Origin of the sequence: Pseudoalteromonas sp. S3431 (assembly GCF_000690035.1) — a bacterium.
Taxonomy (GTDB): Bacteria; Pseudomonadota; Gammaproteobacteria; order Enterobacterales; family Alteromonadaceae; genus Pseudoalteromonas; species Pseudoalteromonas fuliginea.
In genome coordinates, this window is sequence record NZ_JJNY01000048.1 from 1 (window position 1) to 44071 (window position 44071).

The 44071-nt window shown below is 37.8% G+C and carries 41 protein-coding genes and 2 tRNA genes; 21 read left to right on the forward strand and 22 right to left on the reverse strand.

The genetic code is table 11. The features are described 5' to 3' along the window. Positions 1 to 3 precede the first annotated feature (3 nt). Positions 4 to 94 (reverse strand) — tRNA-Ser (locus DO88_RS07010). A gap of 83 nt (positions 95 to 177) precedes the next feature. After that, positions 178 to 268: transfer RNA gene (locus DO88_RS07005), tRNA-Ser, on the reverse strand. A gap of 251 nt (positions 269 to 519) precedes the next feature. Between DO88_RS07005 and DO88_RS07000 the strand changes: the two genes are divergently transcribed. The 7 genes from DO88_RS07000 to DO88_RS06970 are packed head-to-tail and all read left to right on the forward strand — an operon-like array spanning position 520 to position 3659. After that, positions 520 to 1185 (forward strand): Bax inhibitor-1/YccA family protein, encoded by a 666-nt coding sequence (locus tag DO88_RS07000; RefSeq protein WP_007375716.1) that lies wholly within the window; start codon positions 520 to 522, stop codon positions 1183 to 1185. 55 nt (positions 1186 to 1240) lie between these two features. Next, positions 1241 to 1594: a sulfurtransferase complex subunit TusD gene (gene tusD / locus DO88_RS06995; RefSeq protein WP_007375715.1), complete on the forward strand. Its 354-nt coding sequence runs from the start codon at positions 1241 to 1243 to the stop codon at positions 1592 to 1594. Continuing rightward, positions 1591 to 1947 carry a sulfurtransferase complex subunit TusC gene (tusC, locus tag DO88_RS06990; protein ID WP_033039861.1) on the forward strand — a complete coding sequence of 119 codons (357 nt, stop codon included), beginning with the start codon at positions 1591 to 1593 and terminating at the stop codon, positions 1945 to 1947. The genes tusD and tusC overlap by 4 nt, the downstream gene beginning before the upstream one ends. Further along, the gene (locus DO88_RS06985) at positions 1944 to 2210 is read left to right on the forward strand and encodes a DsrH/TusB family sulfur metabolism protein (RefSeq protein ID WP_007375713.1); all 267 of its coding nucleotides are present in this window, start codon (positions 1944 to 1946) and stop codon (positions 2208 to 2210) included. The genes tusC and DO88_RS06985 overlap by 4 nt, the downstream gene beginning before the upstream one ends. Positions 2211 to 2213: 3 nt before the next feature. Continuing rightward, the gene (locus DO88_RS06980) at positions 2214 to 2543 is read left to right on the forward strand and encodes a TusE/DsrC/DsvC family sulfur relay protein (protein ID WP_007375712.1); all 330 of its coding nucleotides are present in this window, start codon (positions 2214 to 2216) and stop codon (positions 2541 to 2543) included. Next, positions 2543 to 3229: a pseudouridine synthase gene (locus DO88_RS06975; protein WP_033039863.1), complete on the forward strand. Its 687-nt coding sequence runs from the start codon at positions 2543 to 2545 to the stop codon at positions 3227 to 3229. The genes DO88_RS06980 and DO88_RS06975 overlap by 1 nt, the downstream gene beginning before the upstream one ends. Continuing rightward, positions 3222 to 3659: an NUDIX hydrolase gene (locus DO88_RS06970; RefSeq protein WP_033039907.1), complete on the forward strand. Its 438-nt coding sequence runs from the start codon at positions 3222 to 3224 to the stop codon at positions 3657 to 3659. The genes DO88_RS06975 and DO88_RS06970 overlap by 8 nt, the downstream gene beginning before the upstream one ends. A gap of 160 nt (positions 3660 to 3819) precedes the next feature. On the opposite strand, the gene DO88_RS06965 is transcribed toward DO88_RS06970, so the two are convergent. Further along, complete coding sequence (locus DO88_RS06965; protein WP_033039866.1) at positions 3820 to 5091, reverse strand: sensor domain-containing diguanylate cyclase; 1272 nt, start codon at positions 5089 to 5091, stop codon at positions 3820 to 3822. Between the two features lie 627 nt (positions 5092 to 5718). On the opposite strand from DO88_RS06965, the gene mnmA reads away from it, so the two are divergent. The 5 genes from mnmA to DO88_RS06940 all read left to right on the forward strand — a co-directional run bounded on the left by mnmA (position 5719) and on the right by DO88_RS06940 (position 10524). Further along, positions 5719 to 6819, forward strand: coding sequence for a tRNA 2-thiouridine(34) synthase MnmA (gene mnmA, locus DO88_RS06960; RefSeq protein ID WP_007375708.1), 1101 nt, complete (start codon positions 5719 to 5721; stop codon positions 6817 to 6819). After that, positions 6819 to 7421, forward strand: coding sequence for a high frequency lysogenization protein HflD (gene hflD / locus DO88_RS06955; protein ID WP_033039867.1), 603 nt, complete (start codon positions 6819 to 6821; stop codon positions 7419 to 7421). The genes mnmA and hflD overlap by 1 nt, the downstream gene beginning before the upstream one ends. A gap of 31 nt (positions 7422 to 7452) precedes the next feature. After that, positions 7453 to 8823 (forward strand): adenylosuccinate lyase, encoded by a 1371-nt coding sequence (gene purB, locus DO88_RS06950; protein ID WP_033039868.1) that lies wholly within the window; start codon positions 7453 to 7455, stop codon positions 8821 to 8823. An 87-nt stretch (positions 8824 to 8910) separates the two neighbouring features. Next, a complete protein-coding gene (locus DO88_RS06945; protein WP_033039871.1) occupies positions 8911 to 10056 on the forward strand; it encodes a ribosomal protein uL16 3-hydroxylase in 1146 nt (381 codons plus the stop codon). 9 nt (positions 10057 to 10065) lie between these two features. Beyond that, on the forward strand, positions 10066 to 10524 hold the full coding sequence (locus tag DO88_RS06940) for a GNAT family N-acetyltransferase (RefSeq protein WP_007375704.1): 459 nt from the start codon (positions 10066 to 10068) through the stop codon (positions 10522 to 10524). Between the two features lie 61 nt (positions 10525 to 10585). On the opposite strand, the gene DO88_RS06935 is transcribed toward DO88_RS06940, so the two are convergent. From DO88_RS06935 to DO88_RS06925, 3 genes are all read right to left on the reverse strand, one after another. Further along, positions 10586 to 11032, reverse strand: coding sequence for a DUF4826 family protein (locus DO88_RS06935; RefSeq protein WP_008133649.1), 447 nt, complete (start codon positions 11030 to 11032; stop codon positions 10586 to 10588). Between the two features lie 117 nt (positions 11033 to 11149). Then, positions 11150 to 12553 (reverse strand): M28 family peptidase, encoded by a 1404-nt coding sequence (locus DO88_RS06930; RefSeq protein ID WP_033039872.1) that lies wholly within the window; start codon positions 12551 to 12553, stop codon positions 11150 to 11152. 172 nt (positions 12554 to 12725) lie between these two features. Further along, the gene (locus DO88_RS06925) at positions 12726 to 13139 is read right to left on the reverse strand and encodes a hypothetical protein (protein WP_033039873.1); all 414 of its coding nucleotides are present in this window, start codon (positions 13137 to 13139) and stop codon (positions 12726 to 12728) included. Positions 13140 to 13286: 147 nt separating this feature from the next. Here DO88_RS06925 and DO88_RS06920 point away from each other — a divergent pair, with 147 nt between their 5' ends. After that, complete coding sequence (locus DO88_RS06920) at positions 13287 to 14084, forward strand: hypothetical protein (protein ID WP_033039876.1); 798 nt, start codon at positions 13287 to 13289, stop codon at positions 14082 to 14084. Positions 14085 to 14090: 6 nt separating this feature from the next. Here the strand turns inward: DO88_RS06920 and DO88_RS06915 are convergent, their stop codons facing one another. Beyond that, the gene (locus DO88_RS06915) at positions 14091 to 14495 is read right to left on the reverse strand and encodes a GFA family protein (RefSeq protein ID WP_007375699.1); all 405 of its coding nucleotides are present in this window, start codon (positions 14493 to 14495) and stop codon (positions 14091 to 14093) included. Positions 14496 to 14713: 218 nt separating this feature from the next. Between DO88_RS06915 and DO88_RS06910 the strand changes: the two genes are divergently transcribed. The 3 genes from DO88_RS06910 to DO88_RS06900 all read left to right on the forward strand — a co-directional run bounded on the left by DO88_RS06910 (position 14714) and on the right by DO88_RS06900 (position 19134). After that, positions 14714 to 15550 carry a hypothetical protein gene (locus DO88_RS06910; RefSeq protein WP_033039879.1) on the forward strand — a complete coding sequence of 279 codons (837 nt, stop codon included), beginning with the start codon at positions 14714 to 14716 and terminating at the stop codon, positions 15548 to 15550. A 97-nt stretch (positions 15551 to 15647) separates the two neighbouring features. Beyond that, complete coding sequence (locus DO88_RS06905; protein ID WP_033030379.1) at positions 15648 to 17495, forward strand: ABC transporter ATP-binding protein; 1848 nt, start codon at positions 15648 to 15650, stop codon at positions 17493 to 17495. A gap of 766 nt (positions 17496 to 18261) precedes the next feature. Continuing rightward, on the forward strand, positions 18262 to 19134 hold the full coding sequence (locus tag DO88_RS06900) for a beta-agarase (RefSeq protein ID WP_050482451.1): 873 nt from the start codon (positions 18262 to 18264) through the stop codon (positions 19132 to 19134). A 689-nt stretch (positions 19135 to 19823) separates the two neighbouring features. On the opposite strand, the gene DO88_RS06895 is transcribed toward DO88_RS06900, so the two are convergent. The 7 genes from DO88_RS06895 to DO88_RS06865 all read right to left on the reverse strand — a co-directional run bounded on the left by DO88_RS06895 (position 19824) and on the right by DO88_RS06865 (position 29354). Next, complete coding sequence (locus DO88_RS06895) at positions 19824 to 21191, reverse strand: hypothetical protein (RefSeq protein ID WP_232224813.1); 1368 nt, start codon at positions 21189 to 21191, stop codon at positions 19824 to 19826. Between the two features lie 467 nt (positions 21192 to 21658). Beyond that, positions 21659 to 22078 (reverse strand): MAPEG family protein, encoded by a 420-nt coding sequence (locus DO88_RS06890; protein ID WP_033039881.1) that lies wholly within the window; start codon positions 22076 to 22078, stop codon positions 21659 to 21661. Between the two features lie 154 nt (positions 22079 to 22232). Continuing rightward, positions 22233 to 23354 carry an ABC transporter permease gene (locus DO88_RS06885; RefSeq protein WP_007375693.1) on the reverse strand — a complete coding sequence of 374 codons (1122 nt, stop codon included), beginning with the start codon at positions 23352 to 23354 and terminating at the stop codon, positions 22233 to 22235. A gap of 2 nt (positions 23355 to 23356) precedes the next feature. Continuing rightward, complete coding sequence (gene rbbA, locus DO88_RS06880) at positions 23357 to 26170, reverse strand: ribosome-associated ATPase/putative transporter RbbA (protein ID WP_050482452.1); 2814 nt, start codon at positions 26168 to 26170, stop codon at positions 23357 to 23359. Beyond that, positions 26170 to 27174: an HlyD family secretion protein gene (locus DO88_RS06875; RefSeq protein ID WP_033039915.1), complete on the reverse strand. Its 1005-nt coding sequence runs from the start codon at positions 27172 to 27174 to the stop codon at positions 26170 to 26172. Before DO88_RS06875 ends, rbbA begins: the two co-directional genes overlap by 1 nt. Before the next feature lie 339 nt (positions 27175 to 27513). Beyond that, positions 27514 to 28224 (reverse strand): L,D-transpeptidase family protein, encoded by a 711-nt coding sequence (locus DO88_RS06870; RefSeq protein WP_008133628.1) that lies wholly within the window; start codon positions 28222 to 28224, stop codon positions 27514 to 27516. Positions 28225 to 28238: 14 nt separating this feature from the next. Beyond that, positions 28239 to 29354: an endonuclease/exonuclease/phosphatase family protein gene (locus DO88_RS06865; RefSeq protein ID WP_198022409.1), complete on the reverse strand. Its 1116-nt coding sequence runs from the start codon at positions 29352 to 29354 to the stop codon at positions 28239 to 28241. Between the two features lie 296 nt (positions 29355 to 29650). On the opposite strand from DO88_RS06865, the gene DO88_RS06860 reads away from it, so the two are divergent. Further along, the gene (locus tag DO88_RS06860; protein WP_008133625.1) at positions 29651 to 30322 is read left to right on the forward strand and encodes a hypothetical protein; all 672 of its coding nucleotides are present in this window, start codon (positions 29651 to 29653) and stop codon (positions 30320 to 30322) included. Positions 30323 to 30380: 58 nt separating this feature from the next. Here DO88_RS06860 and DO88_RS06855 read toward each other — a convergent pair whose 3' ends face one another. The 4 genes from DO88_RS06855 to DO88_RS06840 form a co-directional block, all read right to left on the reverse strand. Beyond that, positions 30381 to 31088, reverse strand: coding sequence for a response regulator transcription factor (locus DO88_RS06855; protein WP_033030387.1), 708 nt, complete (start codon positions 31086 to 31088; stop codon positions 30381 to 30383). Between the two features lie 124 nt (positions 31089 to 31212). Then, complete coding sequence (locus tag DO88_RS06850; RefSeq protein WP_033039883.1) at positions 31213 to 32817, reverse strand: ATP-binding protein; 1605 nt, start codon at positions 32815 to 32817, stop codon at positions 31213 to 31215. A gap of 180 nt (positions 32818 to 32997) precedes the next feature. Continuing rightward, positions 32998 to 33735: a retron Ec48 family effector membrane protein gene (locus DO88_RS06845; RefSeq protein ID WP_008133622.1), complete on the reverse strand. Its 738-nt coding sequence runs from the start codon at positions 33733 to 33735 to the stop codon at positions 32998 to 33000. Next, a complete protein-coding gene (locus DO88_RS06840; protein WP_008133621.1) occupies positions 33725 to 34912 on the reverse strand; it encodes a reverse transcriptase family protein in 1188 nt (395 codons plus the stop codon). The genes DO88_RS06845 and DO88_RS06840 overlap by 11 nt, the downstream gene beginning before the upstream one ends. Before the next feature lie 582 nt (positions 34913 to 35494). Here DO88_RS06840 and DO88_RS06835 point away from each other — a divergent pair. The 3 genes from DO88_RS06835 to DO88_RS06825 all read left to right on the forward strand — a co-directional run bounded on the left by DO88_RS06835 (position 35495) and on the right by DO88_RS06825 (position 39855). Beyond that, positions 35495 to 37786, forward strand: coding sequence for a peptidase U32 family protein (locus tag DO88_RS06835; protein ID WP_033039885.1), 2292 nt, complete (start codon positions 35495 to 35497; stop codon positions 37784 to 37786). 10 nt (positions 37787 to 37796) lie between these two features. Then, a complete protein-coding gene (locus DO88_RS06830) occupies positions 37797 to 38456 on the forward strand; it encodes a glutathione S-transferase (RefSeq protein ID WP_033030393.1) in 660 nt (219 codons plus the stop codon). A 136-nt stretch (positions 38457 to 38592) separates the two neighbouring features. Beyond that, on the forward strand, positions 38593 to 39855 hold the full coding sequence (locus DO88_RS06825; RefSeq protein ID WP_033039887.1) for a valine--pyruvate transaminase: 1263 nt from the start codon (positions 38593 to 38595) through the stop codon (positions 39853 to 39855). Between the two features lie 87 nt (positions 39856 to 39942). On the opposite strand, the gene DO88_RS06820 is transcribed toward DO88_RS06825, so the two are convergent. Further along, positions 39943 to 40413 (reverse strand): hypothetical protein, encoded by a 471-nt coding sequence (locus DO88_RS06820; protein ID WP_007375682.1) that lies wholly within the window; start codon positions 40411 to 40413, stop codon positions 39943 to 39945. On the opposite strand from DO88_RS06820, the gene DO88_RS06815 reads away from it, so the two are divergent. Further along, a complete protein-coding gene (locus DO88_RS06815; protein WP_033039890.1) occupies positions 40398 to 41588 on the forward strand; it encodes a PQQ-dependent sugar dehydrogenase in 1191 nt (396 codons plus the stop codon). The genes DO88_RS06820 and DO88_RS06815 overlap by 16 nt on opposite strands. A 111-nt stretch (positions 41589 to 41699) precedes the next feature. Here DO88_RS06815 and DO88_RS06810 read toward each other — a convergent pair whose 3' ends face one another. From DO88_RS06810 to DO88_RS06800, 3 genes are all read right to left on the reverse strand, one after another. After that, on the reverse strand, positions 41700 to 42122 hold the full coding sequence (locus DO88_RS06810; RefSeq protein WP_232224815.1) for a hypothetical protein: 423 nt from the start codon (positions 42120 to 42122) through the stop codon (positions 41700 to 41702). Positions 42123 to 42248: 126 nt separating this feature from the next. Next, on the reverse strand, positions 42249 to 42668 hold the full coding sequence (locus DO88_RS06805) for a hypothetical protein (protein ID WP_033039895.1): 420 nt from the start codon (positions 42666 to 42668) through the stop codon (positions 42249 to 42251). A gap of 432 nt (positions 42669 to 43100) precedes the next feature. Continuing rightward, on the reverse strand, positions 43101 to 44069 hold the full coding sequence (locus tag DO88_RS06800) for a transposase (RefSeq protein ID WP_033039898.1): 969 nt from the start codon (positions 44067 to 44069) through the stop codon (positions 43101 to 43103). Positions 44070 to 44071: the final 2 nt, after the last annotated feature.

The window sequence follows — 44071 nt, forward strand, 5'->3', positions numbered from 1 at the left end:
ATATGGTGGAGAGATAGGGATTTGAACCCTAGATGGGCTATAAACCCATGCCGGTTTTCAAGACCGGTGCATTCGACCACTCTGCCATCTCTCCGATACTGCTAAGTTAAAAGTAAGAGTGTACTAATAACTATTTAAATGAATGATACTTTAATTACCACACACTTATTAAATAAGTGGTGGAGAGATAGGGATTTGAACCCTAGATGGGCTATAAACCCATGCCGGTTTTCAAGACCGGTGCATTCGACCACTCTGCCATCTCTCCGCACGGCCTGCATAATAGGGAAACCCATCCCTTTTGTGAAGCTTTTTTTTAAATTAATTGTTTAAGTGCTTAAAAAACAATTAATTTGTTTAAAGTTAAGACAAAGTGTTTTTAATTTAATCGCTAATGAACTTTTATTTAAATATTTGACTCTATTGATCTACAAAGGTTTGCCCAAACATATAAGAGTTGGTAATCTAATTTTAGTTAAATTATCGAAACACACACGTTTCACTTTAAGGAGCTCTACAATGGCGTTTAATCAATCGTACAATACCGCGAAACCGGTAATGTCTACCATTGAAACAAACAAGGTACTTAAAAACACCTACTTTTTACTAGCTATGACACTTGCATTTAGCGCAGTTACAGCCGGTATTTCAATGGCACTACAATTACCTTACTTTATGGGAATTGTGTTTACACTCGTTTCGTTCGGTTTATTATTTGTTGTAAATAAAAAAGCAGATACAGCATCTGGTGTATTTTGGGTGTTTGCTTTCACAGGTTTAATGGGGGCTGGCTTAGGTCCATTGCTTAACCATTATGCCGCATTACCTAATGGCCCAATGCTTATTATGCAAGCCTTAGGTTCTACAGCGCTTATCTTTTTTGGTTTGTCTGCTTATGCACTAAATACTAAAAAAGATTTCTCATTTATGGGTGGCTTTTTAACTGTTGGCTTAATCGTTGTAATTGTAGCAAGCATCGTTAATATCTTTATTGGCAGTTCATTGATGTTTATGGTAATTAATGCAGCAGTTGTACTGATTATGTCTGGTTTGATTTTATTTGATACAAGCCGAATCATAAACGGTGGCGAAACTAACTACATTCGTGCAACAGTATCTTTATACCTAAGCGTATATAACTTATTTACCTCTTTGCTTGCTCTACTTGGCGCAAGTGATGACTAATTAAATAGTTCTGTTAAAATAGCCCCTTTATTGGGGCTTTTTTATTGGAATTGTTTTGGCACGCTTTGTTCTTTCATTACATACACCACCATCCGATCACGATACCACGCAACGCATAGTTAAATTTGCGAATGCATGTTTAGCCCAAGGGCATACCATTGATGCTATTTTTTTATACCAGCAAGGTATTTATCATGCATCTACACACTTTGATTTATCCTCAGACGAACTTCGAATTTCAGCACTTTGGCAGCAACTCGCTGATCAAAAACTAAATTTAATGCTGTGTGTTACCGCCGCGCAAAAGCGCGGGTTGGATATTAAAAACACAGGTGTATTTAAAGTCGCAGGGTTAGCTGAATTTGCAATGCTTGCAAGCGACGCAGATAAATGGGTGCAATTTAAATGATAAACGTATTAGTAATGAGTCAGTGCAGCCCATTTGACGATTTAAATATTCGTGATGCACTTGATATGACATTGATATTTGCTGCTGTTGACCAAAATATAAGTTGGTTGTTTAGCGGCCCCGCCGTTTTAGCTTTAAAAAAGCATCAGCAACCAAATGATATTGGCTTAAAAGACTTTTTTAAAAATATTAAAACACTCGAAATTTACGATATTGAAAACATTTACGTGTGTGAAAAATCATTGCTTGATTATGGTTTAAATAAACATGATTTACTCATAGAGGCAAAAGCACTCAACTTTAGCCAACAACAAACATTAATTAAAGCCCAGCAGCATGTGGTGAATCTATGAGCACGTTACATATTTTTTCAAAGCCGCTTAACTACTACTGTGCAAATCAATTAGAAAATTTAATTTTACCAACCGATAGCATTTTGCTGGTTGGTGATGCCTGCTTTGCAAAAAAACAATTTAGGCAGTTTGCAGATACACTGTTAATACTTGAACAAGACGCGCAAGTACGTGCAATAAAATTAGCAGATAACGATAAAGCAATTAGCTATGAAGACTTTGTGGCACTCACTTTATCAACTAACCAATCAATTACGTGGTAACTCATGCTTGAATTTAACAACCAACAGATTGAAACCGACAAACAAGGCTACTTGCTCGACCATACTTTATGGTCAAAGGAGCTGGCGCCTGTAATTGCTACTCAAGAAAACATCACACTTAGTGAGCAACACTGGGAAGTCATCAATTTTGTTCGTGATTTTTACATTGAATATAACACCAGCCCAGCAATTAGAATGCTTGTAAAAGCAATGGCTAAAGCACTCGGTGAGGACAAAGGTAATAGCCTTTATTTATATAAATTATTTCCTAAAGGCCCAGCTAAACAAGCAACAAAAATTGCTGGATTACCAAAACCAGCTAGGTGCATATAATGAGAGCTAAATCAGGCAATAATCAAACAACACAAACCAAGCCTAAAAGAAGTACTGGGCGTACTTATTCTCGCAGTGCACTTAATAAAACGCCATCTGGTAAAAGAGAAATAAAGCCGCAAATAGCATCTAAAGACAGAAAAATTGTGTTATTCAATAAACCATTTGATGTGCTATGCCAATTTACAGATGACGCAGACAGAAAAACGCTTGCAGAATTTATCCCGATTAAAGAAGTATACGCCGCAGGAAGGTTAGACAGAGACAGTGAAGGTTTATTGCTTTTAACAAACTGTGGAAAATTACAAAACACCTTGACTGCTCCTGATAAAAAAACGAATAAAACCTACTGGGCACAAGTTGAAGGTGAACCAACGAGTGAATCAATTAATGATTTATGTAATGGCGTAGAACTTAAAGACGGACTTACACTCCCCGCTAACGTTAAAATAATTGATGAACCAACAATTTGGGCGCGAAATCCGCCTGTACGTGAACGAAGAGCAATCCCCACTACTTGGCTAAGCATTACCATTAACGAAGGTAAAAACAGACAAGTCCGCCGCATGACGGCGCATATTGGCCACCCTACTCTTCGCCTCATTCGCTATAGCATTGGTAACTATACGTTGGATGATATTAATTGTGGTGAATATAAAGTAATTAAGGGCGTAGTTGATTCATAAACCGCATGTTACGGTTGCAGCAATAGTAAAAAAGCAAAATGAGTTTTTACTTGTAAAAGAGCGCGATAAATTTACAAAGCAAATTTGTTACAACCAACCTGCGGGTCATTTAGAGAAAAATGAGACACTTGCACAAGCTGCAAGCAGAGAGTTACTTGAAGAAACAGGCTTAGCGCTTGAGCCTATTGGCTTTTTAGGTGTGTATAATTTGCATGCCGATAACGCAGTGCACTATTTACGGTTCTGCTTCTTATTTGAAGCACCTCAGAATATACCAGTCCCAAAACCGCTAGATAGCAACATTATTAGCGCGAATTGGCACACCTACGAGCAAATAAAATCGCTACCGCTCAGAAGTCCCCTAGTTTTAAAGTGTATTGATGATAGTCTAAATCGGCCAATATTAAGTCTCGAAACTATATACAATTAGGCTTAAACTATTTTAAGCCTAAGGCCTGTTTATCTCTCGAGGTTAAGTTTGCAGCCGTATGTTTAGTTTTTAGGTATCTCTGCGCCTGTAGTGCGTGGTTATCCCCGATAAATAGGCGCTAATGCAGCATAAATACCAAACAAAATAATATGCAGGTTATTTAATTAGCACTTAAAGCAATACAATTGCGGCCTTGTCTCTTTGCATAATAAAGTGCGCTGTCGGCTGCTTTTATAAAATTTAGCTCATCACTAGCTGTGCATTTATCTATTGTATTTATACCCATACTTACAGATAAAAAACCGGTAAAACTACCTTCATGCGCAATGGCTAAATTTTCTATCGCTTTTTGTATCTGCTCAGCTATAAACAAAGCACCTTGCTTGTCCGTTTGTGGTAATAAAACTATAAACTCTTCCCCACCATAGCGAGCAACAAAATCCTCAGGGCGACTCACTGTTGATGCTATTTTTTGAGCCACATCATATAAACAACTATCACCCGCTACGTGTCCGTATAAATCATTAAATTCTTTAAAGTGATCTATATCAAGGATGATTAATGACAATGAACCTTCGTACGCCTTCGCACGCTCAAACTCATGTGTTAACTTTTCGTCAAATCGACGTCTATTCGCTATTTTCGTCAGCGCATCCAAAAAAGCCATATCTCTGAGTATATCTTCTGCTTGTAAACGCTCAGTAGCATCTTTAAAAACAGCCAAAAATTCTTCCCCAATATCAATTCCTGATACCTCCATCATTACTTGAGAACCATTTTTACATGACACTCGGTAGTTATTAGCTGGAATGTCGTTGTTATTTTTCAGGGCTAGTTGCAAAGAATTGTCCCAAAGTGTTTTAGCGAACTCCCTATACTTGATATCTGGGTAAGCTTTTTGCCACCAAACATTTAGGTTGGGGACATCTTTGACCGTATAACCAAAAACGTCTACAAAGCGTTGATTTACTCTTAAAATATCGCCAGTTCTTGCACATACATTACACACTGGCATAGGTAATGCTGCGAATAATTTAGCGTAGTGGCTAAGTTCATGTTTACGCATTGGATGCTGTGTACTTTGCGATAAATAACTCATTGCCGTATTATTTTTTTCAGTATTTATCTTTTCATCCATTTCTAACGCGAAATACCATTCAAGCCACCAATATTCAACGTGAGCCAATACTTTTTTTTCAATACGATCTTGAAAAGATGATTGCTTAATGAGGCCGAATAACTCAGTTATATGATTTGGTTCTTGATAAATACGAAGGCTTTTTAGTTTTATAAGTTCATAGAAAAGATGATAAGCGGCTTTCTTAAATTCAGTATTTGTATTTGCTGATAAATCATTTGGTGAAAAACTAGACTTTAGAGTGTAATGCTCTACGAGTGATTTTATCTCATTTATTTGATAAGCATAATTCATATATTCATTCCGTTGACTATATAGGTAGCGTCCCTAAAATTGATACTATTTAAACAATATCAACTATTTACTATTTCCTAAGTGTATATTTACCCAAGTAGTTTTAAAAGAAAATACTATTAATAAAATTCAATATTTGCATGAAAAAAACTAATAAACTTAGTGCCTACTGACCTTTAGGATTAAAATTTGTTCTATATAAGTGAAATTAAATAGTGCGCGAGGTATCAGCCTAGTAGGCGTTATCTACTCCATCGTTACCGTACATACTACATCCGTCGTTAACAATGAGTAGATTGCCCACGGACAAACCAAAGGGCGCGAATGTTTAGTATTTATGCAACGTTATCGCTTATTTATAAGAAATAGCCACACACCATAAGCGTTACCTTGCCTAAAAATCAATATACTGTTTCAAATTCAACCGCGAAAGGTAAACAGGCACTAATTAATGCGTGAAGTTATGTCCGCTCAAACGGCTCTTAAGGCTAGTTTGCTATTTGTTATACAAATAAAATAGTGACAAATTATGTCTTTGCTTCCCTACGCTCTTTAAGCACAAACAAAATACATGCTATAATCGCGGCCTTTCCAAGTTAACAGCAATCTGTATAAGCGAAATTATTCATGAGCGAAAATAGTCACATTAAAGTCATTGTTGGCATGTCCGGCGGTGTTGATTCTTCTGTATCTGCATATTTATTACAACAACAGGGCTACCAAGTTGAAGGCCTGTTTATGAAGAACTGGGAAGAAGACGACAATGATGAATATTGTGCCGCCGCTGATGATTTAAAAGATGCGCAAGCTGTGTGTGATAAATTAGGTATTGAGCTTCACACTGTTAACTTTGCAGCAGAGTATTGGGACAACGTATTTGAGTACTTTTTAGCAGAGTACAAAGCAGGTCGTACACCGAATCCAGACATAATGTGTAATAAAGAAATTAAATTTAAAGCCTTTTTAGAATTTGCGGCTCAAGCACTCGGTGCTGACTTTATTGCAACGGGTCACTATGTTCGCCGTGAGCTTCGCGATGACAAATACGTTATGTGTCGCGGACTTGATAACAATAAAGATCAAAGCTACTTCTTATATACCCTAAGCCATGAACATATTGGCCAAACGTTATTCCCGGTAGGCGATATCGAAAAACCAGAAGTACGCCGCATAGCAGAAGAGCAAGACCTAATCACGCACGATAAAAAAGACAGCACAGGTATCTGCTTTATTGGTGAGCGTAAATTTAAAGACTTTTTACAAAAGTTCTTACCAGCACAACCTGGCGTTATTGAAGACACTGACGGTAATAACGTAGGCGAGCACGAAGGCTTAATGTACCACACACTTGGACAACGCAAAGGCTTGTTAATTGGTGGTATGAAAGAAGGTTCTGGCGAACCATGGTACGTAGTTGATAAAGACTTAGAACGTAACGTACTTATTGTGGGCCAAGGTAAAGATCACCCTCGCCTATACAGTAATGGTCTTAATGCAAACCAATTGCATTGGGTTGATCGCATTGGTCCTAAAGGTACCACTCGCTGCACAGTAAAAACACGTTACCGCCAAGAAGACTTAAGCTGTACCCTACTTGTAGGTGAAGACGGCATGGCCCGCGTATTGTTCGACGAGCCACAAAAAGCAGTGACACCTGGTCAATCTGCCGTATTTTACGCAGAAGATGTGTGTTTAGGCGGTGGTATTATTGATTCGGTGATCAAGTAATGAATGAACACCAAGTCATGGCGCTTGCCGCCATGTGTCAAGTAGCTAAGCAAGTTCAAAAAATTGCCCAGTACGGCAGTAATAATGAGCACGACTTAGAAGTATTACTTTCAAGCATTATTCAAACATCACCGGCTTCGCCAGAAGATGTTTACCAAGGTACTGACAACTTACGTGATGGCTATAAAACATTAATGGCGCAGCTAACCACAGGTGCTCAAAAAGATGTTGAAATAGTAAAATACGTAGGTGGTTTGATGCAGCTTGAGCGTGCGCTAAGTGCAAACGATAAAAGCTTAAACGAATTAGGTAAACGAATTGATGATATTCATCGTCGTTTAGATCACTTTGCTATTACCGACGAGAGCGTTGTTGCCGGTTTAGCAGATATATACTCGTCGGTGCTGAGCCCCCTTGGGCACCGAATACAGGTTTATGGTAAACCCGAGTTATTAAAACAGCAGCTCACTCAAAATAAAATCCGTGCGTTATTATTAGCCGGCATTAGAAGTGCAGTATTATGGCGACAAATGGGCGGTAAACGCCGTCACTTTTTCTTTGCAAAAAGAAAAATACTCGCCATTGCTAAAACAAAAATTTAACTATCGTTCAAACTAAAATTTAGGAGTTATTATGGAGCTTTCAGCGTTAACGGCTATCTCTCCAGTGGATGGTCGCTACGGCAGCAAAACCACTGAACTGCGCAGTATTTTCAGCGAATTTGGCTTAATCAAATACCGCGTAATTGTTGAAGTGCGTTGGTTGCAAGCGTTAGCTGCAGCAAGCGATATTAAAGAAGTGCCTGCATTTAGCGAAGAAGCTAATGCACTTCTAAACGCCATTGTAGATAACTTCAGTGAAGCTGATGCACAGCGCGTTAAAGACATTGAACGTACGACAAATCACGATGTTAAAGCGGTTGAATACCTACTAAAAGAAAAAGTCGCCGATAACAGTGAGCTTCACGCAATTAACGAATTTATTCACTTTGCTTGTACTTCAGAAGATATTAATAATCTATCTCATGGTTTAATGCTAAGCGAAGCGCGTAAAAACGTTTTACTTCCTTATTGCGATGAACTTTTAAGCGCAATTAAAGAAAAAGCAATTGAATACAAAGCAATCCCAATGATGACTCGTACGCACGGACAACCTGCTACACCATCGACTATGGGTAAAGAGTTTGCTAACGTATACATGCGTTTAAAACGTCAACGCGGGCAAATTGCTCAAGTAGAAATGTTAGGTAAAGTTAATGGTGCTGTTGGTAACTACAACGCTCACCTTAGCGCATACCCAGATTACGACTGGCATACACACGCAGATAAGTTTGTATCAAGCTTAGGTTTAACACTAAATCCATTTACGACACAAATTGAACCGCATGACTATATTGCAGAGTTGTTTGACGCAATTGCACGTTTTAACACTATATTGCTCGATTTTGATCGTGACATGTGGGGCTACATTGCCCTTAATCACTTTAAGCAAAAAACAATTGCTGGCGAAATTGGCTCATCAACAATGCCGCATAAAGTTAACCCAATTGATTTTGAAAACTCAGAAGGTAACTTAGGCTTAGCAAACGCTATTTTTGCTCATCTTGCACAAAAATTACCAGTTTCTCGCTGGCAGCGTGACCTTACCGATTCAACGGTATTACGTAACTTAGGTGTAGGTATGGGTTATGCGATTATTGCATACCAATCAACACTTAAAGGTGTAAGCAAGCTTGAAGTAAACGAGCAACGTTTAGCTGACGAGCTTGATCAAAACTGGGAATTGCTAGCCGAGCCGATTCAAACCGTTATGCGTAAATATGGCATTGAAAAGCCATACGAAAAACTTAAAGATTTAACACGCGGTAAACGTGTAAATCAAGAAATAATGGCTGACTTTATCGATGGTCTTGACCTTCCAGAGCACGCTAAAGTAGAAATGAAAAAACTAACACCTGCTAATTACATTGGTCGTGCTGTTGAGTTTATTGATGATTTAGTTTAAAAACTAAATTGCTCTTTTAAAAAGCGAAAGGATCATCCTTTCGCTTTTTTTGTTTTACCCCATTGCACTAACTAGTAGGCATAATGTATGTATCAATTAAAAATAAATAATTTGTCTGAGCAAGAGTTTTTAAGCCATTATTGGCAAAAAAAACCGCTTTTAATCAAACAAGGTTTTACTGATTTTCAAGACCCACTTGATGCTAATGAGCTTGCCGGTCTCGCAATGGAAGAAAGCATAGAGTCACGCATTATCACCAATCATAAAAATGATTGGCAAACGCACCAAGGTCCATTTGAAGACTTTGAGCAGTTAACAGACGATCACTCTACATTGCTCGTGCAAGCAGTTGATCACTGGCATAGCGATGCTGCACAACTACTAGAACCATTTAGGTTTATTCCAAACTGGCGCATAGATGATTTAATGATCAGCTATTCAACGCCTAATGGTGGTGTTGGCCCACACTTAGATCAGTACGATGTATTTATTATTCAAGGCGAAGGCAAACGTCATTGGCGTGTAGGTCTGCCTGATCCGACACTTAAGCAGTTTGCTCAAAACAAAAAATTACTGCAAGTAGAAGCATTTGAAGCCGTAATAGATTGCATATTAGAGCCCGGCGATATTTTATATATTCCACCTGGGTGTCCTCACGAAGGTTACGCTGTAGAAAATGCACTCAATTACTCAGTTGGTTTTAGAGCCCCTAATCAACAAGATTTATTGTCGAGCTTCGCCGATCATATTATTGATACCGAAAGTGGTCAAAAACGCTACACCGATGGTAATCTCACACTCAGAGAATCTAAAGGTGAGCTTAATAATATTGAAGTCACTAAAGTTAAAACATTAATGCAAGGACTGCTTGAAAACGACACGTTATTCAAACAATGGCTAGGAACAACCTTAAGCCAACCTAAACATGAAATGGACTTAGCGCCTGTTGAAGAGCCATTTTCAGCTGAGCAAATAACGAATGCATTAACTAATAACACCATTGTGTTTGAACGCTTAGGTGGCACACGCGCTATTTATCAATTGCTTGAAGAAAACATTTTGTTAAGTGTAAACGGCGAAAATTACACTGTGTTATTAACTGACTTAGCTGCTGTGAAACTACTAACTGACGATATCGAGTTTGAAGCCTCGCAGTTAAAATTTTTAAAACCTAGCCTAGTATTTATTCAAACCTTTACTACACTCGTTAATGAGGGAATTTGGTTTAACTAGGAGTTTGCCATGGGCTATCAAGTTGATAAAGTAGAATGGGCTATACGTAAGGATATGCTTCAACTAATTCGTGAGCGTGTTTTTGTTTATGAATTACACATACCTAAACGTATAGAATTTGATAGCCTAGATAAATTTGCGTTGCATGTACTTGTTACAGACGACACTCACTGCCCCGTTGCTACAGGCCGATTATGTACTGATGGCTTAATTGGTCGAATAGCTGTACTACCCGCACACCGAAACCGCAATGTATATAAATCGCTTCTCAATTTCATTATTGATTTAGCATCAAATCAGGGGATAGAAGCTGTCAGTATTAATTGTATTCTAGATGAAGTAGAACGTTTTAAGCGAAATGGCTTTATTCAGCAAGGAAATGTGTTTATGGAGGCGGGAATTCCTAGGCAACGTATGCAATGCTCTGTTTCGGCGTTTAATACAACGCCTTTCACACTTGTCCATTAGATAAAGAAAAGGGCAATAAATAAACCATCACCCTCTACTTTTTTACTTACCCAAACTGTAGTTACTTTGCCTCATTTGCCCACAGAGGTTCATTTTCATACATTTCATACAAGCCATGTGCTCTATTGATAAGTAAGTTAGCAAAATCTACCTGTGTTTTGTCACGGGCGCCTGTACTCATAATTTGATCCGCTTTTAATTGCCACTGCAAAGAAAAGTAACGCATTGCATCGCGGGCATCTGTAGCCGCACTAACCTCAGCATGATCTGTAGGTAACCGCCCTGTTACCACCCAATATGTTTTACCATTTTGTGCTTTAAATTTCCACATTGCGCAAAGTGGCGCTAAAAATCGGCTATCTTTATCAACTACTGATTTTGGCATAATGCCCTTTTCAGCTAAGTGCTTTTGCGCTGCCTGAAAACATTCACGCTGCCATGCAACACGTTGTTGCTCAGCTAAAGCTTGCTCTTGTGCTGTTAACGGTTTTTTTTCTTGTTGCTGCATTTTTAATAACCTTTTACTTCTTTTTTTACACTCTAAGGGCTTAGTAAATAAGGTGCAAGTATAAAATGGCCGTTTACACCTTCAAGCGCTCTGTTTGCTGAATTTTCAGCCAAACTACTATTTTATATTGTGATCAAACGAACCTACATCACCCGGAAACACTACTGGCGACTCAACACCGTCTTTACTAACAGAGGCTACACCAAAGTAATAATTATCAATCACTACATTTTTAAGTGTGTACTGTGAAACCCTACCAACGTATTTACTAAACTGCCATTGCGGCTCGCTCGTGTAACGCCAATAAATTTTGTAACCCGCAATATTTTCATCACTGCTTTTTTGCCATGAAAACGACGTATCGGCTGTAACTGCTCCTGTTATTTTAACTTCTTTTGGCGGTGCAGGTGCCCACGCCATTGATGCCATCGTTACCGCATTAAGTGAAGTTAACTTGGCCGTATAGTCAAAATCAACGCCTTCAATAGTATCACCATACTCAACCCCATTTTCGGTGCGTAAATCTTGATGCTGGCGATCGTAATGCTCGTTAGTTTCCATAATACGCACTGCGGCAAAACCTGCATCGTTAAATGGACGATGATGCCCACCACGGCCAAACCTATCTAATCGATATACAAGCATTGTATCTAAATTAGGAATGTATCTATCCGCAATAGTATCTATGTAGCGCGCTAAATTACGACTCGCAGAATCAACTTCACCACCTCTAAAGCGGCGAGTATTAGCTTGCTCTTTTGTTTCTACAACACGGGTACCTTCTGAAAATATACGTGCAGTTGTATTATCGGTTACCCCATTAATACCGGTAATATTGCCAATCATATCGTTGTTTAAAACGCCATGAACTTGCCAGTCATGCTTTTGCGCGTAAGCCGTTAATATTTTCCCGCCAAACAAACCTTGCTCTTCGCCCGAAAGCGCCGCGTAAACTACCGATCCATTAAATTTGTATTTACTTAAAACACGAGCAGCTTCTATTACACCTGCCACGCCTGATGCGTTATCATTTGCTCCAGGTGAATCACTCGTAAAGTCCATAACATCACTTACACGTGAATCTATGTCGCCCGACATCATCACCATGCGATTCGGCTCGCTCGACCCTCGTTGAATGGCCACTATATTAACCACTTCAACAGGATTAGGAATGCGTTTTTCGCCCGATATAGTGTCCTTTACTTCAATAATTTCTAGGCAACCGCCACACTGTGCCGATATTTTTTCAAATTCTTTTTTTATCCAGCGCCTAGCCGCACCAATGCCTCGAGTATCCGATTTAGTTTCTGAAAGCGTATGGCGAGTACCGAAATCCACCAGCGTTTGAATGTCACTACCAATACGTTCGGCTGATACTTTAGCTGCTATATCATGTAACTTTTGTTGGTCGGTATATTGAAGTTGTGTTTTCCCATGTGCTGATAGTGCAAGTGTGCAGGCGCCTGCAATTGCAGTAAATTTAAGTAACGTTGTTGTGATTTTCAAAGATGTTTTAAGCATTTAGTAGCTCCTAATTATTATAGTGTAACCATTACTTAACTAAGATTTTATGGCAATACATTTGAGGTAGATGTAGAAAGGAGCACGCTAAAGCGCATTTACAAGAGGTTACGCGGATAGTAAAAGCTATTTAATTCCAATAGATACTGGGCCAAAACTGATTATGTATACTTTAATGAGTGGTTTTAATACCAAATTCTTTTAAAAACGCCTTATGTCCTCCTAAGCTTGCAAGCACACCAGCAGAAAACATAAATATTAATACAAATGCTAAACAGCTCAAAAAATTAGAATTATTTGCTGGATTAATATAGTAGTTAAGTAAAAAACCACTTAATACACCTATAAAAGCAATTTTGTTAAATAAAAAGTAACTTGGGATCTCAAATGCCCAAACAGAGGTATTGTTTACAAACTGCCTATATCCATACGTAATAAAAGCCAGCATACCAATAATACTAATTAAAAAAGTAGATACTGTCGCTAATACACTCATATTTTTATAAATAAGCGCATATCCTAATTGTAAAGAATAAATAAATACTGCAAACCATACTAAAACAGCTGGCACTAAAATTAATCCCATTTTCAATCCTTGAATAATACTTAAGCAGTTAATTGCCAATACACTATTATAGTAATAAGTAAAATTACATGTGTTCTGCACAATAATCTATTTAAAAATTTATTTTTCGTGGCACACTATGAACGTGTTTATAAAAAAGTTTAAGTTATGCGTCAGCTAAAAAACGATACCATTGAAGCAAACCAAATCAAATCAGAACAAACTGATTTTGGCCCTATAACTGTATTTCAAAATCAACAGTATCGTTGGCTAACACTTGCACAAAAAAAAGATGAAGATATTACTATTCAAGGTGTTATGTGCCTTGTGCATCCAGAACAAGTAATCGTCCCTGTAAATCAATGCATGTTGCTCTTTTTACTTAAACCTGTAAATACACTAAACATATTAAATTTAGGCTTAGGAACCGCAGGGTTTGAGCGAATCATGTATCACCTGCAAAACCATACGCCTTACATAAATATCATTAATACATTTAGTACAATCGAAATAAACCCGAATATAGCCTCTATTGCAACGCAATTATTTAACCTACCAAGTAACCACAATATCCACTTACAATGCGCTGAGCAGTATATTTCAAAATGCACAGCTAACTTTAACGTAATTACTATTGATATTTTTAGTGGTGAACATCATCAGCCTTTTTTAACCAATGACAGCTTTTGGCAAAACATAAATCGCTGTAGTGAGCCAAATACTCAAGTAATCGTTAATTTAAACCCGCAAACAGGTCAAGAATTACAAGCCCTTTTGGTACTGATAAGGCAACATTTTAAATGCTTGGCGCTAATAGAGTTTAATGAATATAAAAATATAGTATTGATATTGTGCCAACATACGTTGATGCATATTAACGTTGATGAAATACAAAACTCACCTGTGTTTATAAATTTTGCGCCAGACCTTTATAAAAGTATTAACAGTATTTACCACATTGAATAAAACGTCTTACCTCCCAGGTTCATGTTTTTCATAGCACGGTAAGCTTGTTTCTAACAGCTCCCAGTTAGCCTTAGATGTAACAAAGTTATGCGACAATACTTGTTCAGTAATATCGCTATCAAATATACCTAGACGAATTCGTATTCTGCTTTTGTCATCTGCATTACTACTATAAACAGGAGAGCCACAACATTTACAAAAATAGCGCGTACGCCCTGCTTTAAAACTATATTCACTGAGTCGTTCTTGCCCTTTCGTTATTGTGAAGTCATCTGTATTTACAAAGCCATTAGTTGCAAATGCAGTCCCGCTATTTTTTCTACATAGTGAACAATGGCAATGAATAATGCTGGTTATACTGCCCAATACTTCAACACTTACTTCACCGCACAAACACGAACCCGTATACATAAAACGTCCTAATAATTTAATTAATTTCAACTCAGCTAAAATTTGCTGAGCTGATTGAATACAATGACAATATTACATTTTTCAAGCTCAATCAAACCATAACTAATGTTTTAGTGATTGACATAAAAAAGTTAAATTGGTTATATGACTTTTAATAAAAACCATAGCCGAAATTAAAATTGGTTAACCAAATATCATTAATATTACGAGAGCCAATTATGTCTTCTAAACACATTTTATTTCTTTGCTTATTCAGCACCCTATCAGCATGTTCAACCATTCAAAAAAACACATCGAGCGATTGGCTGCTTATTGATAACTTTGAACATTCACTTAGCAAGTGGCAAAGTGTTGATACTCAAAATGAAACCAAACCACAAGTTAAAAATCCACAAATAACAATTATACAACCAGAACAAGCAATCGCATCTGTTAATCATTATTTACTAAAAAAGCCTGCGGCTGAAGGCATTTTAGGAAATCGTAAAGCGCTTTCTTATACAAAACTTCCACAAGCGGTTGAAGTTGGTGACACCTACACATTTTATATGCGTATAAACGTGGCTGCTTTTCCTAATAACCATGCTTTTGGATTAAGCAACCTTACGCCAGAGCTAATTAATAAACATGCGTACGATGCGTTTGAGCCAACACTTCGCGTAACCGATAAAACAGAATCAAACGGGCTTGTAAACGATGGCGCATTAATGGTTAAAACCGACAGCGGGTATAGCAACATTCAAAACTACACTACCAAACAATCGGCCAAGCCACTGCAAACAAATACCTGGTACGACGTATGGTATGTTGTTAATAACGCAGCAGCCTCAGAGCAAGGTCAGCAATATGATGTTTACGTAAAAGGTGGTGAATTTAGCAAGCAAACACTGGTGTATAAAAATGCACAATTTAGAATGAAGCGCGAACAACCTCTTATATACTTTTTAGCAAACTGTAATACGGGCCCAATTAAAAAACCTTATGGTAATGGTGGGCTCAAATACGATGATTTATACATGAGCGAAGGAATAAATCTAAGTAACCCAACGCAATAAATAAGAATAATACTCATAATTAATGACCTACAAACCTGCATTTAAAAATACTTAAATGGTATGATACTCGCCATTATTTGCCATTTAAGTTTTTAAAATGTATAGATTATTTGAAAAAATGACAAAAGCATTTCCTGAGGACCAACCCACTCAGCCGCCTTCTACTTTATTTGCTTTTTGTCGCCACTACACCAAAGGAATGGAGCTGTCGCTACTACTTATGTCAATCAGTGCGGCCATGCTTGCTATTTTAGAGGTTTCTCTATTTAGCTACATGGGCCAACTTGTCGATTGGTTAACGGCTTACACTCCCGAAACCTTGTTTATAGAGCAAAAGTCTGAACTTATTAAAATGGCTGTTATGCTGTTATTAGTATTGCCCATCGTCGTATTTTTTCATTCTGCTATTTTACACCAAGCATTACTGGGCAATTACCCTATGTCTATCCGCTGGTTAGCGCATCGTTATTTGCTGCGCCAAAGTGTTAGCTTTTATCAAAATGAATTTGCAGGAAGAATAGCCACTAAAGTACTGCAAACTTCTTTAGCCGTTCGCGAAACAGTGACTAAACTACTCGATGTATTAATGTATATCGTGGTTTATTTTGGCTCTATGGTATTTTTAGTTGCCGAAGCCGATTGGCGCTTAATGATCCCTTTATTAGTTTGGTTAGCTTTATACATCTGCGTGCAGCTTTATTTTGTACCGCGCCTTAAAAAAATTGCCAGCTCACAAGCCGATGCGCGCTCAGAAATGACTGGTCGTATTGTTGATAGCTACACTAATATTTCTACCATTAAATTGTTTTCGTATACCCAACGTGAAGAGCAGTACGCAAAACAAAGCATGGATGTATTTTTACAGCCCGTGTACAAGCAAATGCGCTTAGTAACCAGCTTAAACTTTGTTATTCAAAGCTTAAATTATCTATTAGTATTTTCGGTTGCCGCTGTATCACTTTATTTATGGTCGCTTAGCGCAATTAGCGCCGGAGCCATTGCAGTTGCTGTTAGCTTAGCGCTTAGATTAAACGGTATGGCGCAGTGGATCATGTGGGAAATAAGTAGCTTATTTGAAAACATTGGCACCGTAGCCGATGGTATGAAAACACTGTCAAACCCTATCGAAGTTGCCGATAAACCAAACGCCGATACACTTAACGTAAGCCAAGGCGCCATTGAGTTTAACAACGTACACTTTAACTACGGTAAAGCGTCAAACGAAACTAATCGAAGCCCAGTAATGAACGGTTTAAACTTAAATATTAAACCTGGCGAAAAAATTGGTTTAGTCGGTCGCTCTGGCGCGGGTAAATCAACACTTGTTAACTTATTACTGCGCTTTTACGATACAGACTCAGGAACAATAAAAATTGATGGGCAAAACATCACAGACGTAAGCCAAGAAAGCCTACGCCGATATATAGCCATGGTAACGCAAGATACCTCCTTGCTTCATCGCTCAGTAAAAGACAACATTTTGTACGGTCGCCCCGATGCAACCCACGATGAAATGCTCAACGCCACCAAACAAGCTAAAGCACTTGAGTTTATAAATGACTTAGTCGACAGCAAAGGCAATAAAGGCTTTGATGCACAGGTGGGCGAACGCGGTGTTACGCTTTCGGGCGGTCAACGCCAACGTATTGCTATTGCACGTGTGCTACTTAAAAATGCCCCCATACTTATACTCGACGAAGCCACCAGCGCACTCGACTCTGAAGTAGAAGCTGCAATTCAGGCAAGTCTTGATGATTTAATGACAGGCAAAACAGTTATTGCCATAGCGCATAGGCTCTCAACCATTGCGCAAATGGATAGATTAATTGTACTCGATGATGGGGGCGTGGTTGAACAAGGCACTCACGAGGAACTAATCGCTAAAGCCGGAATTTACGCTGCACTTTGGACTCACCAAACTGGCGGATTTATAGGAGTAGATTGATCATATAAGACCCTAGATATTAGCCTTTATTTTGATGCAACTAAAAACATAAAAGCGAAGCTGCTTACAAGGCTCTTCGCTTTAAATGTAAATTTTTTGTTTCATGAAACATTTGTCTAAATATTAGTGTCGTTCACTGCTTTGTAAAACGTTCATTCACTTCATATTTCTAATTGTTAAAATATTAATAACTCAACGTCCCTAGCATAGCTCTTTACTATAGATTTAAATAAAAATTGTAAAAATAAATTATTTTTCAATTTATACATCAAGTTATAAAAACAATCCAACCTTGCTTCATTAAAAATATCTCTCCAATTCCAATATTAGGTATTTATTAGCAGTAGTAATATCTCTATTTTGATAAAAGTTAAACTGATTGATACAGAGAAAAAACATCTCGCCCAAGCAAAAACACAATGTTAACAGGTGCGATTAAATTATTAACAAAATAAATATTTAATTATCTATTGTTAACAATGTGTAATTGTGCAAATATTAAACAGTTGCTTTGGTGTTACTTTAAAATCAGTACAACAAAGTTACATTACACACTATTTCACTTTTATTAAAACGTATCCATGTCGGTGTGCTTATGCTGGTATTTTCATAAGCTTGAGTTTGAATATGGATACAAATAATAGAAGGTACACACAAAAGAGATTGTTTCATCTAGGGCCTGTTTATCTTTCGATGATTAAATTCACTAAAGTCACTCGCACTAGTTAAAGAAGCATATCTACATTAATTTGCATGGAGATTTTATATGAATATATTAAAACTACTATCCTGTTCTACTTGCGCAATACTCTGCACAGCAACACATGCTGCAGATTGGGACGCATATAGTATTCCGGCTTCTGCTGGATCAGGTAAAACATGGCAATTACAAACTGTTTCCGACCAATTTAACTACCAAGCCGGTACTTCAAATAAACCGGCAGCATTTACCAATCGTTGGAATGCTTCGTATATTAATGCTTGGCTTGGGCCTGGTGATACTGAATTCAGTTCAGGTCATTCCTACACTACTGGTGGTGCGTTAGGCCTTCAGGCAACTGAAAAAGCAGGAACAAATAAAGTGCTTTCGGGAATTGTTTCTTCAAAAGCAACTTTTACATACCCACTTTATCTTGAGGCAATGGTAAAACCGAGTAATAACACTATGGCTAATGCCGTATGGATGCTGAGCTCTGATTCAACTCAAGAAATTGATGCAATGGAGTCCTACGGCAGTGATCGTGTAGGGCAAGAGTGGTTTGACCAACGTATGCACGTTAGTCACCATGTTTTTATACGTGAGCCATTTCAAGATTACCAACCAAAAGACGCAGGCGCATGGGTATACAATAGCGGTGAAACATACCGAAATAAATTTCGTCGCTACGGTGTACATTGGAAGGACGCATGGAACCTAGATTACTATATTGATGGTGTATTAGTTCGCAGCGTTTCGGGTCCGAATATAATTGATCCTGAAGGCTATACAGGCGGCACAGGGCTAAATAAACCAATGCACATCATTTTAGATATGGAACATCAACCTTGGCGTGATGTAAAACCGAATTCAACCGAGCTAGCTGATTCAAACAAAAGTATATTTTGGATTGATTGGGTACGTGTTTACAAAGCAAACTAAGTCATTCTAAAATATTTGTAATACTAGGTTTTATTACTTCTCGTTATACGACACGGAGCAATAAAATTTAAGCTCCCCAAAACTACTTAATGCGGCTATTACAGCCGCATTAAGTATAATTAACCTGAACTCTGGATAGTAAATCTATCTCGAGCAGCTATTGACGCGTGAATTCGCCTTATTTTCACTGAAAACCTCTGGCTAGAAAAAATAAAATTAAATATCACTATAATTCAATACGTTAGTAAATTTTTTAACCAGAGTTCAGATTAATTAATCTCAAAAAATAAATACATCACCACCCCTCTATTTAATTAAAAATAAAAATCGGCATCTACTATTATCTTCATAAAATAAATTTGTTCATAAATACTTTGTCGGCTTAATCATTAAGCTAACAGCTTTATGGCGCTAGCAGCGCTTGCTGATCTTTGAGGATTAAATTTGTTCAACTCAGGGGTAATTTAATTGCAGCGCGAGATTTGTAATCTAGTGGGCTGGGTAACTGCTGCCACGTCCTAATCACTCCTTATCTACAACAGGCAACGATGAAAGAAACCGTGGGCAGCCCGTGTGTTCTTTATGTATAGTTGTCACCTATTTAGGAGAATAGCCATACTACATAGGCTCTGCCTTGCCTAAATACCAAACACAGCGCTGTAAATTCAACCTCAAAAGATAAACAGGCGCTAGTGTGTATCAGCGTTATAAAATTTTATTTTCGCTTGATCTATTTCACTCGATGACAATCTTAATGTTTCGTATAATAATTCAAAATCAAAATCATTTTGTCCGTAAACAAATTTTAATATTGATTCTATTAATAACATTCGCTCATCTTGATCCGATATATCATTAGCAAGCTCTATAGCAAAAGGTAAATCACGTTCAATAGATTTTTCGCCAACAAAACGTTTTGCATAACTAGCTTCATTACTCGGCATTAATGACTTCAGCCAATCACGTGCCATATCAGGATCATTTTTAATTAAACGAGAGCCAATATTACTCATTACCCATTTTTTTGCAGAAACTGGCAGTGTGGGCGCTAAATCAATCAACATACCTAATTTATTATAAGGTATATCAATACTAAGGTTATTTAATAGTTTATCACGGAAAAAAGGATCTTCTTGCGCTAATGCCACGTCAAACGAACGACCTATATATTCCTCGTTAGTCGCCATATATTTCAGTAGTTGCACTATTCCTACATGCCTACTTGCTTCATCTTCAATACTATTAACCCAGTTCAAAGACTGTTCTAAATTTTCTGAAGCGAGTTTTTTTGTGTAAAATTTAATGGTCTCAAATTTTAATTGAGAGTTAGGCAATTCTGAAATTATATTTTCAGCATCATTTGGTTGCTGCTGTATTAATTGCATCAAAACAAAACCCATTAAATGCGCATACATATCTGGGCGTGGCTGTTGGCTAAACCACTCCATCACTGCGCCAGCATTTTCTCTACTCCATTGATTTAACAGTTTATCTATCACACCAGATTTAACGGCAGGGCTCAAAGAAAATCTAACGTCTTCAATGGCTGTAATGGGGCTCTCATCCATAAGCGAAGAGTATGCAACAGTGATTAAATCAACTTGAGTGCTATTATCAAATCCTTTATTTTGAATCCACTCAGACAAATTTTGTAGATCATATTGACCAATGACAGGAATAACACTATTTAGTAAGCGATTACGCATTATGGTATCCAGCCCAAGCATATGCTCTAAGGCTGATGGCCAATTTACCTTAATCCATGCCAAATAAAGAGGTTGCGTTGTTGCAAGTTTAATCTCTACCGTTTCATCACGTAATTCAATAAGAAGTAGTTCAATACAAATAGAAAACTCATCATTGACTTTCATATCGCTTAATTTCGTATCACAGCTATCAAACACAACTCCCAAGTGCTGTTCCGCCTTAGTTGAAACAAAGCGTGTTGTCTCTAAAGTAACTTCACTTTCGGGTGAGTCATCAGTATCAGAGGCATCTGGACTTAGCAAAAAAAACTCGGCACGTAGATAAAAAACAAATAGTGCGGCAATCGACAAAGCTAAAACTATTTTAATTTTAATAAATGCCTCCTTATACCAATTTTAATACCGTAAATAATACGTTTTATGCAGGCCCTGTTCAGCTCTTTGGTTTAAATTTGCTCTATCTGAGACGATTTAACCACGTCGTAAGATTTGTAACCTCGCGGGCTAAGTAAAAACCAAACAGCAAAGAGTAAATTGCCTGGATAATACTTAAAGGTAGTGTAAATAATTTACTAAGATAGTTAGATATTGCCTGCCTATTTATCACGCGTCAATTAATATAATAAATACATTAAATTAACACCAAAGACACATTAACAGAGGTAAATAAAATTTAATCAAAATGCTCATGGTTAAAAATAGCCCTATCATTTTAACAAGACCCACTCCCTTTACAAAAAAAGCGAAGTAATTATAAAATCACTTCGCTTTGGTTATAGATATTGTGATGAACAATATTTATTACTTTAATAGATAAGCTATACAATTAACCTCAAACCAATCATCACTAGCATAACCACATTTGCAATCACACCAATTAAGAAGAAGTAACTACGCGGGCTTGGGTTTTTCTCTGTTGCTATAGCGTAGTACAGTACCATGTGAATTAAACGCGCAATTAAGTACACCCAAATACACATTGCAAATATTGGGCTTTGGTAATTAATTACAAATGCAAATAACACAGTACCTATAAATAATGCGCTGTTTTCAAGCGTATTATGAAATGTACGATGCGCCCTGAATATAAAGCTGTCGTGCGATAAATCTTCATCAATTTTACCTGGCACAGCATTAGGCTCTTTTGCTTTACTAAACGTAGCCACTGCCCATTGTACAACCAACATAATTAAATACAGGTAAAACGCTAAGTAAGCCGAAATTGTAACTTCAGTCATTATTAAATCCCTTATTGTGTTTTTAATTGGTATTATCCAGCAAGTTTTAGGCCGCACTTAGTTTGTTGATAAATATAAGTTTAATTTAGTAAAACTATTTATGAATGTAAGTAATTCCACCTTTTTATAAAAATTACCGACTAGATAAACCTTATTATCCAAACGCGACTGATTTACGAAACCGCGATAATGCAAATATAAAAAATACACTGCCGATTACGAATAAAGCCAAAAAGTAAGGCCAAACTACATCCCACCCCGCTCCTCTATATAAGATGGCTTGAGCAAACTTTACAAAATGAGTCGTAGGTGCAAATAACATAATATTTTGTACTATATCAGGCATGCTTTCGCGAGGGGTAACCCCGCCCGACAACATTTGCAATGGCAATAATATAAGGATCATCAGTAAGCCTAATTGCGGCATGGTACGCGCCTGCGTTCCTAATAATATTCCCAATGATGTTGTCGCAAATAAATGAATGGCGGCGCCCAATAAAAACAACGCTGCTGAGCCATGAATAGGCACTTGTAAAAAGCCTTCAATTACAATAAAAAGTGAAAAAGTGGTCAGTAATAAAATAACTAAACCATTGGCCCAAATTTTAGCAATTACAATTTCAAATGGCGTTAATGGCATTACTAATAAATGCTCCAGCGTACCGTGTTCACGCTCACGTATCACCGCAGCTCCGGTTAAAATAATCGAAATCATGGTAATAACGTTCATTAATTCCATCACACTGCCAAACCACACACTGGTCATATTGGGATTAAACATTATGTGCGCCGATTGCTTAATAGGCAGTGTGTATACCGTTCGATAGCCTTGAACAAATTCATTAATTTCAGCACTAATAATTGTTTGAATATAATTATCACCAATAAATGCTTGCGACATACGTGTGGCGTCTATATTCACTTGTAATGTAGGTTGCTTACCTGCAAGAACGTCACGCTCAAAGTGTGGCGGAATATTTAGCACAAAGGTATAACTTCCGTTATCAAGCGAAGGATCCACTGCACTTAACGCAATAACGTCAGGCGTTTTAAAGTAAGGGTCGTAAAATGCATTAATTATACGCTTAGATAGTTGTGATTGATCGCCGTCAACAACTGCAATAGGTGCATTATTTAACTCAATGGAAGTTGCCGAAGACACAACATAAATTAATCCTGTAAAAGCAAAAAACACAAATAATAACAGCACTTTATCGCGCCATAAGCTACGCAGTTCTTTGATACCTAAATTAAGAATATTACTAAGGCATTGCATGGCTATTTATCCTGCTTTGGAAGTAAAAATACACTGGCTAACGTCAGCACTGGTATAAAAGTAAGCAAAGGTAAAAACTGCGCCGATAAATCAGAAAAATTAAGTGCTTTATTAAACACACCACGGCATGCTTCTAAAAAGTATGTCGTTGGAAATAGTTTTCCGATTATTGCAGGAAAGCCTTCTAAGGATGAAACGGGGTCAATCAACCCGCAAAAATTAACAGCAATCATCAATACAACCACAGTTGATGCCGCTAATGCCGATATTTGTGTCTTAGTAAAAGCCGAAATTAACAGCCCTACACCAGTTGTTGCTGTTACATACAATAAAGCAGCCAAGCTCAACGCCCATAAACTTCCTTTTAGCGGAACACCAAATACAGTGACAGCTAGGGCAACTAAGCCAAAAAAACTTACCATACTAACTAAAATGTAAGGCAGTTGTTTACCAATAATAAATTCGAGTCGCGTAACCGGTGTAACATATAAATTAGTGATTGAACCTAATTCTTTTTCACGTACAACACCCAACGCCATTAATATTGCAGGAATAAACACTAACAAAAGTGGAATAACAGCAGGCACCATGGCCTCAATACTTTTAAAGTCTTGATTATAACGATAGCGTGATTCAATATTCGCCGGTACCAAATTGGGTATGACTCCATAAGTACGCAATGATAAGTCAGTTAGATAACTGTAATACGAACTCGTCATATAACCCGATATAGTTTCTGCCCTAAAAGGCATGGAACCATCAATCCAAACTACAATTTCTGGCGTGCGCTCGCGTTTCAATTGCTGGCCAAAATTAGGTGGGATCTCAACGGCCACACTTAACTCGCCGCTGCGCATTCGTTTATCTAGCTCTGAAGGGCTTTTAATATTAGCTTTTTGTATGAAGTAACGCGATCCGGCAATATTTTGAACGTAATCGCGACTCTCAGGGGTTTGATCTTGGTCCATCACCGCAAAGCTCAAATCTTCAACATCAAAGGTAATCCCATAACCTAAAATAAACATTAAAATAATTGAGCCTAGCAACGCAAAGGTTAAACGAATAGGATCGCGCCATAGCTCCAGCGTTTCGCGATGAGCATAGCCAAACAAGCGTAAAAAACTAAAAGCGGTATTCGCTTTCTTTTTACCAATTGGCGGTATTGTAGGTTCAATCTCAGGTAATGGTTCAGGCTCATCGACCGTCGTTGTAGACAAAGCAGAACTCGCTTGAGACTCAAGCACCGCCTCTTCTAAATAAGCAATAAAGGCATCTTCGAGCGTATCTGCACTGCGCGCTTTGCAAAGTGCAGCGGGTGTATCACTGGCAAGTATTTTTCCTGCATGCATCAACGAAATTCTATCGCAGCGTGCGGCTTCATCCATAAAGTGAGTCGAAATAAAAATAGTAACGCCCTGCTCACGCGATAACTCAATAAGTAATTCCCAAAAGTCATCACGTGCAACAGGATCTACGCCCGAGGTAGGTTCATCAAGTATAAGCATTTCAGGGCTATGCACTACCGCAACCGCAAGCGATAAACGCTGGCGAATACCTAACGGTAAATCGACAGGAAAATCATCACGGTATTTTTTAAGGTTAAACCGTATAATTAATTCATTAACGCGCGGCGCAATTTGCTCTGTTAGTAAATGAAATAAGCGCGCATGCAACACCATATTTTGCTCAACGGTTAATTCATTATAAAGTGAAAATGCTTGCGACATAAAACCAACGCGCTTACGAGTTTCTATATTGTTAGCATCAACAACTTGACCAAATAACTTAGCTTCGCCACTGCTTGCCGGTTGAAGGCCTGTCAACATTTTCATAGTTGTGGTTTTACCACAGCCATTTGATCCCAAAAAGCCGAAAATCTCGCCTTGTTCAATACGTAAACTAACGTTGTTAACCGCTGTAAAATCGCCATATATTTTACTAAGCGCTGTAGCCTGAATAGCGGCTTCATCAGTTTTTAGATTATTCTGACGAGGAGGAACCACAAGTACGTGATGATCATGACGCTTTTCTTCAGGTAGTAATGATATAAATGCTTCATCAAGGGATTTTTTCCCTGTTTGAGCCTTAATCTCCTCTGGGCTACCAGTACCTATAACTTTGCCATCGTCCATGGCGATTAGCCAATCAAAATCATCTGCCTCTTCCATATAAGCGGTCGCAACGAGCACACTCATACCATTATGCTGAGCGCGAATATGGTTAATCAATTGCCAAAATTGGCGACGAGAAAGCGGATCGACCCCCGTTGTTGGTTCATCCAAAATTAATAACTCAGGGTCATGAATTAACGCACAGCATAAACCGAGTTTTTGTTTCATACCGCCTGAGAGTTTTTCTGCAGGACGATCGGCAAACTCAGTGAGTCCAGTACTTTTTAATAAGTTTTTGATTCGGTGCTGACGCTCTTTTTTTTCTTGCCCAAAAAGCCGACCAAAAAAATCAATATTTTCAAAAACAGAGAGTGTCGGGTATAAGTTTTTGCCTAATCCTTGTGGCATATAAGCAATACGTGGCGAAGTTGAAGTACGAAAGCGGCTACTACGCATATTGCCCCCTAACACTTCAACGTCACCATTTTGAACGGCACGTGCTCCTGCAATAAGTGCAAGCAAACTCGACTTACCTACGCCATCAGGGCCTATAAAACCCACCATACTGCCCGCAGGTAACTCCAGATTAATATTATCCAACGCTAAATTATTGCCATAGCGATGCGTAACCTGAGTAAGCTTAACCACACTAAAAGGCTTTTTAGCTTTGTTGCTCTGCTTTTTGCCATTGTTTTCATCAGCCATTATTCAGGCACTCTAACCTGCAACTGCATAGGCCAATTTTGCTCTGGTGCTAATAAAACATAAGCAAGTCCAGGCACGCCTGTTTTAACTTGTTCAATATGATCGCTTAATAATTTTGAATCTAGCTTCACTTTTACTCTAAACATCAGTTTGTCACGCTCGTTACGTGTTTCTACCGATTTAGGCGTAAATTGTGCTTGCGCTGATACAAAAGTAACTTTAGCGGGTAACGTGTATTGCGCAATTGCATCTATTACAATGCGTGCCTCAGAGCCTATTGTTACTTTGCCAGCTTGCGCTGTTGGCAAATAAATACTCATGTACACATCGGTTAAATCAAGCAAAGAAAAAACCTTCCCACCACTGCCAAGCACTTCACCTGGCTCTGCTAATCTATATAATATTCGGCCACTAATAGGCGCTTTAAGGGTGCTATCGGCAATATTACTTTGTAATCGCTCAATACGCGCTTGTGCTGCGTCTATTTCTGCATCCGACTGCACCACTTTTACATTTGCCGCTTTTAAAGCCGCTTGCGTTGTTGCAGCGCTTGTTCGTTGCTGATCAACTACTTCTTTTGAAATATGCCCTTGTTTGAGCAGTGCTACAGAGCGACGTAACTCGGTTTCTGCAAAAGTAAGTTCACTTTTATGTTGTTCTACAATTGCCAAAGCATATTTACGTGACTCAGTAGCAACACGTAACCCAGCATTAGCCTCACGTAATTGTGCATTTAAATCGTCAGTATCAATAACCGCCAATGTTTGACCGGCTTCGACCATGTCACCTTCTTGTGCTAAAACCTCAATCAAGCGCCCCGGCAATTTTGTTGCAATATCGTACTCGGTCGCTTCAATGCGGCCATTTCCATAGGCTACGCTCTCTGGCAATTGTTCAGATAGCAGTGCGGGTTGCTGAGTTTGCCAAACATACCAACCACCCCCACCCAATATGATCACAGCAGCGATTGTACTGAGAGATTTGAGTGTCGATTTAATCGTCATGCGGTAAAACTCCATGTATATAAAAGTAGGTAAATGTAGCCAGTCTTGGCCTATTTCATAAGATTAGGCTAATACTGCACTATTTTTGGTATTAACTATCACTGGTGTGACTCTACTTTGTTACTTCACGATAGTAGATGATTTTAATGAATTTTAAATGTCAGTATCCCTATTAATAATCTATCATTACCGCCGCTTATAAGCTTGATGCAGATCAAAAAACATTCAACTCAATAATAAAGATTTCAAATAAGCTAACAACCAATCAAAACGGTTAATATTTTTAAACGACAAAAAATATAATTAAACAGCCCGATTATTTACGTATATTTTTTACCATTAATATCTATTTTCGAACGTATACATTCCTTTATAAACTTCAACATTTGGTGGCTTTTTATAATTGTTAAAGTAATCGTAACCTTCTTTAAGGTTAAGCCAAAAAGGGTACCATTGGTTTGCTTTATGCTTTGATAAAACTTCATCCTCAAGCATAAACGGAAATGAATGAACCCTAAAAAAAGATTGCCCCGATTTTAACGCTGCAGCACCCAACGCGTAAATCTCATTTATATATTCATCAGTCATCGCATAACACCCAATAGAAACACAGTTGCCATGCACCATCAGTGCACTGCCAGTTCGGTTGTGTGTCCGGTCATATTTATTTGGAAAGCCCAAATTAAATGATAAGTGATAATTGCTCCAAGGATTAAGCCCACTAGCATCAACATAATAAAAGCCTTCAGGGCTTTGGTTGTCGCCTTCTTTTAATTTAGGGCCAAGATCACCTGAAAAAGTACAAATTTCATAATTTTTGAAGTGTATAAATGTGCCATCATCCGACTCCAGCCAGACTTCTAGAATACCTGGATCTTTAAATATTCGAATAAATATAGGTGCACCATATTCAAGCCCTTTATCAGATAGTTGCTTTTTTAAAGTGGGTGCAACCATTGATATCGCTTTTTCAGAACGTGCACTGGTAGGAAATTCTGCAGCAAAAGAATTAAACATAAAAAAAACCAAGAATGTAATTAATTTTTTCATAATAAAAACACCCTTTAAGACCTTAATTTTAGTGTGATCAACACAACACCGTGGTCGGTGCTTAGATCGTCTCGATCATACTCGGGATTTATTAAGTGCCTGTCGTAAGTGTTATAACCACTGACTTCAAAAAAGCTGTCATCGTAACTAGCATCAAACTCACACGACAATAAAATGTAATCAAGCACAGAGCTGCTCGCGCCATAATAATGTGTTGCCGGTCTTAACGGTGCTGCCTTTGTTATGTTTATATTTTTTACTTGGCTGTTACTGCTATCACAATCGCTTTGTACATCGTTTGTTATTGCTTCATCGCCAATCACTTCATCATTACTTAGCTGCGACTTAACAAACAAATCCCATGAATCATTTAAACAATATTTAGCAAGGTAGGTTTTAGCGTCAAACACAGGTGCAAAGCGTAGCGTACTCGTCAGTAAATGGCTTAATACACCATCCGCAAGTTCATTATTAAAGTCCCCCATTAATAGCATGGGTTGCTGCGTAGCTTCACGGCGAGCAATCATTTGTATCATTAGTAATGTAGCTTCACTGCCACGCTGAATCGTTGAGCCCCACCCACCCGCTACGTTCGCTTTTAAAATTTCAATTATGTTTTGCTCGGGTGTAAGCTCTTTATTATGCTCATCAACATTAATCATTGGGCGCTTAGATTTAAAATGCACCACGTAACAATCAGTATTGCCTATATGCGGCAAAGTAACGGTCGCTCTCAATACCTTACGACTAAAAGTAAACTCACTATTAAGGCCAAGCGTACTTGCAAGCTCGCTGTCATGCTCAACCGCTGCTACTTCAACTATGGGATATTTAGAGGCAATCGCTACTACTGGCCGTTTATAAATAAAATCATCAATCACCTCTGGCGTATCAACTACTGCAAAGTAATTATAGCCTTGCTCAGCAACTAGCTCTTTTAACGAATCAATACTAAACACTTCCTGAAAACCAATCACATCCGGCGCGTGCGCTGTTAAGTAATCAACAACCCAACGCTGCTTTTTAGCCCACTGCTGCGCGGTATAAATTTTCTCAAATTCATAGTATGCATTGGGCGGCTCAAGGTAGTTAAACAGGTTAAATGTGGCTATTTTTAGTTGGGTGTTCATGATTTCTGACTCAATGGGACGAATAGAGTTTGCACTTTCTTGCGTACATAACGGGGGAAGATTACTGATAAAATTAGCCTGTATAAAATTAATAAAAATAAGAAGTAACCCACTGCGAAATTGATAAACACATAAAAAATTAACAGCTTCTTACAATTCATGACAATACCCGACAAGCCCTGAGAATTACATGTCTACTGATATGTTAGCCTTTGAGCTATAAATTTACGACTTAAATACCTCATTTCTAGAATCAGTTACTAAATGCAATAAAACTAAAAATTATGGAGATTATTATGAACACCAGTAATAAAGGACTACGTATTTCATTGTTGTTTGGCTTTGCAACTATTTTAAGTGGCTGTGGTGAAAGCTCAGATGAGCTAGATAATAAATTAACTCATGAGGCAAGAGTATCTTTTGTAAATTCACTAGACTACATGGCCGATCTTCATCTTAAAAAAAGGAACATTAGCACAGGTTATAGCGGCCTATTTGATAACGATACTATTATTTCAGCCGATGTAGCAAGTAACACAGTAAGCACAACTTATCGTTACAGCTATAAAGCAATTAACAATATGATCAATTTAGGTGTTAAAAACAGCATTACCACAAACCAAGAAGAGCGTATAACCAAAACTTTAAGCAATAACGATAACCTATGGGTTATTGCCTGGAAAGCATCGGGCGAACAAACTGTTTCGGTGATTAGTAAAAAGCAAAACAATAATGCAGACGTATTTAATGTACGTTTATTTGCTAACGGTAATTACACTGTTTTAATCGATAACACTAAAACAATAACCACTGAAAAAGGCAAAGTCACCGACTACTTAAGCGTTAACAGCTGCGCTAATGGTTTAAAAATTGATGATAAATTTATTGATTTATGCACTGGTGATTTTGGCGCTTCTTATTTACTTATTGTTGATAAAAACGGTAAACGAGTAATGGCTGAGGAATAACATTTATAGCGCCTTAAATGCAGTAGCTTTAATATGCTACTGCTACAAACCCTATTATTTACCATGCACTTACAACAAACAAATACCCTTTTGAGCGTACCGTTTTAATTTTTAAAGAATTACGCGCATCATCGCCCAATTTTTTGCGTAACTGACTAATATGGTTATCTATACCACGTTCAATACCGTCATAATAATAACCTTTTAACTGTTCAACAATACTATTACGAGACAAAACCGTGCCAGCATTTTTAGCCAGCAATATTAAAAGGTCGTATTCACCATCGGTAAGTTGCACTGGCAAACCACCTAACGTAACCGTTCTATTGTGGGATGCGATAACGAGTTCTCCAAAGCTTATAAAACCTTTAGCTTGTGTGTTTATCCCTGCAGCTTGCATAGGTTGCTCACGCCTTAAAAACGCTTTAATTTTAGCAAGTAATAAACGAGGTTTTACCGGTTTGAGTAAGTAGTCATCTGCGCCAATTTCAAGCCCAACAATTTGATCAATTTCTTCTTCCCGTGCGGTAAACATAACAATATAACCATTGTACAAAGGCCTAACCTCACGACACACCGTTAAGCCATCTTTTTTGGGCAACATAACATCCAAAATAACTAATGCAGGTTGCCACTGTAGAATAGTTGTAACCGCATCCTCCCCATTAGCCGCTATTTTAACCTCATACCCTTCAAGCGTTAAATACTCATCAATAGACTCTGCCAACGGCAAATCGTCTTCTACAACTAAAATTTTTGGTTTCATAACGTATTCCATGTCATACCTATCGGCTTATATACAGGCTCTATTTAACGATTATAAGATTGATCTCTTACTAAGCAGAGTTATGTGTCTAATCATTTTAACTAATTGCAAACCTATCCGTGACTTACATGTTAGTAGGCCAGTGCAAAATAAAACGTGCGCCACCTAAAGAAGACTCATCAACACTCGCCTCACCGCCATGCCAATCTAATATTTGCTTCACAATAGCAAGGCCTAAACCGGTTCCGCCTGTTTGTAAATTACGACTTTCATCTTCTCTGTAAAATGCCTCAAATATCTTTCTTCGAGCTGAGTTAGCAACGCCATCGCCGTCATCCTCTACATATATTAACCAACCTTTCCCTACTTTTTGATAACTGATCTGAATAACATCTCGCCCATAAGCAATCGCATTTCGAATCAAATTACTTAAAGCTCGGCTCATATAAAACTTATCAAACAGTGCTTCACACTCAGCATTTTCAAGTAACGTAATTGTTTTTCTTGGGTTTGCTTCTTGCCAAACAATTAGCTCTTGTTTTATCCATTGATTAAGCTCAACGGTTTCTAATGCTAATGTTGGGGCTTCTCTATCAAAGCGAGCGTGGGTAAGCATTTCAGACACAAGTAAATTCAATTCATTTAGCGAAATTTCAATACGATCTAACTGCCCTAACTGATAGTCGTTTGTTGTACTGCCACGAAGTAATTCTAAGTTAAATTCGATACGCGCAATAGGTGTGCGTAACTCATGCGACACCGCATTAACCAAATTTTTATGTGAAGAAATTAAACGCTGTATTTTTTCGGCCATTATATTAAATGTTTTAGATAAGTTATTTAAATGACTAAAACGAATAAGCTTAGCCCGCGTTTCAAACTTACCTTGCCCAAGCAGCGCAGCAACCTTGTTAAGAGATCGCATAGAACGCCACCCAGGAATTAACCAAATAATAATAGGGATCAGTAAAAAAAAGCCGAATATAAAATAAAACACACTCAACATATACACAACTTTACTTTTTAGCTCAGGGCTAAATGGGCCTAGCACAATAACCTGATCGCTATTGCCAATACGTTGCATCACTATATCGGCGGGATACCCTATAAAATCAGAATCGTTTGATGATATAGAAACCATCTCGCCCTGTTCTAATTCAGCCATTTGCTGCGATGTGTAATTTAATTCGCTCAAGGTTTTGAGCAACACGGGATATGCAAATTCATGGCTTAGCGAATCAATAACCTGCGGCCACTCTTTTTTAGGGTACTGTATTAACCTATTATTAAGTAAATAAAAAGTGCCCATCATCCAACGCTGTGCTTCATTTACTAAATGCTTAGGCACAGAGTTTGGCTTAACAATAACTAAGAGCTGGCTGTCATCAATTTTTCGATAAACTAAATCAGCAAATGGGTCGCCTAAAATTTTATTTTCTGTAAGTAAGGTGTTTTGCTCGCTCGAAAAATCACTTTGATTATATGCTTGCAAAGAAAGCGCAAAGCCAAAATTAGCCTGTATATTGTTTAAATAAGCTAATCTGTCGTTTTTAGGTATACCTTTAAGTTGCTCGGCAAGTAAATCGGTAGAACCCGATGTTAAAAACTCTAACGCCCATTTTTCAGTGGGATGCCTCACCTTATTTTCAAATTGCGGAATAATAAATAACTGAATACTCACCACTGAAGAGATAATAATAATTAGTAAAAAAAGTAGCGATTTTTTCATGTGTTATATGAGGTCAATAAGTAAACATAAACCTTATCATACATTTATATAAATACTATTGTTGATCACGTGAACAAATGATTAAATTTATGTCTATGCGATTTAGAGTTTGTAAAGCCAAGTTCAAATGTAAATTGCGTGCGTGAATACAAAGTAAAGTAATAAATTATTGCTTTAGAATTAAATATATTTACGTTCATTCAGTTTTGGTATTGATTCACAAGCACAAAACTCATTATTAATAGATGAGATAAGAGATAACAGTTGTCCCTCAATCTCATAAAAATCATTTCTAGGGTGAACCTCTAAAATAACGCCTAATTTTTTCAGCACGTTAATCACCCTATATTGATGCTTTTTATAATAAAATGAGCCTTCTGTTGCCTGTTGACTTTGTTTATTTGAAACATCTAACTCTCTGTTCACTTCTGTGATTAAAGAAATATAAGTCTTGGAAATATTCATAGAGCCAGTTCTAGAATTTTCAAAAATAAGGTTATACCACTTAAAGACATCGAACGCTGATAAGCTCAATCTATCTCTTTTTAATGTTTCAGCTTTGAGATACTCTTTGAATAATGAAAAGTGTGATATATGGTTATTTAACATATTGCTTTGATGGTTATTAATATATCCCATCAGAGCTATAAAAATCCCCCCAATGGTTGCAATTGATGTCAAAATAAAGATGAGGCCTGAAAAAAACTTTATCGCTCCTGAAAATGTATTTATTGTGTTGTTTACACACTCATTTTTAAAACAAAAAGTAAATGTTTGGTACTCGCTATTAGCTATCGAATAAAAAGTCGATGCGACCATTAGTACAAGTATTATTAACCCAATGACGGTGATAAATTTGAAACATAGGATAAGTATTGAAAGTAATCGATGAGGATTAAGACTAGAATTAATTTTCATATTTAGGTTTTATTGCTTTTAGTTTAAGTCGAAGCTCTTGAGCGGTTTTAGAATAAGTTCTTTGAAGAATATTTAATCTATCGTGTGCTTTATAAAAGCGCTTATGATACCAGTAGCTAGTATGTTTCTCTTTAAAGTCTTTTTCGAGCCTTGCAACGATTGTATGTGATCGTTTCAGATCTACTTTTGCTGGTAGAGGCAATACACGTAATAGTTTTTCAACCAATTTACTATGTGAATTATGTCCCACCCGTTTGAGCTTATTAACTCTTCCCATACAACGATTAAAATCTCGCCTATACGCATGCGTAATTCTATAGCCAGGTTCTGAAGCTAATTTTTCAATATTGTGAACTGCTGCTCTTAATTTTTTCACTTCGTTTGATGGGTATCTTGGTTCTTCGAAGTTAACTCTCATACCATGTACAACTAAAGGTAGTATTGAGGATGAGCTACTCTTTGTTTTATGCAAATTTATTGGTAGCTCCTTCTCCAGCAACATATTCGAGACTAATGTTAATGCATAATCGAATTGGAAGTTTGAAGTTTTAGACGAAATCGTAATATCATCTACCAGCCGAGTATAAGTTAATTGTTTACGTTTCAGTCGTGAAACGACTTTATGTTCCAAATCCCACAAACATAAAGCAGCGATATAACTAGACGTTAATGCACCTTGAATTAAAGTCCCTTTAAAGCAACATAACTTTGTTAAAGTTTGCGAAATCTCATCATTATATTTAAAAAAGCGACTAAACATTTCAAAAACTAAATGAGCCGAAATATTATCAAAGAAATCTTTTATATCAATTTTCAATAAGCTTTTTGTAGAACAGTGCTGAGATGCGCAACTAACGTAATCTCTTGCTTTTATTAATTTACCATCAGAAGAGATTTCATTAGGTATACATCCATAAATATAATCTGGCCAAAGTACTATTTTCTTAAATATTCTTTTGTTGATTCTTCTTTGAATTTTTCTAATTTCATAATGAGGCTTGTGAATTTTTCTAAGCGTACCATCGCTTTTCTCAACATGATCAATTACATACTTTTCATTATCACGAAGAGATAAGGCTGATGACAAATCTTTTTCGGATATATCCAATGCTGCACAAAGATTCTTTATATTAGAAATAGATTGGAAGGTACTTTTTTCGGGGATTAATCTGTCCATGAGTTAATCTGATATCCATATATACAAAAAAGGCTTAGTCAACTCATACTCTAGAGTAAAAGAAATAGTGATACATTCATCGAAAACATTTGGAAACTGCCACCATTTCTATAACTAAGCCTATCGTTCACGGCTACTCTTGGTTTCGAGGAGACGGAGGGTGTGGCCGAAGCACAAGCTTAACAAGTAACGTTAAGCGCTCAATTAAGAGCATTATCCAAACACTTTTTAATTCGATTGCAGCAAACTATGCGAAACGCATAGGCATTGTTTAATCTACTATCGTTATACGACTTTTACAATATGTATTCGACTAAATAAATTACTTAAGATAAATTCGTTAAAAAATAGACTTAAAAAAATTATATATTTTCAGTCATCTCTATCTTTTAACTCGTTTAGTTTAGATGCACCTAGCTGAATCACACTCAGAATTAAGTCGCTAACTCCCGTTTTTATACGTTTTCTCTCTTGTATTAATATTTTTCAAACCATAAATCATTATATCTCTCAATAAATAGCATTCATGCTACTAACCAGATAAAATTCGCGGCAATTAAATATGAGCGAAGTGAAGTTGTCATGAGTAGAAAGATTGAACTATTAGCCCCAGGCGGTGATGTGAACGCGGTAAAAGCCGCCATTGTAGCCGGTGCTAATGCGGTTTATTGTGGGTTAGATACCTTTAATGCACGTAACCGAGCATCTAATCTTTCGTTTGATGAGCTTAACGGCGCACTTCGCTTGGCCCATGAATACGGCTGTGAAATATTTTTAACGCTAAATGTAGTGATATTAGAGCACGAAATGGGCGCGCTATTTAAGCTACTTAACCAACTTGTAAATACCACGCTCGATGGCATTATTGTGCAAGATTTAGGGTTGTTCAATATAGTTAAAAAGCACTTTCCTACTTTGCATATTCACGCATCAACGCAGTTAACTACGCATAACGAATCACAGGTTGAGTTTTTAGCGCGCATTGGCGCTACACGTGTAAATTTATCGCGCGAACTTAACCTAACTGAAATTAAAATACTGACCGACGTAGCGCATAAATGCGACGTATTAACCGAAGTGTTTGTACACGGCGCATTATGTATTGCATTTTCGGGGCAATGTTATTCAAGCTCAGTAAGCGTGGGTAACTCAGGTAACCGTGGTCGTTGTTCACAAGCATGTCGTGATGAATACGAGCCAACGGCTATGGGTAACAAACATCCGTTAAACTTAAAAGATAATTCAGCCTATTTTGATTTACCTGAGTTGGTAGCCGCAGGTGTTGACTCGTTAAAAGTAGAAGGCCGAATTAAAGGTGCTAACTACGTTCATACCGTTATTGATAGCTGGCGCAAACAAATAGATACCTTTGTACAAACAGGTAATTTAATTGAAGACGACTCGAGCTTATATAAAGTGTTTAACCGTAACTTTACCAATAAGTTTTTAACCGGTGACATGACCAAAAACATGTTTACCGATAACCCGCGCGACCATAGCTTTGATCACGCAAATGAAAAAAACAACGCAATTTCGGTCGTGCAAATTTACGATGCACAGCAAGAGCTTTCTACCCAAAAAAGTGAAATTGATTCGTTAGTTAAAAAGAAAATTGAATTTTTAGATATTTCAAAACGCGAGCTTACATTAGAATTTACAGGGCGATTAAATCAGCCATTCACTGTAAACATAGTTATTGAAGATAAAAACGATATTACGCTTTCGAGTAAAAACGAAAAAGAGCCTCTACGCTTTGAAGTTCAATCGCAAATGCCTATGCAAACCGCCGATAAATCAGTTGTTGATATTGCTGCCATTGATAAGCGCTTTAAAACCTTTAGTAATGCCAATTTTGAAATTAAAAATATGGATTACTCAAACTTAGGCAACAACTTAAGCATTCCGTTTAAAGAGCTAGCGCGCATTAAAAAGCAAGTCGCGTTTTTATTAAACGAAGGCAAAGACGTACTCGCCCCTGTTGAACTGCCAAAACTAGTAAACCACCCTAAAGCCGATAACAAAACAACACTCTCTATTTTAATATCGGACATAAAAGACGTTCACCTATGTGATTTAACAGGTGGCGATGTTTACTTTAAATTACCAGAGAGCTTTAGAACCGATAACGATAAATACATTAATGTATTTTTAGAGCACCCACAGTTAATTCCGTGGTTTCCGGCGGTGTTAATTGGTAAAGATTTTGAAGAAGCGGTACGTTTGCTCGAGGTTGTAAAACCTAAGCTTATTATTAGTAACAACACAGGCGTTGCATTTAAAGCAGTACAAATGGGTATTGACTGGATTGCAGGCCCGTTGTTAAACACCACAAACTCTTATGCGTTACTAACACTACAAGAAGATTTAAACGCAAAAGGCGCGTTTATTTCAAACGAAATAAACAAACCACAAATGCGTAATATTAAACGCCCTAACAACTTTAAAATGATGTACAGCATTTATCACCCAATACTAATGATGACTAGCCGACAGTGTTTTTTCCAACAAACAGTAGGATGTAAAAAACCACGTATTGACGCAAGCTGTATGCTGAGCTGTAAAAAAGAAACCACCGTTACCAATGTTAAAGGTATTAGCTTTGCTATTGATAAACAAAAAGGCGGCTACCCAAGTATTTACAACCATGAGCAATTTTTAAACATGGATATTGTGAGTGACTTTGCCGACAAATTTGACGAATTTATGATTGATTTAACCGACATTGGTTCAGGCGATAAAGAAAAACTAGATAAAGCCGTGTTACTTGCGCATTTTCAAGATTTAATTAGTGGGCAAACACACGCTGCTGATCAGTTAAATCACATGGTAAAAGTAAAAACACGTCAGCAATATATTGAAGGCTTAAATAGCTAAGGTAAGTAAAATGACACTGCCATTATTATATTCATTACAACACTGCCCATACGCAATGCGTGCACGAATGGGTATTTTAATGGCAGAGCAACACGTTTTACTTCGCGCTATTAAAACTAAAAACAAGCCACCGCATCTTTTGAAAATATCGCCAAAAGGCACGGTGCCTGTTTTATTACTGCCGAATAACCAAGTTATAGATGAAAGCCTAGATATTATGCTGTGGGCTTTAAAGCAAAACGATCCGCATAATTTACTGCATACTCAAGACCCATTAGCACTTGAGCACATGCTTGAGTTAATTAAGCTAAACGACACGCAATTTAAACCCGTGCTCGAAAAGTACAAATTTTATGCGCGTACAAAAGACATGGCGCACCTTTATTACCAAAAAGCCTGCGAAGAATTTATTAAGCAATTTGAAGCAAAACTAACCACGCATAAATACTTAATGGGCGATGAAAAAAGTCTAGCCGATTACGCATTACTGCCATTTATTAGACAGTTTGCCCGTGTAGATAAACACTGGTACTTACAAAGTGAATACACGCATGTACGCGCATGGTTAAACGAGTTTTTACACGCCCCCATGTTCACCAAAGTCATGGCCAAATTTGATTTGTATATGGACTGCGGCGAAGAGTTTTTATACGGCGTTAAAAAGTCTTAAATTAGCCTTTGTTTTATAAGGAATTACATTACTTTAACTAGCTGTAAATCTAAGCATTGAATTATTCTCATCATCGGATTTAAGCCCTTTATTTGCGCTATACTGCCCTACCCATTACTAACAAACGCTATGCATTATGAACTACTCAAACTTTGGCACTAAATTTACACAACCCAACGGCATCACTCAGTTAATGGAAGATTTAGGCGGTGCTAAAAACAGCAATAATCCTAATATTGTTATGCTGGGTGGCGGTAACCCCGCATTAGTGCCACAAGTAAATGAGGTTTTTTTAAGTGAATTACAAAAACTCGTTGCCAGTAATAAGGTATCGCAAGTATTTGGCCTTTACGATGGCCCAACCGGTAACGACGAGTTTAGAGCTGCATTAGCAGGCCAACTAAGTAAAGAGTACGCATGGGATATTAGCGCCGATAACGTAGCACTTGGTAATGGCAGCCAAGCTAACTTTTTTGTGTTGTTTAATATGTTGGCAGGCGAAATGCCGGATGGCAGCCACAAAAAGATTTTATTCCCCCTTGCGCCAGAGTACATAGGTTATGCCGACCAAGGTTTATCAGCCGATATGTTTGTTGCCATAAAGCCTGATATCGAAATTTTAAATACAGGTAGCACATCAAAACAGTTTAAATACGTAATTGATTTTAAAGCGGTTGAGCAAATATTAGCTAACGACAGCAGCATAAGCGCGCTGTGCGTATCACGCCCTACCAACCCAACAGGTAACGTAATTACCGACGATGAAGTAAAACACCTTGATTTGCTCGCTAAGCAATATGGTATTCCACTCATTATTGATAACGCATATGGCGATCCGTTCCCAGGTTGTATTTACACCGATGCAAACCTAACGTGGAACTCAAACATTATTTTATGTATGTCACTTTCAAAACTGGGCCTACCGGGTTTACGCAGCGGTATTGTGGTTGCAAACAATAAGATTATTAAAGCAATTGGCCGCGTAAATGGCAGCATGGTGTTATCGCCAAATAGTATTGGTCCAAGTTTAGTGACACGCTTAATTAACGACAACGAACTACTCCCACTGTGCCGCAACGTTGTACTGCCTTTTTATCGCAATAAAGCACACATAGCGATTGAGTTGTTTGATGAAGTATTTGCCGAACTGCCTGTTTATTTACACAAAGTTGAAGGCGCATTTTTTATGTGGCTGTGGTTTAAAGATGCAAAAATAACAAGCGAGGTACTGTATCAACAACTTAAAGAGCAAGACGTGTATGTGATCCCAGGTCACAACTTTTTTATTGGTATTGACGACAGCTGGGCGCACAAGCACGAGTGTATTCGTATTAACTACGCTACCGATGCAGATACCCTAAAAAAAGGCTTAGAAGCAATTAAAGCAGTTATGGCGTGAATTTATAAAAGCTGTGGTGAGAGTCTACTATCGTAGGCTTTAATCACATTTTATAAGCCCCACTTACTATAAGGCCACTTAGCTTTATTAAGTAGAAGGTTGAGGCTCTTTTATTGCCTTAGTTTTTAGGGCCTTAGTAAGCATCGCAAAAACAAAACCCCCTACTGCGCCTGCAAGCAGTTGAGCATAAAAACCCCAGCCCCTTGCGCCCGCTATAATATGAATATTCATAATTGATTCAATGGCAATTAACACAACAGTAAATGCCACAATGCCAGCGATAATAAATAACTGAGTACTGTATTTTTGAACCTTTTTGTTAAGCTTTACGGTAACAAAAAAAGCGATGGCAAGTGCTACGGCAATAATAGCGCCGTAGGTAGGTAATAAGCCTAACCAATCATCAAGGGTTAAACTAGCACGATCACTAAAGCCCACCACCACACCTACATTAACTAATTGATTGACAACGTATTGACTATGAAACAAGCTAGCAAGTGTGAATGTAAGTAACCAAGAAACTAAAAATGAAGGCAATATACGTGTTAAAAACGACATGGTTATCTCAACTTAAAATAAAGCTTTTTTCTTATACTGGCCATGCTAGCAAAGGCTTGCCCCGTAAACAATGTATCTCTTTTTTTACTTTGCTTTCGCTTTTTTCGTTTTCTGTTAATGCCGATGTTGCGTTACCAAAGGAGCAATACAGTACAAAAACACTGGCTACGCAATTACAGTCTCCGTGGAGCATGGTTGAACTACCAAACGGCACGTGGTTAATTACAGAGCGCGATGGTCACGTCGTTATAGTTAAAAACAATGCGCAATCAAGAGTAAAATTAAACCTAACAGGTTTATACGTTGCAGGCCAAGGTGGTTTACTCGACATTGTATTATCACCAGATTATAACGACTCAAAAGAAGTTATTTTTACTTATGCCCAAGGTGATGCAAGCGCAAACAGGCTTGTTGTTGCCAAAGCCACGTTTAATGGCACTGACTTTTCAAAGCCTAACGTTATTTATAAAGTAGCGACTGATAAAAACACACCGCAACATTACGCAGGACGCGCCCTTGTCCTACCCGACAATACGTTATTAGTTTCAACAGGCGATGGGTTTGATTTTAGAGAGCAAGCACAGGTTATCACCAGCCAACTTGGTAAAATATTACGTATAAACCTAGATGGCACCATTCCAACAGATAACCCATTTATTAATCACAAAAACCCAAATGCACATGCTGTTTACTCACTTGGTCACCGTAACCCTCAAGGCTTAGTTTATGATTACGATACGCAGCAAATTGTAAGCCACGAACACGGCCCTGCAGGCGGTGACGAGCTAAACTACTTAAACGCTGGCACTAATTACGGCTGGCCGGTAATCACCTATGGCAAAGATTACTCGCAAGCGCGTATTTCACCATTTACCGAATATAAAGGCATGCAAAAACCAAGCGTTAATTGGACGCCATCAATAGCGCCTTCCGGCATGGCGTATTACGGCTCTAAACATACCGCCTTCCCTTCATTACAACAACATTTGCTAATCACTACTCTCGTCGATAAAAAGCTCTACAGCGTTAATCTGGTAAGTGGTAAGTTTACGCAGTCTCACGTCTTCCCTGAGGCCGCTGGAAGATTAAGAGATGTGTTTATAACTAATAAAGGTAACGTCGCGGTATTAACAGACGGCAAAGAGGCAAAGCTAATGTTGATGACATCAAATTAATTCACAAAGGGAGTAAGAGCCGCTGCGCTTTTAGAGTAAGGTAGCGGCTTTATTACGTACTTAATAACGTTTTTAAGTTTTCAACTGCGTACCATATACTTACTGTGCTTGTTATTTACCCGATTCTAATTTCTGTTTCAATAACTCAATAAGTTGAGTGCTAAGCCCTGTAATTTCGGCTTCTAGTACCTTCACTTTAGCCTGCGACTCTTCATCATCTTTACTGCGTAATAATGCAGTTTCCTGTAGTAGTTTTTCTATCTTTTCTTGTATTTCAGCAATCTGTTCATCAAGAGGATCTCCTTCAGATTGTGATGCTTGATTTACATCTTCATTGCCTGATAACTTACGTAACGCCTCTCGATTTTGATCTTCCAGACTTTTTTCTTTTCCTTCTTCGGATATATCCACTTGGTCACTTTGAACCGCCGCTTTGTGCACAGTCGCTTTTTCGGTTACTTCATCAGCTACCACCTTTAAAGTTTGTTTTTGCGGGTAAATTTCTAAAGGTTTAGAGTTTATGTGAACTGACATTTTATCCATTTTAATATTCCTTGTTCAGTCAATTATTGGTGAGAAGTAGTTAACTATAAATATAATGCTTTACCAAAAGCCAATTGTAATAGCCCTTGTTTGATTCTTTATTAGATTACACTCTACTCACAAGCTTGCCCATTGTTGTTTTAAACCAACAAGGTGAACAATACCAAAAGATAAACAAATAATAGAACTCCAAACCCAAAACTCAGGCGAACGCCCCATAGGGTTATTTATTAAAAAGAACCCTGCAACACCGCGGGCTAAATAAATAAAAGTTATTAATACAAGAGCTAGGCGGATGAATGGAAGTTTAAAAATAACACCTGCGGCTGAAAATGCATACAATGACCAAGTTGATAGAATCAGAACAATTACACTAGTAATAAGAGTTGGTTTAATACTTCCTTGCTCAGAAAGTAATGCCATTTGCTCTCCTGCACCGAAGAACCGATACCAAGAACCTCCAAAATAAATACAACCTAAATGCAAAGTTGCTACAACACCACTTAATGTACCTGCAATTATTAGAAAAACATTCATAGAGCGATAAAACCTTCGTGAGACATAGCGAACCTGTAAATTAGCTTGTTTATTTATCTTGATAAACAAACCATAGCCGGATTTCTATCTGGGTACAATCGATTGTTGAATGTTTACGCGTGATATCAAAGCTCGCATTAAACTAGACAGCCACTCCAATTGTAAATCATGGACCAAACCAGATAGCCACCTTAAGTTCAAGTATTTCAATTTGTTAGCATTAAACTGGACAGCCACTCCAATTGTAAACTAATCTGGCCGCCACTAAATTTACTTTTTTGGGCTAAGAGTTCACCTCTTTTTATATCTTTACCCGCGCGTTACACATTAAATAAGCAATTATCACTGTTAAACCTAAATTACACGCATGAAAATGACTGCATAATGCAGTTGTGATTTATTACTGAATAGTTTTACTGAGTAGTTTAAGTTTTATGCCAGTAGCTTTTCGCAGTTACTGATATTCGCTCGCCGCTTTCGCTTTAAGTTTTCACAATAACCTTCTTGTGAGGCTGGCCTGCCGACTGCACCATGAAATACACGCGTAAATTGTGTGGTGAGTTTTAACCAGTTTTCTGGAGAGATATTAACTCTTTCGAGTAAGGGTAAGTGTGTACTTTCAATATAACCACTTTTGTATTCTCGTATACAGCGCCCTGTTAGCTCAACAAGTTCAAGGTACGATTTAAGCTCAAAAGGCAGCCCTTTTGGCATAATTTGACGAGGCATGCCTGCAAAGCGCTGTAGTTGTTTTGGTTGCTTGCCATCCTTTGCATACGTTAAACGCTGTTTGATGCTGGTATGGTCTGACTCTTCTGGGGTGTTAGCCATTTTGGCTCTAATGGGGTTTAAATCGACATACGCCATACAGGCCGCAAGGGCTGCTTCATCTAATAATGCTTGAGACGTAAATCGTCCCTCCCAAAAACGGCCAGTGCAGTTATCTTCTCTATTTGCTCTGCGAGCAATGTTTTCATTTAACAACCGCATAAACCAGCTAATACTTGATAGGCGCTCGCGGTATTGTTTTACTGTTTGATTAAAAAAGATAAGTTCAGCTTTACTTAGCTTTTCACCCTGTATGTATTTTTGCGTAAGTACAGTGCCTTTACACAGCTTGTGCCAGCGAATAACAATCGCTTTATCATTAAGCCTATTCGCTTTTTTATCATCAACATACAGCACTAAATGGGTGTGATTACTCATAACAGCATAAGCACATACATCAATACAAAACACTTTGGCTAACTCAAGCAGTTTATCTTCAACCCAGCCTCTACGATGCTCGTAGGATTCACCTGTAAAGTGGTCTTCCCCACATAAGAATGCACGGCGTACACAACGTGATATGCAATGGTAGTACTTTGTATCAACCAAACTTACTTGGCGCTTTCTTGCAATTG

Excerpts from the sequence above, each read along its gene's own strand:
- purB (WP_033039868.1), top strand. The coding sequence starts at position 7,453 with ATGGAGCTTTCAGCGTTAACGGCTATCTCTCCAGTGGATGGTCGCTAC.
- DO88_RS06930 (WP_033039872.1), bottom strand. The coding sequence starts at position 12,553 with ATGCTTAAAACATCTTTGAAAATCACAACAACGTTACTTAAATTTACT.
- DO88_RS06945 (WP_033039871.1), top strand. The coding sequence starts at position 8,911 with ATGTATCAATTAAAAATAAATAATTTGTCTGAGCAAGAGTTTTTAAGC.
- DO88_RS06985 (WP_007375713.1), top strand. The coding sequence starts at position 1,944 with ATGAGCACGTTACATATTTTTTCAAAGCCGCTTAACTACTACTGTGCA.
- DO88_RS06860 (WP_008133625.1), top strand. The coding sequence starts at position 29,651 with ATGAACACCAGTAATAAAGGACTACGTATTTCATTGTTGTTTGGCTTT.
- DO88_RS06885 (WP_007375693.1), bottom strand. The coding sequence starts at position 23,354 with ATGCAATGCCTTAGTAATATTCTTAATTTAGGTATCAAAGAACTGCGT.
- DO88_RS07000 (WP_007375716.1), top strand. The coding sequence starts at position 520 with ATGGCGTTTAATCAATCGTACAATACCGCGAAACCGGTAATGTCTACC.
- DO88_RS06840 (WP_008133621.1), bottom strand. The coding sequence starts at position 34,912 with ATGGACAGATTAATCCCCGAAAAAAGTACCTTCCAATCTATTTCTAAT.
- hflD (WP_033039867.1), top strand. The coding sequence starts at position 6,819 with ATGAATGAACACCAAGTCATGGCGCTTGCCGCCATGTGTCAAGTAGCT.
- DO88_RS06825 (WP_033039887.1), top strand. The coding sequence starts at position 38,593 with ATGAACTACTCAAACTTTGGCACTAAATTTACACAACCCAACGGCATC.
- rbbA (WP_050482452.1), bottom strand. The coding sequence starts at position 26,170 with ATGGCTGATGAAAACAATGGCAAAAAGCAGAGCAACAAAGCTAAAAAG.
- DO88_RS06855 (WP_033030387.1), bottom strand. The coding sequence starts at position 31,088 with ATGAAACCAAAAATTTTAGTTGTAGAAGACGATTTGCCGTTGGCAGAG.
- DO88_RS06900 (WP_050482451.1), top strand. The coding sequence starts at position 18,262 with ATGAATATATTAAAACTACTATCCTGTTCTACTTGCGCAATACTCTGC.
- DO88_RS06865 (WP_198022409.1), bottom strand. The coding sequence starts at position 29,354 with ATGAACACCCAACTAAAAATAGCCACATTTAACCTGTTTAACTACCTT.
- DO88_RS06975 (WP_033039863.1), top strand. The coding sequence starts at position 2,543 with ATGAGAGCTAAATCAGGCAATAATCAAACAACACAAACCAAGCCTAAA.
- DO88_RS06835 (WP_033039885.1), top strand. The coding sequence starts at position 35,495 with ATGAGTAGAAAGATTGAACTATTAGCCCCAGGCGGTGATGTGAACGCG.
- DO88_RS06830 (WP_033030393.1), top strand. The coding sequence starts at position 37,797 with ATGACACTGCCATTATTATATTCATTACAACACTGCCCATACGCAATG.
- DO88_RS06875 (WP_033039915.1), bottom strand. The coding sequence starts at position 27,174 with ATGACGATTAAATCGACACTCAAATCTCTCAGTACAATCGCTGCTGTG.
- DO88_RS06805 (WP_033039895.1), bottom strand. The coding sequence starts at position 42,668 with ATGAATGTTTTTCTAATAATTGCAGGTACATTAAGTGGTGTTGTAGCA.
- DO88_RS06870 (WP_008133628.1), bottom strand. The coding sequence starts at position 28,224 with ATGAAAAAATTAATTACATTCTTGGTTTTTTTTATGTTTAATTCTTTT.
- DO88_RS06810 (WP_232224815.1), bottom strand. The coding sequence starts at position 42,122 with ATGTCAGTTCACATAAACTCTAAACCTTTAGAAATTTACCCGCAAAAA.
- DO88_RS06915 (WP_007375699.1), bottom strand. The coding sequence starts at position 14,495 with ATGTATACGGGTTCGTGTTTGTGCGGTGAAGTAAGTGTTGAAGTATTG.
- DO88_RS06940 (WP_007375704.1), top strand. The coding sequence starts at position 10,066 with ATGGGCTATCAAGTTGATAAAGTAGAATGGGCTATACGTAAGGATATG.
- DO88_RS06905 (WP_033030379.1), top strand. The coding sequence starts at position 15,648 with ATGTATAGATTATTTGAAAAAATGACAAAAGCATTTCCTGAGGACCAA.
- DO88_RS06890 (WP_033039881.1), bottom strand. The coding sequence starts at position 22,078 with ATGACTGAAGTTACAATTTCGGCTTACTTAGCGTTTTACCTGTATTTA.
- DO88_RS06910 (WP_033039879.1), top strand. The coding sequence starts at position 14,714 with ATGTCTTCTAAACACATTTTATTTCTTTGCTTATTCAGCACCCTATCA.
- DO88_RS06980 (WP_007375712.1), top strand. The coding sequence starts at position 2,214 with ATGCTTGAATTTAACAACCAACAGATTGAAACCGACAAACAAGGCTAC.
- DO88_RS06920 (WP_033039876.1), top strand. The coding sequence starts at position 13,287 with ATGCGTCAGCTAAAAAACGATACCATTGAAGCAAACCAAATCAAATCA.
- DO88_RS06845 (WP_008133622.1), bottom strand. The coding sequence starts at position 33,735 with ATGAAAATTAATTCTAGTCTTAATCCTCATCGATTACTTTCAATACTT.
- DO88_RS06925 (WP_033039873.1), bottom strand. The coding sequence starts at position 13,139 with ATGGGATTAATTTTAGTGCCAGCTGTTTTAGTATGGTTTGCAGTATTT.
- DO88_RS06935 (WP_008133649.1), bottom strand. The coding sequence starts at position 11,032 with ATGCAGCAACAAGAAAAAAAACCGTTAACAGCACAAGAGCAAGCTTTA.
- DO88_RS06850 (WP_033039883.1), bottom strand. The coding sequence starts at position 32,817 with ATGAAAAAATCGCTACTTTTTTTACTAATTATTATTATCTCTTCAGTG.
- tusC (WP_033039861.1), top strand. The coding sequence starts at position 1,591 with ATGATAAACGTATTAGTAATGAGTCAGTGCAGCCCATTTGACGATTTA.
- DO88_RS06965 (WP_033039866.1), bottom strand. The coding sequence starts at position 5,091 with ATGAATTATGCTTATCAAATAAATGAGATAAAATCACTCGTAGAGCAT.
- mnmA (WP_007375708.1), top strand. The coding sequence starts at position 5,719 with ATGAGCGAAAATAGTCACATTAAAGTCATTGTTGGCATGTCCGGCGGT.
- DO88_RS06820 (WP_007375682.1), bottom strand. The coding sequence starts at position 40,413 with ATGTCGTTTTTAACACGTATATTGCCTTCATTTTTAGTTTCTTGGTTA.